Below are 57671 nucleotides of genomic sequence, written 5' to 3' on the forward strand. Positions count from 1 at the left end.
GCGGGTGATCCTGCTGGTGCTGTGGCCGCGTTGAAGGAGGTGTTGGCGGATCAGTTGCGGGTGTTGGGTGCTGACCATCCTGACACGTTGATCACTCGGGGCAACATTGCCCGCTGGCGCGGGGAGGCGGGTGATCCTGCTGGTGCTGTGGCCGCGTTGAAGGAGGTGTTGGCGGATCAGTTGCGGGTGTTGGGTGCTGACCATCCTGACACGTTGATCACTCGGCGCAACATTGCCCGCTGGCGCGGTAGCACTAGTGATCCTGCTGATACCGCAGCCGCATTCGAGGAGGTGTTGGCGGATCAGTTGCGGGTGTTGGGTGCCAACCATCCTGACACGTTGATCACCCGGGGCAACATCGCCGCCTGGCGCGGCCATACTGGTGATCCTGCTGGTGCGGTAGCCGCATTCGAGGAGGTGTTGGCCGATCGATTGCGGGTGTTGGGTGCTGACCATCCTGACACGTTGATCACTCGGGGCAACATCGCGCACTGGCGCGGGGAGGCGGGTGATCCTGCTGGTGCTGTGGCCGCGTTGAAGGAGGTGTTGGTCGATCACTTGCGGGTGTTCAGTGCTGACCATCCTCACACCCTGGTCGTCCGCAGGGAGATCGCGTACTGGCGAGGGAAGGCTGGTGATCCTGCTGGTGCCGCAGTCGCATTCGAGGAGGTGTTGGCCGATCAGGTACGAGTGTTGGGTGCCAACCATCCCTACACCTTGATCACTCGGGGCGACACTGCGTACTGGCGCGGGGAGGCGGGTGATCCTGCTGGTGCTGTGGCCGTGTTGAAGGAGGTGTTGGCGGATCAGTTGCGGGTGTTGGGTGCTGACCATCCTGACACCTTGGCCACTCGGAGACACATCGCATACTGGAAAGAACACCTGCCGGACGGCGTGTCCTCCTGCTGACCGAAGTGCCGGGTACGATTTGGCAATCGTGTGGGCCGACCAAGTTGTCGAACTATCTGTCGAATGACCGCTGATACTCAGTTGGGCGTTGGTCGCGCGTCAATGCCTACTTTGGTGCTCGCTTTGGCATGCGTGAACCGAGGATCTCGGCAGCCTTGCGGTCGGATGCGGCTACCCATGCCGCGTAGACGCGGAGGGTGGTTGCTCCGCCTCCGCCGTGGCCGAGTCGTCCGGCGACGGTCGGGAGATCCACTCCAGCCGTCAGCAGTTCGGTCGCGCTGTAGTGACGCAGGGCGTGTAGGTGGGTGTCAATGCTGAGCCGGGTTGCCATGTCCTTGTATCGCTGGGTTACGGCGTTAGGGGAGTAGGGCTCTACATGGAGACGATTGCGTTTTAGAGTGCCTGTGAACACGAAAAGATCATCGGTGAACTTCTGGCCGAGTGAACGCGTGCGGTCGGCTATCCGGTCCCGGTGTTGTCGGAGCAGGGCCACCGTTTCAGAGTCGAGCGCGATTCGTCGGATCTGGTGTGTCTTGGTGCCCTTCTCCTGGCCCAGTACCCAGTTGCGTCGGAGATCGATTACCTCTGCGTCAAGATCTACGTGGGAGAAGCGCAAGGCGCATAGTTCGCCACGGCGCATGCCGGTTGTCATTGCGAGCCAGACGAGGACGCCCCAATCCTCGTCCATCTCGAATGCCTCTTCGACGAGTCGGGCCGCTTCGGCGGATGTCGGCGGTTTGGGCTCCGGGGGCTTCTGCTTCGGCCGTTTCGCGACGTGCGCCTGATTGTCGGTAATCCAGCCCCACCGGGTGGCCGCTGCGAGGGTGCCGCTGATGATTGAGTGGATCTGGCGAACCGTGGACGCGGCCAAGGGGCTGCACTTGTGCGGCCGGCACTGCTCTTTGACGCAGTCGTGATCACCCTTCTTCTTGTGCTTCTCAATGAATGGTGTGCCGTCGCAGCGGACTCGGCAGCGGCGTAGCTCGGTGTAGAAGCTCTCCAAGGTTCGCGCGTCGACCTTCCGCGCGGGGAGCGAGCCGAGCACTGGCCGAATCGTGCGCTCTATGTATCCGTCGTACGTCTTGCGCGTGCTGTGCTCGATCTCGGTGAGACGCATCCACTCATCGATCGCGTATCCGAGCGTCACCGACGATTCAGCGGACCGCTGCTTATTCACCTGGGTGCGGAACTCGGCGAGCTTGTCATCTGCCTTGTCCCACGCGGCTTTATCCATTCCCGGGATGGTGGCGGTGAGATAGACGTCCTTGCCGGTTACAGGGTCTCGGCCCGAGAAGAGACGGACCTGGAGCGACCCTCCGCGCTCTCGGATGCTGCCCTTCGGACGGCGTGCAGCACTAACTCTGACCATGACCCTCAGTGTACTCATGGACACCGTCATGGACAGAGATCAACTTTGTCGATCTTTATTCGGTTGTAGTGGCTGGCCAGAGCCTGTGCCCCCGGTGCGACTCGAACGCACACTGGACGGATTTTGAGTCCGCTGCCTCTGCCGATTGGGCTACGGGGGCGTGGGATGGCACTCTACGGGATCGGGCTTTGTGCGGGGTGGGGTGGGTGGGGTGTGTGTCGGATAACTCTGGTGTGGGGGCGCGGGGGGTGGTTGGGCCGGTACGCTGCTGTTTTGGGTTGGGAACCGTACCTACAGCGATCGGAGGACCCCGGTGACCGAGGTGGCTGCCGAGGCCCGTGTGCAGCGGCGTGTGCTCGTTGCGGAGGATGAGGCCCTCATCCGGCTCGATCTTGTCGAGATGTTGAGCGAGGAGGGCTATGAGGTCGCTGGGCAGGCCGCGGATGGTGAGGAGGCGGTGCGGTTGGCCGCCGAGCTCAAGCCTGACCTGGTGATCCTCGATGTCAAGATGCCGAAGATGGACGGTATTGAGGCGGCGTCGACGATTGTGGGGGATCGGGTCGCTCCTTGTGTCATCCTGACCGCTTTCAGCCAGCGGGACCTGGTGGAGCGGGCGCGGGATGCCGGGGCGATGGCGTACCTGGTCAAGCCGTTCGCCAAGCATGACCTGGTGCCGGCGATCGAGTTGGCGGTCAGCCGGTTCTCCGAGATGCAGGCTTTGGAGAACGAGGTTGCCGGGCTCACCGACCGGTTGGAGACCCGTAAGGTCGTGGAGCGGGCCAAGGGTCTGCTGATGAGCAAGCAGAACCTCACCGAGCCGGAGGCGTTCCGGTGGATCCAGCGCACCGCCATGGACCGGCGCACCACCATGCGGGCGGTGGCTGAGGCGGTCGTGGAGAGCCTCAACTGACTCGTCCTATCATGGGACGAATCAGTTAGGGTTTACTTAGGGTGAGCGTTTTTTGTCTCTTACCCGTTTCACTAGGCCGAATGTTCTGACGGATACGTCCTGACCGTCACGATGTGGATACAAACGGGGGGGCGAACCTGTCCATCGGATGGCACTACGGCTACCTTCCTGCCCTAGCCCAAGTCCCGGGTGGGGCTGCCGCCTGCGATGGCGGTCTGTTCGTCTTTGGAGGAACGTAGTGTCAAGAGCACGACTCATTAGGGCCCTGGCGTTGGCGGCGACCGCCTCCCTCGCCCTGAGTGCCTGTGCGGGCGGGTCCAGCGGCGGTGGCGGGAGCACGAGCGCCGGTGGTGGCGACGCGCCTAGTTCCGTCAAGATCGGTTTCATGGGCGACCTGACCGGTGGCGACTCCAACATCGTCATCCCGCCGTCCCTCGGTGCGAAGATGGCGATCGACGAGTACAACGCCACGAACCCCAAGACGAAGATCGAGCTGGTCAAGTACGACAGCCAGGCCAAGACGGAGCAGGCCACCGCACTGGTCCAGAAGGCCATCACCAGCGACAAGATCGTCGGCCTGATCGGCCCGGCGTTCTCCGGTGAGTCCAAGGCTGTCGGCGCCATCCTCGACCAGGCCAAGATCCCGAGCGTGTCGCCGTCGGCGACCAACGCCGGTCTGGCCAAGAACGGCTGGAAGTACTGGCACCGGGTGGTGGCCAACGACGCCGACCAGGGCCCGAAGATCGTCGACTTCCTGATCAGCGCCAAGTCGCCGAAGTCGGCCTTCGTGCTGTCCGACGACCAGGAGTACAGCGTCGGCCTGGCGGACGCCATGGAGCAGGAACTGAAGGCCAAGGGCATCACCGAGCAGCGCGACAAGTTCGCCAAGGACGCGCCGGACTACTCCTCGACCGTCAACAAGGTCAAGGCGGCCAACCCGGACATCATCGTGTTCGGTGGCTACTACTCGCAGGCCGGCCGGCTGCTCAAGCAGCTGCGCGACGGCGGCGTCAAGGGCACGTTCGCCACGGGTGACGGCTCGCTGGACATCCAGCTGGTGACCGGCGCCGGTACGGCCGCCGCCGAAGGCGCGGTTGTCGGCTGCCCGTGCCTCATCCCGTTCGAGGGCACCACAGGTCCGCTGAAGGACTGGGCGGACAAGTACAAGAAGGCGGCGGGCGCTGACCCGGCCATCTACTCGACCGAGGGTTACGACGCCGCGACCGCGTTCATCAACGCGATCAAGGGCGGCAACACCACCGGCGAGAAGATCAACGAGTTCCTCAAGACCCTGAGCTTCGAGGGTGTCTCCAAGCCGATCAAGTTCAAGGACAACGGTGAGCCCGAGACCAACTCGATCTTCGTCTACCAGGTGGTCGGCGGAAAGATCAAGATTCTCGGTCCGTCGGACAAGGCGAAGTTGCAAGGCTGAGTCCGCCTGAAAGTCCGGACGACATAACGCTGGGGAGCGGGAGTCCCGCAAGAAATGGGGCTCCCGCTCCTGATTTATGTCCCCGTTTGTCCCCGCCCAGTCCCATAAGGCCACGACACCATGAATGACTTTTTCAGCCAGTTCGGCCAGAACACAGTGGACGGACTGCGAGTAGGCGCCATCTACGCGTTGGTCGCGCTCGGTTACACCATGGTCTACGGCGTGCTGCGACTGATCAACTTCGCGCACTCCGAGATCTTCATGATCGGCACGTTCGCCTCGCTCTTCGTCGTCAGCAACGTGCTCGGGCTGACCGGCCCGGTCACCGGGATCGCCATGATCGGCGTACTCCTGCTGATGATGGTCTTCTCCGCCGCGATGTCCGGCGGCGCGGCCGTCCTGTTGGAACAAGTGGCCTACCGGCCGCTGCGCAAGCGTGGCGGCACCCGCCTCGCGGCACTGATCTCCGCGATCGGCGCGTCCGTGTTCCTGCAGGAGTTCTTCAAGCTCGTCGTCATCAAGCCGCTGACCGGCATTCCCGGCCAGAACGACATCCCCACCCCTCGGGTGATCAGCCGCGATGTCCTGTTCACCATCGGCAACGCCGAGGTCCGGCTCGACCACGTGATCGTGATCGTCGCCGCGGTGATCATGATGGTCGGTCTCGACCAACTGGTGAACCGCACCAAGATCGGCCGAGGAATCCGTGCCACCGCGCAGGATCCCGAGGCGGCCACCCTGATGGGCGTCAACATCGACACCGTCGTCCGGGTCACGTTCCTGCTCGGCGGCGTGATGGCCGGTGTGGCGGCCACGCTGTACGTGACGGAGTTCGAACTCACCAAGTACAGCGTCGGTTTCGTGCTGGGGATCAAGGCGTTCACCGCCGCGGTGCTCGGCGGTATCGGCAATCTGCGTGGAGCCCTGCTCGGCGGCGTCATCCTCGGTCTCATCGAGAACTGGGGCGCGATCTTCCTGGGCTCCGAGTGGAAGGACGTCATCGCGTTCTGCGTCCTGGTGCTGGTGCTGATGCTCCGGCCGACCGGGATCCTGGGCGAGTCGTTGCAAAGGGCGCGGGCATGAGCGGGGGCGCAGTGGAGACACGCAGGAGGAGCGGCAACCCGATCACCCGGGTGCGGGACTGGTGGGCCGACGCGCCGCACTGGCAGCGCTGGATCGTCTACGTGCTGCTCATTATCGGCGCGCTGATCCTGCCCGCGCCGGCCATCGGGTCGTTCATGACACCCGCGTCGGACTGGACGTCCGTGCTGATCGACCCGATCTGCACGTACGTCCTGATGGCGATCGGCCTGAACATCGTGGTCGGCATGGCCGGCCTGCTGGACCTCGGGTACGTCGCGTTCTTCGCGATCGGCGGCTATTCGCTGGCGTACTTCGGCACCAAGTACGGCTGGGACTTCTGGGCCACGCTGGTGGTCGGCGTCCTGATCACCGCGGTGTCTGGTCTCGTGCTCGGCGCCCCGACGCTGCGGCTGCGCGGTGACTACCTCGCCATCGTGACGCTCGGCTTCGGTGAGATCGTGCGGCTCACCGCGAACAACTCCGACGCGGTCGGCGGTTCGCGCGGCATCTTCGGCATCCCGCACCCGCCGCCCCTGTTCGGGCTGCAGTTCGAACTGGACCCGGCGCCGTACTACTACCTGATGGTCGGCGCGATCACGCTGATGATCATCATCGCCAAGCGGCTGGAGAAGAGCCGGGTGGGCCGGGCGTGGACGGCGATCCGCGAGGACGAGGACGCGGCCGAGCTGATGGGCGTGCCCACGTTCAAGTTCAAGCTGCTGGCGTTCGCGATGGGCGCGATGATCGGCGGTGTGGCCGGCACGGTCTGGGCCGGCAAGGTCATCTTCATCGCACCGACGAACTTCCCGTTCATCCTCTCGGCGACGATCCTCGCCGCGGTCGTGCTCGGCGGCGCGGGCAACATCCCGGGCGCCATGCTGGGCGCGTTCATCATCGCCTGGCTGCCGGAGTTCATCCGGGGGGTCACCCAGAGCGAGGAGATCGCCCAGTACCGGGTCATGGTGTTCGGCGCCGCGCTCGTGGTGATCATGGCCTTCCGGCCGGAAGGCCTGTGGCCGTCACGACAACGACAAGCCGAGCTACATGAGGGAACCGGCGGCATGGGCGCGCTCGGCGCCGAGGTACCCGGTCCGGATTCCCAGGCGTCCGAGGAGGTGACCAGGTGACCGGGGCGATTGCCGACGGCCAGCCGTTGCTGGCGCTGAACAGGGTCGTCATGCGGTTCGGTGGTGTGGTCGCGCTCAAGGAGGCGAACCTGACCATCAACAAGGGCGAGATCTTCGCCCTGATCGGCCCGAACGGCGCCGGCAAGACCACGGTGTTCAACGTGGTCACCGGCGTGTACAAGCCGACCGAGGGTCAGATCACCTTCGAGGGCACGCGGATCGACGGGCGGAAGCGCTACAAGGTCACCAAGGGCGGCATCGCCCGCACGTTCCAGAACATCCGGCTGTTCCACAACATGTCGGCCCTGGAGAACGTGCTCGTGGGCGCGGACGCGCACCACAGGACCGGCGCGTTCGGCGCGATCTTCGGGATGCCGTGGCACTACCGGGAACGCAAGCACGGTCTGGAGCTGGCCAAGGAGTTGCTGGAGTTCGTCGGCATCCCCAAGCGGATGAACGAGGCGGCCAAGAACCTCCCGTACGGCGACCAGCGGCGCCTGGAGATCGCGCGGGCGCTGGCGACCAACCCCCGGCTGCTGCTGCTCGACGAGCCCGCCGCGGGGATGAACCCGGCGGAGAAGAAGTCGCTGCAGGACCTGATCCGCAAGATCAGGGACTCTGGCCGGACCGTGCTGCTGATCGAGCACGACATGGGGCTCGTGATGGACATCAGCGACCGGATCGCGGTGCTGGACTTCGGCCAGCTGATCGCGGAGGGGTTGCCGCACGAGGTGCAGCAGAACCCGAAGGTCATCGAGGCATACCTGGGAGCTGCGGCCGATGCTTCTTGAAGTCCACGACATCCATGTGCACTACGGCAAGATCGCCGCGCTGAAGGGCATCTCGCTGCAGGTCGACGAGGGTGAGATCGTGACCCTGATCGGCGCGAACGGCGCCGGCAAGACGACCACGCTCAAAACAGTCAGCGGGCTGCGTCCGTTGACCAGCGGGTCGATCCGCTTCCAGGGCCGGGACATCTCCAAGGTGGCCGGGCACAAGCGGGTCGTGATGGGCATCGGCCACGCGCCGGAGGGCCGGGGGATCTTCCCCGGCATGACGGTCCAGGAGAACCTCCTGATGGGCGCGTACGCCCGCAAGGACGACGCGACCAAGGAACTGGACGAGGTCTACGACCTGTTCCCGCGCCTGGCCGAGCGCAAGCAGCAGTTCGGCGGCACGATGTCCGGCGGTGAGCAGCAGATGCTCACCATCGGGCGGGCGTTGATGACCAACCCGAAGGTGCTCCTGCTGGACGAGCCGTCGATGGGGCTGGCGCCCCTGCTCATCAAGCAGATCTTCGAGATCATCACGACGATCAACCAGCGCGGCACGACCGTGCTGCTGGTCGAGCAGAACGCCCAGCAGGCGCTGCAGATCGCGCACCGTGCGTACGTCATGGAGACGGGCACGATCACCAAGACCGCGCCCGCGCAGGACCTGCTGCACGATCCCGCGGTCCGCGCCGCCTACCTCGGCGGCGACCTGGGCATCCACTAGGAGAACGCCGACATCCCCTGGTTCAGGCAGGCAGGGGGATGTCGGTGCTCTTCTCGTCCAGCCCGTCGGTGAGCGTGGCCCCGCCGAACGCCCTGAGCGCCTTGGCTTTCGTGCCCTTGGGGATGTCGTAGTACAGGTCGAACTCCAGGCGGTCGCTCGCGCCGAGCAGGAACGGGTCCCACGGCTGGCGTTTGATCAGCATGGCCTGCTCGTCCGGGGCGTAGGTCTTGTCGTCGGCGCCCACCAACAGCTGCTTCTTGGTGTCGAACTGGGTGCCCGACCGGCCGGTGTTGACGATCACCAGCCGGATCCGGGTGTACGCGCCCTGGGCGTTGAACTCGATGTGGCTGCCGGCCAGGCTGGGTTGGTCCACGGTCAGGCCGATCAGGTCGTACTCGGTGTCGCCGTCCTGGCCGTGGATGGTCACCGGTTTCTCGTCCGGCCGGACCGGGCGAGCCGGCAGTTCGTAGGTCGGTGTGGCCGGCGGTGGCGGCGGGGCGGGGGTGCCGGACGCCGAACATCCAGCGAGCGCGACCGCCGCCACCGTCAGTAAAAGACCCCGCTTCATCAGGTCAACATACCGCCCTATAGGGCGGTTTTCGTTCACCGGTAGCGGAGAAACTGGACCTGTCCCGGATGGGGATATTGACTTCAGGTCATGACGATCACAGGTACCGCGGCGGGTGTCCCCTTTGTCGCCCTGCCGCCGGAGAACACCGACGGGCCCGCTCCTCTCGTGGTGGTGTGGCATCTGCTGGACGCGCCGCGCAGCCCGGCGGCGATGGCCGCGGCCGTGCCTATGGCCGGCGTGCGAGCGTGGCGGGTCTACTGGGGAATGCCGATGTTCGGCGCGCGCACGGCGATGCCGATGGAGGAGCTGTTCCGGCTGGCCGCCGAGGACTACGTGCTGAACATCGCCAAGCCCATCGTCGACCAGGCGGTCGCGGAGTTCCCGGCGGCGCTGGCCGAACTGCGCGCTCAGCTGTCCATTGCGGACGGTCCGATCGGGGTGGCCGGCGGTTCCATGGGCGGCCTGGTCGCCTACGAGGTGGCCGCCACGGTCGACGTGCCGGTCGCGGCGGTCGCGCTGGTGAACCCGGTGACCCGGCTGGCACCGGTGGTGGAGGCGGCGGTCCGGGAGTTCAGCGGCGGCGAGTACGCGTGGTCCGACGAGTCCCGGGCGACCGCGGACCACTACGACTTCCTGCGCCGCAAGGACGAGATCAAGGTGCCGACGCTGCTGGTGGTCGGCGCGGAGGACGGGGCCGAGTTCCGTGAGCCAGCGGCCGACCTGGGCGACCGGGTGACCCTGGTGACGATCCCGGGCATGAAGCACCCGATCGCGGACGAGCCCGGCGTCGAGGCCGCGCCGCAGAACGCCGACGGCGAACGGGTCGACGCCGAGTTCACCAAGTGGTTCCAGCGGTACCTGTAGGTCAGGAGGCGGGGACCAGGTTGCCGACGTCCTTGGTGAGGATGGCGCGGAGGAAGACGTCGCGGGTGGCGGCTGCGGGCCGGGCCGTGACCCGGACGACCTTGTCGCCGGTGACGTCGGCGTGGACGTCGGTGAGCAGGGTGTGCCACGGCTGCCGGGTCTGCGCGCTCATGTCGTTGGCCAGCCGGTCCGCGACGGTTTTGGCCCAGTCCTGGGCTTTCCCGCTGTCCGGGGCCAGGACACAGAGGACTTCCGTGGTCGGGTTGTCGCGGACTCCGGCGGCGAGGGGAGCCTTCTGCTGGGTCACGGCCAGCACGGCGAACCGCACGTCGCCGAGGCAGTCCGCGAGGGCCGACAGGGTGGCGTTCTCGGCGAGTGACTTGCCGGTACCGGTGGCCGCCTGCAGCCCGGCGTCGGCGCTGGCGTAGGCGAACATGCCGGGGCCGGCGGCGACCTTGTTGAGCTGGCCGACGATGCCGAGGTCGGCGAACGGGCCGTTGACGTCGATCGTGTGGTCCTCGCCGAACGTCCACTTGGTCAGGTCGCCGGACTTCTCCTCGCGGGCACCGACGCCGCGCAGCTTGGTGCCGATCGCCGACGGGTCGAACTCGCCGAGCAGCAGCCCGGTGGTGTCCGGCGGCTGTCCCGCGGAGACGGCCGAGGTGATCTTGGTCAGGTCGACGCCCAGCACGTCGCCCAGCTGGAACGACATGGCCGAGAGAACGGACCAGCCGTACCCGACGTCGGCCTTGTAGTCCGGGTTGCCGCGGATGGCGGCGGTGTCGCCGAACTCGACGTAGCCGGACGTGGCCGGGGTGTCGGCGATCCGGCTCATCGCCCGGCTGAGCGCGGTCGAGCCGGCCGCGGTGCCGCTGCTGGAGCAGGCCGTTCCGAGGGCGGCCACCAGGGGGAGGACCGCGAGCAGGGCAAGGTTCCGTCGTCGCACGGCCGGACCTTAACTCAGGCGCACGAGCGGCACCGGCCGTTTCGGTGAACAACCGCCGGTTGTGATCGACTTCAATCTGGCTGTTGGACGTATGCCCTGGTCAGGCGCTTAGCTGACGGCAGTGAACAGCGACTGGGAGGACATCATGATCACAGGTTTCGCGGCCGGAGTCCCGTACGTCGCCCTGGAGCCGGCAGACCCGTCGCGGCCCGCGCCGATGATCGCGGTCTGGCATCTGATGGACCCGCCGTGCACCGAGCAGGCGATGGCGGCGGCGGTCCCGATGGCCGGGCTGCCGGCCTGGCGCGTCTACTTTGGACTACCGATGACCGGCCGCCGCGCGTTGCCGGGCGGGCCCGAGGAGTTCTTCCGGCTGGCGAGCGAGGACGCGGTGATGAACGCGTACCGTCCGCAGACCGAGCAGGGCGCGGACGAGTTCCCGAAGGCACTGGCCGAACTGCGTACCCAGCTGTCCATCGCGGACGGCCCGGTGGGGATCGCGGGCGGGTCGTCGGGGTCGATGGTGGCCTACGAGGTGGCCGCGCGGGCCGAGGTGCCGATCTTCGCGGCCGCGTTCGTCAGTCCGGTGACGCAGTTGGTGCCGTTGGTCGCCGCGAACGAGCGGCGGTACGGCGTGACGTTCCCGTGGAACGACGAGAACCGCGCGGTCGCGAACCACTACGACTACGTCCGGCGGGCCGCCGAGATCAAGGTGCCCGCCCTGCTGGTAGTCGGCGAGCACGACGACATCGCGATCCGCGAGCCGGCCGAGTTGCTGCACAAGGAAAGCGACGCGGAGTTGGTGACGATCCCTGGGATGCGCCACGAACTGGCCGACGCGCCCGGCACGGAAGCCGCACCACAGACCGAGGACGCGCGTCGCGTCGACGCCGAACTCATCCGTTTCTTCCAGCGGCACCTAGGGTAGCCAGGACGCCGCGGCGTCGTACGAACACCATTGCTCCGCGCGGCTTGTCTTGTCCACCAACGCAAGCAGCCGCCGGAGCGTCGGGCGTGGCTTGCCCTTGCGCCACACGATCGACCACGGGAACAGCGGTGTCGGCGAGAACGGCAGCACCCGCAGGTTCAGGTCACGCGGCAGTTCCATGTCCGCGCCCACCAGGGTCACCCGCGGCTTGCCGTACCGCGCCTGCTCCAAGGTGTGCCGCAGGTCGTAGCTGACGCCGCTGTGATCGACCGTGACCGCCAGCGACGAGGAGAGCTGTTCGAGGTAGGCCCGCCATTCCCGTGGACTCTCCCCGCTCGGCAGCCAGATCCCGTCGGCGCCGAGCGCGGCCAGGTCGATCACGCCGTGGCCGGCCAACGGGTGCTCGGGCGGCAGCAACGCCACCAGTGGCTCCAGCCGGACGACCCGATGGGTCAGGTCGTCCGGCAACGGCCCGGCCAGCCCGCCGACCCAGCCGAAGGCCGCGTCCAGCTCGCCGCGCAGCAGCGGGTCGAGCGCGCGGTCCAGGCCCTGCAGCGCGCTGCGGGTGACTTCCAACGAGGGATCTTGCTCGGCGAACCGGCGCAGCATGAACATCGGCGCCAGCCGGTAGTCGAGCAGGTCGAGCCGGAGCCGTTGGGCTTCGGACATCGCCGCGACGGCCGCGTCCGCGGCGGTGACGAGCTCACGTGCGTGCGGGAGGAAGCGTTTGCCGTCCTCGGTGAGCTCCACGGCCCGGTTCGAGCGCACGAACAGCTGGGTGGACAGGCTGTCCTCCAGCCGGCGGATGCGTTTGGACAGAGCCTGCTGGGTCAGGAACAAGGTCGCCGCGGCCCGGCTGAAGTGCCGCTGGTCCGCGGCGACGACGAAGGCCCTGACCTGGCCCACGTCAAGATCCACTGCCGCCTGGCATGGAGTTGAGCACGACACAGGTCAGCCGGGCCGTGCACGTGCGCCGGTCGGACTCGTCGGTGATCACGATCTCCACGGTCACCGTGCTGCGGCCGACGTGCAGCGGGGTCGCGACCCCGGTGACCAGTCCCTCCCGCACACCGCGGTGATGGGTGCACGACAACTCCAGCCCGACGGTGGGCCGCCCACCGGACTTCATGGCCGCGCAGTACGACCCAAGGGCCTCCGCGAGCACCGCGTTGGCGCCGCCGTGCAGCAGCCCGTACGGCTGCCGGTTGCCTTTCACGGGCATGGTGGCGACCACCCGGTCGGGGTTCCAGTCGACGACCTCGATCCCCAGCTTGTCGTTGAGCTGCTCGACCAGGCCCTCAGCGCCCTGCTCTGACATGCGACCTCCGAAACTTCGTGATCCGTCGAACCGCCAGCGTATAAGGCGCCCGCGAAACTGTCGGGGGTGCGGCCTAGACTCGGCGGGGTGGATGACCAGCACCGACTTCTCCTGATCGACGGCCACTCGATGGCTTACCGAGCCTTCCACGCGCTGCCGAAGGACAACTTCAAGACGGGCACCGGTCAGCACACGAACGCGGTGTTCGGCTTCACCTCGATGCTCATCAACCTGCTCAGGGACGAGGCGCCGACGCACATCGCGGTCGCGTTCGACCTGTCCCGGCAGACGTTCCGCAGCGAGGTGTACGCGGAGTATAAGGGCAACCGCAGCGCGACGCCGGACGAGTTCAAAGGCCAGGTCAGCCTGATCGAGGACGTGCTCGCCGAGCTGCGCATCCCGACGCTGACCAAGGAGAACTACGAGGCCGACGACATCATCGCCACGTTGGCCACGCAGGCCGAGGCGGCCGGTGGCTTCGACGTGCTGATCTGTACCGGCGACCGGGACGCCCTGCAGCTCGTCACCGAGCACACGACCGTGCTGTACCCGGTCAAGGGTGTGTCCGAGCTGGCCCGGTTCACGCCGGACGCGATGCTGGCGAAGTACGGCCTGACGCCCAAGCAGTATCCGGACTTCGCGGCCCTGCGCGGCGACCCGTCCGACAACCTGCCGAAGATCCCGGGTGTGGGCGAGAAGACGATCACCAAGTGGATCCAGGAGTTCGGCTCGCTGAACGACCTGATCGACCGGGTCGACGAGGTCAAGGGCAAGGTCGGCGACAGCCTGCGGGCGAACCTGTCGTCGGTGATGCTCAACCGGCAGCTGACCGAGCTGGTCCGGGACTTGGAGCTGCCGTTGAAGCCGGCGGACCTGGCCGCGCAGCAGTGGGACCGGGACGGTGTGCACCGGCTGTTCGACGAGCTGGAGTTCCGGGTGCTGCGGGACCGGCTGTTCGCCACGCTGACCACGGCCGAGCCCGAGGCGGAGGCCGGCTTTGAGGTCACGGCCGCGACGGTGTCGGAGGGCGCGCTGGGTGCGTGGCTGGCTGAGCACGCCGCCAAGGGCAAGCGGACCGGCCTGTCGTTGCGGCACACGGGCCTGCCGGGCGCGGTCGACCTGCTGTCGGTGACGGTCGCGGGGATGGACGGCGACGGCATGTTCGTCGACGTCACCACCTTGGCCGAGGCGGACGAGCAGGCCCTGGTGGAGTGGCTCGCGGACGCCGAGGTGCCGAAGGTCGCGCACGCGGTGAAGCTGGCGCTGCACGCGATCGCCGGGCGCGGGTGGACGTTGGGCGGACTGGCGATGGACACCGAGCTGGCCGCGTACCTGGTGCGCCCCGGCCAGCGGTCGTTCGCCCTGGACGACCTGGTGTTGCGGCATCTCAAGCGTGAGCTGCGGGTGGAGGACGTCGACGGCCAGCAGCAACTGTCGCTTTTGGACGAAGAGGACGAGGGCGAGAAGCTCGCTGCCGCCGAGGTCGTGCGGGCGCGGGCGGTCGCCGAGCTGGCGGACGCGTTGTTCACCGAGGTGGAGGCGACCGGCGGGACCAAGCTGCTGGCCGAGATGGAGCTGCCGCTGCTGCAGGTGCTCGCCGAGCTGGAGGGCATCGGCATCTGCGTGGACGTGGAGCACCTGGCCGCCCTGGAGGCGCATTTCGCGTCCCGCGTGAAGCAGGCGGCCCAGGACGCGTACGGCGTGATCGGCAAGGAGATCAACCTCGGCTCGCCCAAGCAGCTGCAGGTGGTGTTGTTCGACGAGCTGCAGATGCCGAAGACCAAGAAGACCAAGACCGGCTACACCACCGACGCGGACGCGCTGACCACCCTGTTCGAGCAGACCGCGCACCCGTTCCTGCAGCACCTGCTTGAGCACCGGGACGCGTCCCGTCTGAAGACCACAGTGGACGGCCTGATCAAGTCGGTCGCGGACGACGGCCGGATCCACACCACGTACAACCAGACCATCGCGGCCACCGGCCGGCTGTCGTCGACCGAGCCGAACCTGCAGAACATCCCGATCAGGACCGACGAGGGCCGCCGGATCCGGGACGCCTTCGTGGTCGGCGCGGGCTACGACGAGCTGATGACGGCCGACTACAGCCAGATCGAGATGCGGATCATGGCGCACCTGTCGGCCGACAAGGGCCTGGTGGAGGCGTTCAACTCCGGGTTCGACTTCCACGCGGCCACCGCGGCGCACGTCTTCGGCGTCGGCCCCACCGAGGTCTCCGGGGCCCAGCGCGCCAAGGTGAAGGCGATGAACTACGGCCTGGCGTACGGCCTGTCCGCGTACGGCCTGTCGCAGCAGCTGAGGATCTCCACCGAAGAAGCCCGCGCGCTGATGGAGAACTACTTCGAACGCTTCGGCGGGGTCCGCGACTACCTCACATCCATTGTGGACAAAGCACGCCGGGAGGGCTACACCGAGACCATCTTCGGCCGCCGCCGCTACCTGCCCGACCTGAACTCGGACAACCGGCAACGCCGCGAGATGGCCGAACGGATGGCCCTGAACGCCCCCATCCAGGGTTCCGCGGCGGACATCATCAAGGTCGCCATGCTGAACGTCCAACGCGAACTGAAGAAAGCCGGCCTGCGCTCCCGAATGCTCCTGCAAGTCCACGACGAACTGGTGCTCGAAGTGACGGCCGACGAGAAACCCCAGGTGGAGGAGCTGGTCCGAAAGGGCATGGGCAGCGCCTACCACCTGGACGTCCCCCTGGACGTCTCAGTCGGCTTCGGCCGCTCCTGGAACGACGCGGCCCACTGAGAGAAGGACTGGGGGCAAACCCAAGTAGAGGTTCGGTTTTACCTGGGGCGCGGCGGGTCCCCAGGTCAAACCGAACCGGAAGGGTCGGCGAATGAGCGGGAAAGTCCCGGGCGTAGTGCACCTGCGCCGAGCGAAAGACCTGATGGACCGGGACTACGCGGCCCCGCTCATGCTCGAAGACCTGGCCAGGTCGGCCAACTGCTCCCGGCACCACCTGGTCCGCTCGTTCCGTGCCGCGTACGGCGAGACCCCGGGCCGTTACCTCACGACGCGCCGGATCGAACGCGCCAAGGACCTCCTGCGGTCGGCCAACCTGACCGTCACCGAGATCTGCGTGCTGGTCGGGTTCACCAGCCTGGGCACGTTCAGCCGGCGGTTCACCGAGATCGTCGGGATGACGCCGACCGCGTACCGGGCCCAGCACCCGACGTCCGCTCCGATCCCCGGGTGCTTCCTGATGACGTGGACAAGGCCGGTCAATTTCGGATAAGGCGGAGTCCCCGGTGTCCGATTAGCGTTCCCGGCATGATCACACGACTCACCCACACCACCATCTGGGTTCTCGACCAGGCCGCCGCGAAGACGTTCTACACCGAGAAGCTCGGGTTCGAGGTCCGCCAGGAGATGAAGACCGAGCAGTACAGCTGGCTCACGGTCGGTCCGGCGGAACAGCCGGACATCGAGTTGATCCTGATGGAGCCGGGGCAGCCGGCGCACGACCCGCAGACCGAGAAGCAGATGCGGGAGCTGCTGGCGAAGGGCGCGATCGGCGGCGCGGTCTTCCAGACCGACGACTGCCGTAAGACGTTCGAGGAGTTCTCCGGCCGCGGGGTGGTCTTCACGCAGGAGCCCGCCGAACGTCCTTATGGCGTGGAGGCCGTGTTCCGGGACGATTCGGGCAGCTGATTCAGCCTCACCGAGCCGCGTCCGTGGGATCCGAGCAAGCCTTTCTCCTGATGACGAGTTCGATGCCGTCGAGCAGGCGGTCCAGGCCGAAGTCGAACGCGGTGTCGGCGACTTCGCCGTAGATCTCCCCGCCGAGCGCGGCCACTTCCGGGTAGTCGCCGCCGTACAGCACTTCGGACAGGATCGGCCCCTGCGCCGACCAGAACTGTTCGTCCGAGATGCCGGTCTGCTGGGCGACCATGGCCGCCTCGATCGCGGTCCGGGCGGTGCCGGACACGTAGTTGCTCACCAGGCCGATCACGTTGACCCGGTCCACGTCGGTCAGCCCGAGGCCGGCCAGCAGCCGCAACGAGGACTCGAAGCCCTTCAGCGAGTTCGGGCCCAGCAGCGGCCGGCCGGACGACACCTGCAGCAGCCAGTTGTGCCGGAGGTACATGGCCCACTGGCCGCGGGCGATCCGTTCCAGGCCCTTGCGCCAGCCATCATCCGGGTCGGGCTGATCGAGGTTCTCGCCGTAGACGCGGTCGAGCATGACGTCGATCAGTTCGGCCTTGCTGGGCACGTACCGGTAGAGCGACATCGTGCCGACGTTGAGTTTGGTCGCCACGTGCCGCATGGACAGCCCGGTGATGCCCTCGGCGTCGGCGAGTTCGATCGCGGCCTGCGCGATCCGCTCGACGGTCAGGCTGGGTTTCGGGCCTCTGCTGGGGCGTTCGCCCTTGCCCCACAGCAACGCCATGCTGCGGGTGACGTCGCCGGCGCCGCTGTATTCGCTAGTCATTTGCGTTCATTCTAGAATTGGGTACAGTGTACTCACTACTTCGTACAGTGTACCCAGTTTTGGAGGTGGCGATGACGGCGGCAGTGCTCGCCGAGGGCATGCGGAAGCGATACGGCCGGATGAACGCCTTGGACGGCTTCTCTCTAACAGTGTTAGAGGGAACCGTGTGCGGGCTGCTCGGGCCGAACGGTGCGGGCAAGACGACCGCGGTGCGCGCGCTGACCACGTTGCTGCGGTTCGACGCCGGACGCGCCGAGGTGGCCGGGTTCGACGTGGTCAGGCAGGCCGCCGAGGTGCGCTACCGGATCGGGGTGAACGGCCAGGAAGCCGCCGTCGACGAGATCCTCACCGGCTGGGACAACCTGGTGATGTTCGGCCGGCTCTACCGCCTGACCGCGAAGGCCGCCCGGCGGCGGGCCGGTGAGCTGCTGGACCAGTTCGGCCTGACGGACGCGGCGGGCAAACCGGTCAAGCAGTACTCCGGCGGCATGCGGCGACGGCTCGACCTGGCGGCCAGCCTGATCCTCGCGCCGCGGGTGCTGTTCCTCGACGAGCCCACGACCGGCCTGGATCCCGGCAACCGCAACGAGGTCTGGCAGGCGCTGCGCACGCTCGTCGCCGACGGCACGACCGTGCTGCTGACCACGCAGTATCTCGACGAGGCGGACCAGCTCGCCGACCAGATCGCGGTGATCGACAGCGGCCGGGTGATCGCCGAGGGCACCCCGGACGAGCTGAAGTCGAAGATCGGCGGCGACCAGGTCAGCCTGGTCGTGCCCAACATCGACGACCTGCCGAAAGCCGCCGACCTGGTCGCGCGCGCCACGGCGGCCGACGCCCAGGTCGAGCCGGACACCCGGCGGATCTCCGCGCCGGTCCGCGACCGGATCGCCGCCTTGACCGACGTGCTGCGCGTCCTGGAGGACGCGGGCATCGACGTGGCGGACATCGGTCTGCGGCAACCCACTCTCGACGAGGTGTTCCTGAACCTCACCGGACACAAGGCGGCATCGTGATCATCCCCCAGACGGCCGGGCAACGACTCCGGTGGACGGCGACGGACGCGTGGGTGCTGACCGTCCGGACCCTGACGCACTGGAAGCGGCAACCCGGCATGATCGTCGCCGGCCTGATCTTCCCGATCGTGTCCGTGGTGCTGTTCGGGTACGTGTTCGGCAGCGCGATGGCGGTGCCCGGCGGCGGTGACTACCGCGAGTTCCTGCTGCCCGGCATGTTCGGCCAGACCATGGTCTTCGGCATCGCCACCACCATGACGGCGGTGCTGAACGACAAGTCGAAGGGGGTCAGCAACCGGTTCCGGGCCATGCCGATGTCCCGGTCCGGCGTGGTGGTCGGCCGCAGTCTCGCGGACATCCTCAACTCGACGCTCGAGCTGATCGTGCTGATCGGGTGCGGCCTGGTCGTCGGCTGGCAGTGGCGCGGCGGGTTCGGGGACGTGCTCGTGGCCGTGGTTCTGTTGCTGTGGCTGCGGTTCGCGGTGGTCTGGCTCGGCATCTACATCGGACTGGTCCTGCCCAGCCCGGAGGCCGGCGGCCTGGTCTGGGGCCTGCTGTTCCCGGTCACGATGCTGGCGAGCACGTTCGTCGCGCCCACGCTGATGCCGGGCTGGCTCGGCGCGATCGCGGAGTGGAACCCGTTGTCGGCGACTGTCGGCGCGGCCCGCTACCTGTTCGGAAACCCTGGCCTGACAGGGGATTCGTGGGCGGCACAGCATCCGGTGCTGCTGGCCGTGCTGTGGCCGGCGGTGCTGATCGCGATCTTCCTGCCGTTGTCGGTCCGACGGTACCGGCGGATCAGCGGATGACCTGATAACTCTCATAGTGGACGACCGAGTCCAGCGGCAGCCGGGTGCGCCAGCCACGACGTTCCAGGTCGGGCGTGTCCTGCAGCCGTTGGACCGGTCCCACACAGAGCCACGCCACCGGTCGTACGGCCGGCGGAATGTCCAACAGGTCCCGCAGGAAGTCCTCTTCGTAGAAGCTCACCCAGCCGACGCCCCAACCCTCGGCGGTGGCCGCCAGCCACAGGTTCTGGATCGCCAGGCACACCGAGTACAGGCCGGTTTCCGCGATCGTGTGCCGGCCGAGCACGGCGGGCGCCGCACGGGCCGGGTCGTACGTCACGACGATCGACAGCGAGGACTCCAAGATCCCCTCGATCTTGATCCGCGCGAACGTCTCGGCCCGTTCCCCGCTCAACTCCGCGGCGAACACCTCGCGTTGTTCGGCGACGTGCTTGCGGAACGCCCGGCGCGTCACGTCGTCGCGCACCACCACGAAGTCCCATGGCTGACTCAAGCCCACGCTTGGCGCCGCGTGCGCCGCCGCCAGCACGCGGCGCAGCACCTCGGGGTCCACTTCCGCCCCGGTGAACTCCGCCCGCACATCCCGGCGACGCTTGATCACTTCGTAGAGATCCACATTCCGAACGCTACCTTGCGGAATCGCAACCGCTCGGTAACCTGAGGCGATGCCGCCCCAACAACGTGCGCTGGTGCTCGGTGGTACCGGCATGCTCGCCGGATGCGTCGACGCCCTGGTGGACGACGGCTGGCTGGTGGTGTCCCCGAGCCGCCACAAACCCACGGAGACCCACAACGCGATCTGGGTGCAGGCGGACTGGTCCGAACCCGACACCCTCGCGGAACGTTCCCACATCGCGCTCGGCGGCCCGGCCGATCTGTTGGTCGCCTGGGTGCACGGCAGTTTCCGGTTGCCCGTCCTGCGCGCGGTCAGCCCACTGCTGGCCGAGGACGCCCCCGTCGTCGAGGTGCACGGCAGCGCGTCGGCCAACCCGGTCCGCGGCTGCCCGGACCCGGTGCTCTCCGAGCATCCGACCCAGCAGGTGGTGCTGGGTTTCCTGCGGCACGGCGGCCGGACGAGATGGCTGACCCACAAGGAAACCGTGGACGGCGTGCTCGCGGCGGTGCGCCGGGCGTTGGACGGCCGGCAGCGCGAGGTGCACCAAGTAGGGGAATTCCGCCCTTGGACAGCCCTGCACTAAGGGTTGGGCAGGCCGCGCCCACCCCCTTGGCGCGGCCTGCCCTGGCTCAGGGACGCGGGATCCGCCCGCGCACGCCGTTCGGAAGTTCGTAGGGGAACCCGTCGTCCAGGGTGTCCTGGAAGATCGGGTACCGGAGATAGCCGTCCCTGATCAGGACTGAACCGCGTGGCTCGATGTCGGACTTGTGGAAGGATTTCCCGCCGTCATCGCTGACGTAGGTCACGCCGCTGGACACGTACGTCAGCTTCCCGTCCTGGACCACCGGGGGGTGCAGGACGATCTGGGGTTGGGCGTCGCCCGGCCCACGCCAGGTGTGCTCCCACGTCCGCCCGCCGTCGGTGCTGCGGAAGACCGCGAGCAGCGTCGGGTCGATGGAGCCCTGGTCGATCAGCGTGGCGTACACGGCGTCCGGACCGGTCGTCAGGTACGGCAGGCTCAGGTCCGGCAAGGCCATGTCGAGCTTGCCGGTCTGCCAGCTGCGGCCGTTGTCCCGGCTGGAGGCGACCATCCATATGCCGGCGTCGTCCACGCCGTTGACCCACCACGTGCCGGCGGCGTCCGCGAACTGCTGCGTCGTCGCCACCCGGAACGGCGGCTGGCCGGCCAACGTGGCGACCGTGCCGGAGTCCGGCCGGATCACCTGGACACGCTGCGGACACGTTTCCTTCGTGACTTGATAGCACCCGTACGCCAGGATTCCGCCCGGTGGGATCGCCGGGATCGTGCCCTGCGACTCGGCCGGGACCTCCTGCCAGGTCGTGCCGTCGTCCTTGCTGAACCAACGCTTTTGCGGGAGGCCGCCCGTGATGAAGAGCAGAGAACGTGGACCTAGCGCCCAGAGGGAGCCGGTCGCTTCGATCGACCGCCCGCTCGGCAGCCGCTTTGTCTGCCAGGTCCGGCCATCCTCAGTGGTCTGCAGCACGTCGTTGGCGCATCCCCCGCAGCTTGACCACATCGCGACACCGTGCGTGCTGTCGTAGAAACTGAAGAACGGCGGGGAATTCACCGGCGGCACGACCGCGTCGATCGTCGGACCCACTGCGGGTGCCGAGTCCGATGTCTTGCGCAGCAACGGAACCGCGATCGCGACCAGGGCCACCAGCACGACCGTGACCAGCTGGGTGCGTCGCCGCGCCGTGCGGCGGCGGGCGCGTTCGATCACATCCCGCATGTCCGGCTGACGCGTCGACTCCGACAACGCGCGGCGCAGGCTGGTGAATTGGGTGTCCAGGTCAGGCATTCTCCACCTCGCGGTCGATGGCGAGCTTCTCGGCGAGGGCGGTACGAGCCCGCGACAGACGTGACTTCACGGTGCCGACAGCGATCCCCAGCACCGAAGCGACTTCGTCAACCGGCAGGTCCGCCAGGTAGTGCAGCACCACGACCGCCCTGTGGTCGACGGACAGGCCACGGATGGCCGCGTGCAGCTCGGTGTGTTCCCCGACCCAGACCGGCGGTGGCGGAATTTCCTTACGCAGCAACCGATCCAGCGTCATCCGCCGTCGGCGGCGGCGCTTCGCGAGGTGCACCGCCACGGTGTGCAACCAGCCCCTCGGATTGTCCGTGGCACGCACCCGGCGGCGTCGGCTGTAGGCGATCGCGAAGGTCTCCTGCGCGATCTCCTCGGCGTCCCCCAGGTCGCCCGTCAGCCCGTACGCGGTGACCACGATATGGCGGTAGCACCCCTCGTACAGCTCCGCGAACCACTCGTCCGTCACGACATACAAGAGGCACGAGTGGCTCCACAGGTTCCCTACGAGTTCGGGCCGAGTCCTCGCACCAGCATCATCACGGATTCCCGCACTTCAGCGCGGGTCCGTTGGGGTTGGAAGACCTGCCAGTCCAGGGCGACCACGAGCAACGTGCCGAACAAGGCCGCCGAGGCCGTGCTGACCTGCACTCCCGACGGCAGCCGGTCGGCGTCCGCCAGGCGCTGCACGTGCTGCTTGATGATCGAGATGATGTCGTCCCGCAACAGTGTCAACGTGCCGTGCCACTGGCCCGGTGTCCGCCACAGCTCGCTGACCAGCAGCTGGGCGAACGCGGGATAGTCGGCGAAGAAGCCGAGGCACTCGTCGACCAGGTCCTCCACCTCGTCGGCCGAGTGCAGCCGCGTGGCCAGCAGGTCGACGCCGTACCGCAGCAGGGCGTCGACCAGCCCGTCCTTGGAGCCGAAGTTGTAGTAAACCGTGCCCTTGGCGACGCCGGCCGAGGCCGCGATCTCGTCGACGGTCAGCCCGACCATGCCCTTGGCGCCCGCCAGGCGCAGCGTCGCGTCGAACAGTTTCTGTTTCGTGGCTTGGGTTCGCGGGCTCACAACACCAGCTCCGGCTTGAGCCGCGCCGGCGTCCACACCCGTTGCCGTGCGGCGGCCACTGTGGACACCGCGAGCCCGCCGACCAGGTATGCCGCCAGCACCAGCAGGTCCTTCCAGACGGTCGACACCGAACCACCGTAGAGCAGGTGGCGCATGCCGTCGACCACGTAACCCATGGGCAGCACGGAGTGCAGCGGGTACAGCACGTCCGGCAGGGTCTGCCACGGGAACGTGCCGCCCGAGCTGATCAGCTGCAGGATCAGCAGGACCAGGCCGAGGAACTTGCCGACCGCGCCGAAGAAGCTGTTGAGCGCGTGCAGGATCGCGGTGAACGTCAGCGACGCGAACGCCAGGAACGCCAGCGCGGCGATCCAGTTGTGCGCGTTGATCCCGACGACCGTCGTCACCACGGTGAACAGCAGCACGACCTGCGCCAGGCCGAGGCCGGCGGCCGGCAGCCAGCCGCCGACGGCGACCCGCAGCGGGCTGTGGCCGGCCGCCAGCGCCCGGTTGGACAGCGGCTTGAGCAGCAGGAACAGCACGAACGCGCCGATCCACGTGGCCAGGCCGAGGAAGAACGGGGCCAGGCCGCCGCCGTAGCTGCCCGCACGGACGTCGCCGACGGTGTTGATCGCGACCGGGTCGCCGATGGTCCTGGCGGTCGCGTCCCTGGTCGGGTCGTCGGTGTGCGGGATCTGGCCGAGGCCCTGGTTGAGGCCGTCGCGCAGCTGGGCCGAACCGTCGGCGAGCTTGGCCGTGCCGTCGGCGAGCTTCGTGGTGCCGTCGACCGCGGTCTGCTCGCCCGCGGAGAGCTGCGCGGCGCCGTCGGTGAGCTTGCCGGCGCCGGTGGCGGCCTGGCTGATGCCGTTCGCCAGGGCCGGGGTCTGCGTGGCGAGCTGCTGTGCGCCGTCCGCGACCTGCTTGGCGCCGTCGGCGAGCTTGTTGAGCTGCGCGGACACGGCCTGCACCTTGCCGTTGGCGTCGTCGATCGGCTGCCGCGCCTGGCCGAGCGCGGTCATCACCTGCTGGACCTGGTCCTCGGTGAACCCGGCCGCCCGCAGCCTGGTCGCGATGTCGCCGTTGAGCTTGTCCAGGTCACCGACGAACCGGTTGGCGACGTCCGCGACCTTCTGACCGGTCGCGGCGATCTGCGCGTCGCCCGCGGCGACCTGTGCGGCGCCGTCGGCGAGCTTCGCCGTTCCGGCGGGCAGGTCCTTCGTCTTGTCCCGCAACGTGTTCAGGCCGGTGTTCAGCTCCTTGGTGCCGGCCGCCAGCTGGACCGCGCCGTCAGCGAGCTTGCGCTGGCCGGCACTGAGTTGCGCGGCGCCGTCCCGGGCCTGCGCGGCGCCGTCGGCGAGCTGGGTCGCGCCGTTCGCCGCGTCCTGTGTCTTGGTGAAGATCGTGTTGAAACCGACCAGGAACTTGTCCGCCGCGGTCGTGCCGACCTCGGCCGCGACCGACTTGCGCACCTCGCCGACGACCTTGTCCGCGATCGTGCCGACCAGGTAGTTGTTCGCGTCGTTGGTGCTGACCGTGATCAGGCCCTGGCGTGGCTTGAACTCACCGCTGGAGGTCAACGCGGCGGTGAAGTCCGACGGGATCGTCATCGAGAACGAGTACTCACCGCTGCGCACGCCGGCGTCGGCGTCCCGCGCGTCGACCCGGTGCCACTGGAACGCACCGGACTTCGCCAGGTTCGCGGCGACCTTCTCGCCCGCGTTCTCCTGGTCCGGCGCGCCCTGGTCCTGCATGACGAGCGCGGCGGGAATGGTGGACAGCCTGCTGTACGGGTCGTGGTTGGCGAACAGGTACAGCGAGCCGTACAGCAGCGGCACGAGCACCAGCGCGATCACGGCGAGCCTGGGGAGCCTGCCCGCGGTGATGCGGCGAAGTTCGTTGCGGGCCAAGCGAAACGCGGTCACTGGGGGTCTCCGGGGAACACGGTCAACGGGCTCGGCTGGTCGTCGCTGCCGAGCAGGGCGGGGGAGATGGGCAGGGCCTGCGCGGCGGGCGGCTCACACAGCACGACCACGGCCAGTCCGCGTTCGGCCTGCCGGCGGGCCACCGGCCACCAGGTGGTGTGGTTGCTCGTGTGCCGGTCGGGCAAGTCGATCATCAACGCCCACACCTCCGGCCGGCCGGCCGCGAGCTCGATCAACAGGCGGGTCCGGACATCCGCGGGTACGTTCTCAACACGCTCCCGTGCGTAACCGCCGGCGCCCTGGCTCATCAGCCATTGCTCGGCGCGTTTACGGCTGGCGCGCACGCCCGCGTGCATCAGTTCCTCGGCAACGGCGTCCCGTAGCTGCAGGCCGTCCTCGGGTTCGTTCACCTCGGGCGAGTCGACGAGGGCGACGTGCTTGCGCAGGGCGGCGTCGTCGCCGCGGCCGTCGAGCGTGACGGCTCCGTGGGACGGCCGGATCCGGCCGCCCATGGCGAGGGCGAGCGAGGTGTGGCCGGCGCCCGGCTCACCGGTGACGAGCGCGAGCTCGCCGCCGCGGACGCGCAACGACGTCGGGCGCAGCAACGGACCGTGCGGTCCGTCCACGCCGACTCGTTCGGCTCGAATCTCCACCGTGCTCGCCGGCCTCTCTTTGAACTGACTGGTCAGTACAAATACTGCGCCGGACGAGGGCCGTGGGCAAGTTGAAACGGTGTGATCCGTGGCGCAGAAACCCGGTTGACCGGGTCGTGACGATCACACCGTGGACATTGTCGAGACCGCGGTGGCCGAGGCCGAGCCCATGCTGCGCGAGTACTACGCCGACATCATCGCCCGCTACCGAGGCCGCCCCGCGACCCGGCGGGAGATCGAGGAGACCCTGGTCGACGAACCCAGCGAAGACCTGCTGCTCCTGCTCGCCCGCGACAACGACACCGTCCTCGGGTGCGTCGGCCTACGGCTAGCCGTGCCGTTCGCCGAAGTGAAACGGGTGTACGTGCGGCCGGAAGCCCGCGGCCGAGGCGTCGCGTCAGCCATGATGGCCGCCGTCGAGAGGATCGCTTTGGCCCACGACTGCCGGACCATGCGCCTCGACGTGCGCGACGACCTGGTCGAAGCGCGCGCGTTGTACGCCAAGTGCGGGTACGTCGACGTCGAGCCGTTCAATGACGACAAGTACGTTGGCCACTGGCTGGCCAAGGAGCTGTCGGCAACGGGAAAGCCACTGGCATGGAACCGGCGACTGGATGAGGTGGCCCACCCCGGAACTAACGCAGGGCCGACGCCGGACGGGTCTCCCATATTGTCCACAGTGGACGATAACCCTGCCGGGCCCAGAACACCGTCGACAACGGGTTCGGCGGATTGAAGTAGAGGAACGTGCGCTCCGCGCCGGCTCGGGCGAGTTCCTGGTGCACCACGGACATCAGTTCGCGGCCGACTCCGGTGCCGCGGGCGTCCGGCGTCACCGAGAGGCTGTTGACGTAGCCCCAGCGGCCGTGCGGGAGCCGCGTCTCCGACCAGCTGCCGGCGGTCGAGTCGCTGAACCAGCATTCGGCCAGCGCCACCGCGATGCCGTCCCGTTCGGCCAGGAACACGGGGTCACCCTGGGCGATGTGCCGGCCCAGGGCCGCTTCCTTGATCCGGCGGGAGCCCGCCCGCAACACTGTTCCGCCGACCTGGGCCGAGTACTCCAGTTCGGCCGTCGCCAGGGCCAGCGCCACCTCCATGTCGGTGGTGCGGGCCCGGCGGACGGTCAGCGCGCCCGGCGACAGCACCGGCGGCCCGGTCCTGATGGCCAGTGTGGACAGTGGGACCAGGCCGTGGGCGAGGAAGGCCTGGGTGGCCCGCGCGTCCCGGCTGGGCCAGGTGACCAGGCAGGACGAGTCGGCGCCGGGGGAGCGCCGGGACATCATCAGCTGCCACTGGGTGAGCAGTTCGGGCATCCCGGCCGCGCCGACAAGCGGGTGCAGTTCCCAGACCCGCAGCGCCGACCACAGGCTCGGGGTCGACTCCGGGGACAGGGTGGACGCCACGACCACGCCCGCGGCCCGTTCGCCGGAGGGCAGGGCCGCCGTGATCACGTCGCCGTCCGGCGGGTGCACCGCCGCGGGCAGCATCGGGTCGAGCCGCGCGAACCACGCGGTCTGCGCGTCGACCAGGCCGTCGGTGAACCTCACCCGGCCCTCCGGCAGCAGAAGATGGCGGTACCCGGGAACAGTTCGCCCCGCAACGGGCTCCACTGACCCCATTCCCGCTCGTACCCCTCGGGCCACTCCGGCTCGATCAGGTCCGCCAGCACGAAGCCCGAGCCGGTCAGCGCGCGTATGTAGTCGCCGAGGGTCCGGTGATGTTCGACGTACGTGGCTCGGCCGGACGCGTCCACCTCCACATACGGGGTGCGGTCGAAGTACGACGTGATCACCTGGAGCCCGGCCGGCCCCGGGTCGTCCGGGAAAATCCACCTGATCGGGTGAGTCACCGCGAACACCCACCGGCCGCCCGGCCGCAGCACCCGGAACACCTCGTCGAACACAGGCCGGACGTCGGCCACGAACGGCACCGCGCCGAACGCCGAACACGCGACGTCGAAGCTCGACGACCCGAACGGCAACTGTTCGGCGTTCGCCCTGATCAACAACGGGGTGATACCGGTCACACTGTTCAGTCGGGCCGCGTGCCGCAACATGCCCGCGGACAGGTCGACCGCGGCCACCCGGGCGCCCTGCGAGACCAGCCAGCGGGCGCACGGCGCCGAGCCGCAGCCGACCTCAAGGACGTCCTTCCCGGCGACGGGTCCGAGCAGCCCGAGATCCTGTTCCCGCAGGCCCTCGGGGCACCAGAGGAAATCCGCGTCGCCAAGGGTGGGGCCATGGTCGGCTAGGTAGTCGTCGGCGTCCGCGTCCCACCACGCGATGTTGGCGGCCACGGACTCCGCGGCGTCGACGCGTCGCCGTGCGGGCCCCACCGTTCCGAGGGTAGTTTGGGCTCCGGCGTATCGGTCGTTGTGGGTCTCCACGCCTGCTCCTTCCGGGCATCCGGTTTGCCCGACGATCGCGCGGGCGCGTACGATACCGCCCGCGCGGTGAATTTCGCGCTGCCTGCTGTTCAGGTCAGGGAATCTGGGAATCGGGTTGCGCGTCTGGTTGTTGAACCCTGTGCATGATCACTCAAGACAGGGCGCACGCCGTTGAGCCGCGCGCACGAACCGCACACCCAACAACCCCAATCCGTACCGGAGCAACCCACCTAATGTCCACCGACACCACCATTGTCCCGGCTGCCAGCGCGCCGAAGCAGCAGGTCGCTATCAACGACGTCGGGACGGCGGAGGACTTCCTCGCCGCGATCGACGCGACGATCAAGTACTTCAACGACGGCGATATCGTCGAAGGCGTCATCGTCAAGGTCGACCGTGACGAGGTTCTTCTCGACATCGGCTACAAGACCGAGGGCGTGATCCCCTCGCGCGAGCTCTCGATCAAGCACGACGTCGACCCGAACGAGGTCGTCAAGGTCGGCGACGAGGTCGAGGCGCTTGTTCTCCAGAAGGAGGACAAGGAAGGTCGCCTGATCCTGTCCAAGAAGCGCGCGCAGTACGAGCGGGCGTGGGGCACGATCGAGGGCCTCAAGGAGGCCGACGAGCCCGTCAAGGGCACCGTCATCGAGGTGGTCAAGGGTGGTCTGATCCTGGACATCGGCCTGCGCGGCTTCCTGCCCGCGTCGCTGGTCGAGATGCGCCGGGTGCGCGACCTGCAGCCGTACGTCGGCCGCGAGCTCGAGGCCAAGATCATCGAGCTGGACAAGAACCGCAACAACGTGGTCCTGTCCCGCCGTGCCTGGCTGGAGCAGACGCAGTCCGAGGTCCGCAGCGAGTTCCTCAACCAGCTGCAGAAGGGCCAGGTCCGCAAGGGCGTCGTGTCCTCGATCGTCAACTTCGGCGCCTTCGTCGACCTCGGCGGCGTGGACGGCCTGGTGCACGTCTCCGAGCTGTCCTGGAAGCACATCGACCACCCGTCCGAGGTGGTCGAGGTCGGCCAGGAGGTCACCGTCGAGGTGCTCGACGTGGACATGGACCGCGAGCGGGTCTCGCTGTCGCTGAAGGCGACGCAGGAGGACCCGTGGCGCCAGTTCGCCCGGACCCACGCGATCGGCCAGATCGTCCCGGGCAAGGTCACCAAGCTGGTTCCGTTCGGCGCGTTCGTCCGGGTGGACGAGGGCATCGAAGGCCTGGTGCACATCTCCGAGCTGGCCGAGCGGCACGTGGAGATCCCCGAGCAGGTCGTGCAGGTCGGCAACGACGTCATGGTCAAGGTCATCGACATCGACCTGGAGCGCCGGCGGATCTCGCTGTCGCTCAAGCAGGCGAACGAGGGCTTCACGCCGGACTCCGAGTTCGACCCGACCCAGTACGGCATGGCGGCCGAGTACGACTCCGAGGGGAACTACATCTACCCCGAGGGCTTCGACCCGACCACCGAGGAATGGCAGGAAGGCTTCGACAAGCAGCGCGAGGAGTGGGAGCGCCAGTACGCCGAGGCGCACGCCCGCTACGAGCAGCACATGACGCAGATCCGCAAGGCCGCCGAGGCCGACGCGGCCGCTGCGGTCGAAGGCGCCGAAGCCCCCGCCGGTGGCGAGCAGAGCTACTCGGCCGGTGGCGAGACGCAGGCGAAGAGCGGCGGCACCCTGGCCAGCGACGAGCAGTTGGCCGCGCTGCGGGAGAAGCTCTCCGGCGGCGTCTGAGTTTCAGCTGATCACAAGGCCCCCGCGCGAACCGCGCGGGGGCCTTGCGTTGTCGGTTCGTTACTTTTTCTGGGATAGGCGCGCCATTCACCCATCAGGGGGACTACGGTCTTGACCTTGTGAGTGCCAAGCAATGGTCCAGCGCGTTGGCCGCGCTGGTGGTGGTCGCCGCTCTGGCGGGATGCGGGACGAAGAACGAGCCGCCACCGCTCGTCGTGCCGGTTCCGTCGTTCAAACCGCCCCAGGCGTCTTCGTCCCCGGCCGCCAGGATCGTCGGTGCGCTGCCCACCGGCTGCGGCGCGATCGCCACCCCGGAGGAGGTCGCCAGCGCGGTGGGCCGGGCCATGAACGGCACCACCAAGCTGGTCAACGGCACCCCGGACACCAAGATCGGCCGAACCGCCCGGATCGACTGCTACTACGGCCTCACCGAAGGCCAGCAACTACCGGACGCACCCGTCGCGGTCGGCCTGGCCAGCTACACCGACGCGGACGCCGCGAACAAACGCGTCTCCTCCACCGTGGACGGCGAGAAACAGGCCGGGGCGAAGGTCAGCGACGTCCAAGTCGGCGCGGACAAAGGCAAACTCATGGTCGGCAAGAAGATCGCCACCCTGGTGGCCACCTACAAAGCCACCACGGTGGTAGTGATCGCCCAACTCGATCTCGTCCCGGAGGCCCAAGCCCCGTCCGTCCTCGGCAAGATCGCCGACCGGGCCCTGTCACCGCACTGACAACGTCATCCGCAGCCCGGCCGCAGTGACGGTCACCGTCCCGTCGAAGGCACTCAGACGCCGTACGATTTTGTCAAGTCCTGGGTCATCTGGCGCGGTTTTTTGAGTCCCCGATATCGTGATCTCCAAGGTGTTCTCGCGCAGGCGCACCCTGATATTGGCCTCGCTCGGTGACGGTAAGGAACTAGTCGTCGACGTTGAGCGTTCGCGAGGATGGAATGTGCGCGGCGCGGCGGAACCCCCGCTGCTTTCGGGTGAGTGCGTGCCACCTTTGTCGGGCGGCGGTGTGGCGGCCCTGCTGTTGGGTGGCTGCGTGGCGGCCTTGCTGCCGGTGGATGGCTGGGTGCCGGGTGGCTGGGTGGTGGATGGCTGGGTGGTGGCCCGGCTGCCGGCGGGTGCCGGCAGCCGGCTGGCGGGTGGCTGGGTGGCGATTCCGCTGCTGAGGGGCGGCTGGGTGGCGGTCCCGCTGCCGGTGGGGTGCCGCTTGTCGGTGAGTGCGGCGTTGATGGCGAAGTAGGCGGCGGACTCGATGGGCGCGGCGAGCCTGTGGGGGAGGTCGATGTCGACCCGCACCGGCATCGGGGTGTCCAGGGCCAGTGCCCGGACGGCGTCGGCCAGGCCGCGTTCGGCCAGCACGGGTGGGTGGATCCCGCGGACCAGGGCGCGCAGCTCGACGAGCGCCTTGGCCGAGTTGTCCTGGACCTTGGCGAGGATCGCTTTGGCGGCGGTGGGGTCGTCGTCGATGAGGCGTTCCACCGCGCCAAGGCCGAGGCCCATGGCCACGAGCCGGGCCTGGGCGCCGTCGTGCAGGTCCCGTTCGATCCGGTGCAGCTCGGACGTCAACGTGTCGGTGGCCGCCGCGCGGGTCGCGGTGAGTTCCTGGACCCGCAGGGCGAGCTGAGCGCTCTTCGTCGGGGCCAGCAGGGCGCGGACCCAACGGGCGTTCGCGCGTTCGCAGGCCGGCGCGACCAGCAGCGCCAGCCACGCCAGCACGATCGCCATGATCGCGCCCAGCACCTGCGAGCCCGCGAACTCGCCGTACCAGCCGTTGCCCCAGTTCTCGGACGTCAGCATCTGCAACGGCACCGCGAACGCCAGGCCCCAGCACGCGTAGATCATCACCAGCGCTGGCACGCCGACCGAGACGAGCCCGACGAGCGGGTCCAGGGCCAGGAACGCCACGTCCCGCCACGTGGCCCGGTCCCGAAGCACCGGGCCGATGTAGGGCCGCGGCACCGGGACGCCGGTCCACTGGCCGACCAGCCGCCGCCGCAGGTCGGCGAGCACCCGTGCCGGCCGGAAAGGGGAGAACACCAGCATCAGCGGGCTCAGCAGCGACAACCCGAAGGCCGACACGCAGTGTGACCACGGGTCGAGCCGGGCCATGAAACCCACCGGGGTGGTCCGCTGAGGCGGCCGAAGCAGCAGCCGGGCCCAGCGGGCGTGCAGCGGGAACACCAGCAGGCCCAGTGGGTCGAGCGCGAGAAAGACCAGGTCACGCCAGGTGGCCCGGTCCTCAAGGAGCCAGATGTACCGCTCCGGTGGCTTCGGCTTCTTGTACAGGCGGTCGTAGAAGCGGTACAGGCCGTCCTCGTCGGGCTCCGGCGGCGGTGGTTCCGGCTGGTACGGCAGGGGGATGCCGGCGAGCAGCCGCCGCCGGGTCGCCACCCAGCGTCCCGCCCGCAGTGTCCACGGGACCAGGAAAACCAGCCCCCACAGGCAGAGATAGAACGTCACGACGTGGGCCACGGCCACCAGCAGGCCCAGCACGGACAGTGCTGCGGTCTTGGCGGCCCGGATCATGGGCCCAGTCTGACCGCATCGTCCGGTCCGGCGCATTGCCGGAAAGCCCAAGAACGGGGTGGGCCTAGCCCCACCTACGATCAGGACATGCTGAGGGTCGGTCTCACCGGTGGTATCGGGTCGGGCAAGTCCACGGTCGCGGGCCGCCTGGCCGAGCACGGCGCGGTCCTGATCGACGCCGACAAGCTGGCCCGGGAGGTCGTCGAACCCGGCACGCCGGGCCTCGGGCAGCTGGTCGAGGCGTTCGGTGCGGGCATCCTCGCGGCGGACGGGTCGCTGGATCGCCCGAAGCTGGCGGCCGTGGTCTTCAACGACGCCGAACAACGCGAACGGCTCAACAACATCGTGCATCCCCTGGTCGGCATGCGGACCGCGGAGTTGCTGCAGGGCGCGGCTGACGACGCGGTCGTCGTGCACGATGTGCCGTTGCTCGTGGAGAAGAACTACGCGCCCATGTACCACCTCGTGGTCATCGTGGACGCGGACGTGGAGAAACGCGTGCACCGCCTGACTTCCACGCGTGGAATGTCCGAAGAGGACGCACGCGCCCGCATCGCCGCTCAGGCGACCGAGGAGCAGCGTCGCACGGTCGCGGACGTGTGGCTGGACAACTCAAGCACAACGGACGAGATCCTCAGGGTGGCCGACAGTTTGTGGGCGGACCGGCTGGTGCCGTTCGAGGCCAACGTGCGGCTGCGCAGGCCGGCGGTGGTCGACCCGCGGACGACCGGCCCGGATCCGACCTGGCCGCGGCAGGCGGCCCGGCTGATCGCCCGGATCACCCTGGTGACAGGCCTGCCGGCGACGCACGTCGGCCCGACCGCCGACGGAGTGCCCGCCCAGGACGTGATCGAGGTGGAGGTCACGGTCGGCGACAACGCGGAGAAGGTCGCGGAGGAACTGTCCGCCGCGGGCTTCCCGGGTGGCGACGGAGTGCATCACTCCGCCGACCCGGGCCGCCCGGCGACCATCTACCTCCGTCAGTGACCGCCGCTCACCAGGGATGTCGTCATCGCCAGCAGTTCGGCGGCGGCCCGTAGGCTCACATAGGAGCCGCTGAAGGTGTCGATCCGCGGGTTCGGGCCGAGGTCCGGGCCGGGCACCCCGGTCTCCACCCGGATCACGTCCAGACCGTCCACAGCGGACAACAGGGCTCGCACCGCCGGATACCGGTGTGCCTCCCGGGTGACCAGGACGACCTGCCGGAACTCCTTGGCGGCGGCCAGAACCGTGTCCACTTCGGTCGGGGCCACGCGCAGCGGACGCGTGCCCGGCACCAGTTCGGTCAGGTGTGGGCCGAGGCCCCACTTGACGTTGCCGGCGGCGATGGTCGGGTCGGTCACCACGTCCACCACCAGCGGCGGGCCGTCCAGCCGTGGCTCGCCGGCCACCCGGAGTGCCTTGCGGGCCACGGACAGGCCCAGTTCGAAGTCCACCGGGACGACCGGTGTGGACACCGGTGGGGTGCGCAGTTCGAATGCTCGTTGGGACGCCTCGGCCAGACGTTCCTCGGACAACGCGCCGGACTTGACCGCCGCGACAATGCCCGCGCTGACCGCGTCGAGTACGTCGGCTTCGAACGCGGCGCCACCCATGCACAGCACGTCCGCGCCGGCCGCGAGGGCCTTCACCGCGGCGGCGGCCATGCCGTCGTGCCGGCCGAACTCGCCGGACACCGCACCCATCTCCAGCGCGTCGGTGATCACCGCGCCGGTGAAGCCCAACTCACCCCGCAGCACGTCGGTGAGCGCCTTGTGGTTCAACGTCACCGGGTCCTGGCCCCAGTCCTGGACGACCAGGTGCCCGGACATGATCGTCCGCACGCCGGCCTTGATGGCGGCGATGAACGGCACCAGCTCGATCGCCCGCAGCTCCGCCTCGGTCCGGGGCAGCACCGGCAGGCTCAGGTGCGAGTCCTCCGTGGCCGCGCCGTGCCCTGGGAAGTGCTTGGCGCACGCCGCGACGCCGAACCTTTGCATGCCCGTCACGTACGCCGCGACCTGCTCGGCGACGGACTCGGGATCCGAGCCGAACGCCCGGACGCCGATGATCGGGTCGTCCGGCGTCAGGGTCAGGTCCGCGCACGGCGCCAGGTCGAGGGTGATCCCGCACGCCGCCAGCCGTTCGCCCAGCGCGGCCGCGACCTGGGTGGTCAGCGAGGTGTCGCCGGCCGCGCCCAGGGCGAGCGGTCCGGGCACGAACGAGCCGGTGGCGACGTCGAGCCGGGTGACGTCGCCACCCTCCTCGTCGATCCCGATGATCACGTCCGCGCGTTCGGAACGCAGCTGTGTGGTCAGCGAGTGGATCTGCTCGTCGTCGATCACGTTGCGGCCGAACAGGACCACCCCGCCGAGTCCCTCGCCTATCCTGCGTCGCAACCACTCGGGCGCGGACGTGCCGCCGAATCCTGGCAGCATGACGGACTCGGCCAGTAGTTCCCAAGAGGACACTGCTACCCCTTCACGGCGCCGGACGTGAGGCCGGACACGAGCTTTCGTTGCACGATCAGGAAGAACACCAGCGCGGGCACGGCGTAGATGACCGACGCGGCCATGATCCCGCCCCAGTCGACGGAGAACGCCGTGCGGAACGTGGACAGCCACACCGGCAGCGTCTGCTTGCCCTGGTCCTTCATGAGCACCAAGGCGTACAGGAACTCGTTCCACGCGGTGATGAAGCCGAACACCGAAGTGGCCACCAGGCCCGGCCCGAGCAGCGGCAGCGTGACCCGGCGGAACGCGCCCCACCGGCCGCAGCCGTCGATCATCGCGGCCTCTTCCAGCTCGATCGGGATCCCGTTGACGAACCCGTAGAGCATCCACGTGGTGAACGGCAACGTCGACGCCGTGTACACCGCCAGCAGCGCCGGCAACGTGTTCAGCAGTCCGGCGTCCCGCATCAGCAGGAACATCGGCAGGAACAGGGCCGGCAGCGGCGCCAGTTGCGCGATCAGCACCAGCAGCAGGAACCCTCTGCGGCCACGGAACCGCATGCGGGCCAACGGAACCGCGGCCAGCAGGCCGGCGACCAGCGCGCACAGCACCGAACCGAGCGTGACGATCAGGCTGTTGGTCATGTACGTGACGAACCCGGGCTTGGTGATCGCCGAGACGAAGTTGTCCAGCGTCGCCGAGGTCGGGATCAGGTCGTACGCCGGCGACAGCACCTGGCCCGGGGTCTTGAACGACGTGGTGATCAGCCAGTAGGTCGGGAACCCGAACAACACCGCCACGATCACACCGACCACACTGAGCGTGATCCGTTGCGACAACGATTTCCTCATGCCAGGTCCGCCTCTCGTGCGCGTACCAGCAGCTGGATGTACCGGGCCGTCACGGCGACGAGGATGACCAGCATCAACGCGGCGATGGCCGACGCGGCGCCGAAGTGGCTGCTGGCGATGCCCTTGAGGTAGAGCAGGATCGGCAAGGTGGTGCTCTCCCCGTCCGGGCCGCCCTGCTTGACCGCCCACACCTGGGCGAAGACCTGGAAGTCCCAGATCACCGACAGGAACGTCACCATGGTCACGATCGGCCGCAGGGCCGGCCAGCTGACCGCCCGGAAAGCCTGCCACCCGCTGGCCCCGTCGATGCCGGCCGCCTCGTACTGCTCCCGCGGCACGCCGAGCAGCCCGGCGTACAGCGCGAACGTCACGAACGGCACGGCCTGCCAGACGATGATCAACCCGATCACCACCAGCGTGCTCGTCCCGCTGGAGAACCACGAGAAGCCGATGAACGAGTGGAAGCCGAGCCGGTCCAGCGTCTTGTTGAGAATCCCGTACTGCTGGTCGAAGATCCACTGAAAGATGGTGGTGGCCGCGATGATCGGCACCGCCCACGCCAGCACCAGCGTGACCTGCAGGAAGACCCGGATCACCGGGTTGACGTGCCGCATCAGCAGCGCGATCAGCAGGCCGCCGACAACCGTGCCGCCCACGACGGACGCGGTGAAGACCAGCGTGCGGACGGTGATCGTCCAGAACTCCGGATCGGCGAGCGCGGCACTGTAGTTGTCGAAGCCGACCCACACCATCTTGCCGGTCACCAGCTCGCTCAGGTCGAGCTTGCGCAGGCTGATGAACAGCAACTGGATGGTCGGCCAGCCCAACAGCACCAGCACCAGCGCCAGGGCCGGTGCCATCAACAGGTACGGCAACGTCAGGTCACCCACCCGGAGACCCTTGCGTCGCCCGCGCCGGGGTGTGACACGCGGCGATGCCGGCGGGGTGGTCCCCGCCGGCATCGCCGCGACGCCTTGCGTCGTGGTCATCCCAGGAGCTTGTTCAGCGCCGCGTTCGCATCCGCGGTCGCCTGGTCGGCCGTCTTCTTTCCGGTCAGGTACGCGGTCAGCATGTCCTTCAGCGGGTTCTGGCCGGACTCGACGTCACCCCACTTCGGGCTGGCCGGGACCGCGCGGCCGTTGGTGGAGGCCTTCGCCATCACGCTGGCGTACGGGTCCGAGTCGAGCGCGCTGACGTCGGTCGACGTGCCCGGCACGAAGCCGCCCTGGGCCAGCTGGGTCTGGTACTTGGTGCTGGACAGCAGCTTCAGGTACTCCTTGGCCGCGGCCTGGTTCTTGGCGTTCACCGGGATGGCCAGGTTCGAGCCACCGAGGAACACGGGTGCGCTCTTGCCCGCGGTCTTGCCGGGGATCGGGAACGCGCCGGTCTTGTCCTTGATCGTCGGGTCGGTCTTGGCGGCCGTGGCGACCTCACCGGGCACGCCGATGAACATCGCGACCTTGCCGCCGGCGTAGATACCGGCCTGCTGCGGGGTGGCCTCGTCGTTGTCCTTGGGCGCCTTGGTGCCGGAGGAGTCAACGAGCTTCTTGTAGAACGCCAGGCCGGCCTTGGCCTCGGCGCTGTCCAGGGTCGCGGTGAACTTGGCGCCGCTGCCCTTGGCGATGTCGCCGCCGTTGTCCCAGATGAACGACAGCAGCGCGTACCAGTTCTGGCCGGGCATGTACAGCGGCTGGAAGTCCGGGTCGCTGCCGAACTTGGCCTTCAGCTTGTCGATGTCGGCCAGCCACTCGTCGTTCGAGGTGGGCGGCGCGGAGATGCCGGCCTGCTGGAACATGTCCTTGCGGTAGAGCACCTCACGGTTGGCGGCGTAGAACGGCACACCGTACTGCTTGCCGTCGAACGTGCCGGAGTCCTTGAGGCCCTTCAGCCACTGCGAGCCGTTCATGTCGTTCACGTCGTTCGACAGGTCGGCCAGCACGCCCTGGGACGCGAACTGCGGCGTCTGGGTGTTGCCGATCTCGATCACGTCCGGCGGTGCCTGGCTGGCCAGCGCGGTGGTCAGTTTCTGCTGGATCCCGTTCCACTGCTGGATCTCGTACTTGACGTGGGTCCCAGGGTGCTTGTCCTCGAACTCCTTGTTCAGCGCCGACGTCAGCGAGTCCGGCGCCGACCCTGTCATCAGCCAGACCGTCACGTCCCCTGTGATGGCCGCCGGCTGGTTCGCGGGCGCGTTGCTTGATGGTGATCCCCCTGAGCCGCTGGAGCCGGCGCAGCCCGCGGTCGCGAGGGTGATGGCGGCGGCACCCGCCGCCAGCGTGATCCAGCGCTTCACTCGTGCCGTCCTTTCGAGCCCGGCCACCAAGCCGGGCGTGAGCCACAAATGGTGTAGACCAATGCAGAGCAGCGTGGTCCGGACCACACCCGGTGTCAAGCCGGTGGCCAAGTCGTTGTAAAACAGCACCTCGCGAAGGGTCACCGGCCTTTTCCGGTGCGTAATCGGGCCAGACAAACGCAAAACCCCCGTGAGTGATCGTCCACTCGCGGGGGTTTCGGGTAAATCATTCGCCAAGTTGTGACCGGAGGCACGGCCTAATACGGCGGCCAGACTTCGAAGATGTGCCGCCCGGTGAGCCACGCTCCCAGATCGTGCCGGTGGTAGCTCAGCTCTTCAAGAGTCTTATGGACGGTCCTCAGTGCCAGATCGGCGTCGCCGGTCCGCAGGATCCGGCCGGCCACCGCGGCGGCGAACTCCTCCGAGCGCACGATCCGGGCGGCGGTGCCGGCGGTGGACGACAGGCCGAGCAGCAGGTCCGTGGTGCGCCACGCGCTGCCGTCGCGCTGGACGCGGACCGCGGTGAGCACGCTGGGGCCGACGCGCGCGTGCCGTGACCGTGGGCGTTGATGGGTCAGGCGTAGGTTGATCTCCGGCAGCAGCCAGGTGACCTCGGAGTCGAAGAAAGGGTCCTCCGGAGTGGGGCATTCCACCCGGAGACCCCAGCGTTCCTCCTGGCAGATCCGGAGGCGCCGGGTGGTACCCGATGAGTAGCTGCGCACCGAGGAGATCGTGTCGACGATGTCCACAAGTTGCGGCGTGATGGCCGTTCCCACGCGGCCCGAGGGTAGTCGGAACGGTGCTGTCCGTGATCACCCGGGTTGATTCGTTACATCACGGCTTGTGTTCGAATGGGTATCGATCCGTAAGCGGTGACGGGTTGCCCCAGATGGCGGTTGACAAGATCAAATAGTGTTCGCTAGCGCTGCCGCCACACCAGTTGAACACCGGATTCGCGCAGCCAGGCGTCCACGTCGTAGCCGTGCCGCGTGATGCCCTCGACGGTACGGTAGGTCCGTTCGAAGGCCCGTTGCGCGGTTCCCGCGGCGATCAGGCCGCACTCCAGCGCCGCCAGCAGCTCGTTGGTGTCGAGCACCTCCAGCCGGTCGCGGGTGAACACCAGGATGTCCAGGTACGCGTCCACCATCCGCCACACCGACGTGCCGGTCCGGCTGCCGAAGTCGCGGTCGATGTCGACCAGGTCGATGTAGTAGTCCTCGCGCTTGCGGCCCGGCCGCGGCCGCCACCGCGACACCCGCAGCCCGAGATCCGGCAACAGCCACGATTCGATGTACGCGAGCTGTGGATGCCCGTGCATCGGCCGGGCCATGTACAACCCGAAGTCCTCGACCCGGTATTCGTCGACCGCGCGCCGGATTCCCTTGGGATCGGTGTTCACCATGGCCGCCACGTCGAACAGCTCGACTTTCGGCGGGTGGATGTGCACGGCGTCGAGGCTTGCACCGGTGGCGGCGAGCGGCGCGGCGAAGTCGGAGGTCACGAGGCCATGGTGCCTACCCGCGACGATCAGCACCGCCCTCCGTAGAGGGGGTTTCTGCGTCCGAACGGGTGATATCCCCGGTAGGATCTCGCCAGTCTTGTCCGGGGGAGGAATTCGTGTTCGGGATCATCCGACCATGCCGCCATCGCCTTTCGCCGCGGCTGCGAACCTCGTGGCTGGCTCACCTCTGTGGGCTCTGCCTGGCATTACGGGACGATCACGGCCAGTTCGCGCGAACCGTGACGAATTACGACGGACTGGTGGTCGCCGCGCTCGTCGAAGCCCAGTCCGAGGCGGTCGGCACCAGGCGGACGGCGGGTCCGTGCCCCCTTCGAGGGATGCGGACGGCCTCGGTCGCACAGGGTGACGGCGCCTCCATCCAGTCCCGCGCGACCGCCGGACGGGGCCGACACGTGGCGCGATCGGCGCCGCGGTCCTCGCCCTGGCCACCCGCCATGACCTGATTCCGTACCGAGCCCTGCCACGCCCTGTTCACCCAGGCCGAAGCCGGCTACCGGGCCGCCACCCGTGCGGCTGGACGGCGATCGCGTCCGCTGTCCGCCGGTGCGATTTCCGTTGTACAGCAACCGGTTCTGGCCGTTGGATGAGGCCGCCGTGGCCCGCCGTCGCACGCCAGTTCGGTCGACATTTCTGGGTCGGTGTCAACCGATGTGACGTGCCGTGAGTAACCACCCATGTCCCTACGACTTGAACCGCCGCACGGGAGCACGTGATCGATCTTGACAGTCGAGGAGTTCGAAGAGTTCTACACGCACTGCGTCAGACGGCTGACCGGACAGCTCTACTTGGTCACCGGTGATTTGCAGGAAGCACAGGATGTGGTGCAGGAGGCCTTCGTCCGTGCCTGGACCCACCGCGGCAAGCTGCGGCGGGACGCAGGACCCGAGGCATGGGTGCGTACCACCGCGGGCCGGCTGGCGATCAGCCGCTGGCGCAAACACACCCGTGCCCTGCATGCCTGGCGCAGCCTCGGCCGACTCCAGCCCCCGACCGCGGCCGGGCCGCGGCCGGACGCGGTCGCCCTCGCGGACGCTCTGCAGCACCTGCCGGCGCGTCAGCGACTGGCGGTGGTGCTGTTCTACGTGTGCGACCTGACCGTGGAGCAGATCGCCCACGCGGCCGGCATGGCGTCCGGCACGGTCAAAACCCACTTGTCGCGAGGCCGGGCTGCCCTCGCGCCGCTTCTCGACGACACTCTGCGTACGGAGGATCACGGTGTCTGAGCACAATCCGTTCCTCGGCCCGCACGATGCCCCCCCGCCCACCGAGGGGCAACGCGACAGTCGGTTGCGGCTGGAGCTGCGACAGATTGCCGGCGCGGCGGCGGTGGCGGTGTCGCCGGTGCCCCACCAGCAGATCATCCGCCGAGGGACGCGGCGGCGCAGGCGGCGGGTGGTGTTGACCGCTGCCGCCGCGATTCTCTGCGTCACGACAGTGATCACCGCGGCAGCCGCACTGCGCAACCACCCCACAGGCCCGGCCGTCCCCGCACCCCCACCCTCCCCATCTTCCCCACCCGCACCCTCGACGTCGCTCTCAACCGTGTTTCCCAGCCGGCTACCCATCGGCGCGGAGGACGACTCCGAGGGCGCACCGTGGCCACCACGTACCTGACCGCGGCCGCCGATTCCGGCCCGCGCCCGGACGGCCAGTTCGCCGGTCACGGTCGGCGACGCCGTGATCCCTACCTGTTGGCGGCGGGGTTCTTCGTGATCTACGCGGTCCTGTCGACCTCGCGGTACCTCAACTTCAAGACGATGTCATGGGACCTGGGGATCTTCGAACAGGTCATCGGTTCCTACGCCCGCCTGCAACCCCCGGTCTCGGATCTGAAGGGCCCCGGGTTCCTCATCCTCGGCGATCACTTCAGCCCGATGGTCGCGCTGATCAGCCCTTTCTACCGGCTCTTTCCCACCGCGATCACCATGCTCATCGCGCAGGCGCTGCTGTTCGCCCTCGCCGTGGTGCCCGTCACCCGCACCGCCGCGCGCCTGCTGGGCCGCGCCAACGGGGTGGCCATCGGCGTGGCCTACGGTCTGTCCTGGGGTGTCCAGCGCGCCGTCGACTTCGACTTCCACGAGATCTGCTTCGCGGTGCCGATGATCGCGTTCGCCCTCGAAGCGCTGGTTCACCAGCGCTGGCGCACCGCGCTGGCCTGGGCCCTCCCCCTTGTCCTGGTCAAAGAAGACCTCGGCCTGACCGCCGCGGCCATCGCCATGCTCGTCGCACTGCGGGCCCGGCACACCCAGCCGCGCATCGTCACCGTCGCGATCAGTGTCGGCACTGCCTGCGTCCTCGCCTGCGTCGTCACCGTGGGGGTGGTGATTCCCGGATTCAGCGCGGCAGGCGACTACGACTACTGGTCGAAACTGAGCAGCGCCGGCGGTCTGGCAGGGGGCGACATCGACGAGAAAGTCCGGACGCTGCTATGGATTCTGCTGCCCACCACCGGCCTGCTGGCCTTACGCTCCCCGCTGCTGCTGGCCAGTGTGCCGACACTGGCCTGGCGATTCCTGTCCAACGACGAGCACTACTGGAGCACCGACTGGCACTACAACGCCGTCCTGATGCCCATTGTCACCCTTGCCCTGGTCGACGCCATCCCCCGGCTACGCCACAACCGCCTGCGCGCTTACGCCCACCACCTGCCCCTCGCCCTCTCGGCGGTGGCACTCGCGTTGAGCACCGCCCTGCCGGTGGCCTCCCTCACCCACGCTGAGACCTACCGGACAGGGCCTGAGGCGCGCGCCGCCGACCAGGCGCTGGCGACCATCCCCGACCGCGCCAGCGTCGAGGCCAACATCGTGCCGAGCGCTCACCTGGCCCCGCGTTGCCAGGTCTACTGGATCGGCGACACCCGCGGCATCACACCGGACTACATCGCCTACTACGACGCCACAATGACCTGGCAGGGTGTACTCGACTACGCCCGCCGTTTACACCCGAACGCCACCTACACGCCACTCATCGACACCGATGGCTACTGGATACTCCGTCGCGTCAGCCCGGGCTGACCCCTGCTCGGCCGCGCCGGTCATTTACGCCACGCAACACGCCCGACATCGCCCCGGGATCAGCGGTGACCAGCATGAAGCGAAGATGTCGGCCGCGTGGGGCGGGGTGGACCGGTGGGGGTGGGCGGTGGACACAGTCCGGCTGAAGGCGGCCGAGCCCGTCCGAGCGGAGCGAGGACCGACAATATTGTCGGTGGTCGGTCGTAGAGTCTTGGTTGTGGCATTCGCGACTGAGTACCCAGTGATCGCTCACTCCGAGTTTCGGCCGGTGAGCGAGATTCCGCGCGCCGACGGCAAGTTCAAGGTCGTCAGCGACTACCAGCCGGCCGGTGACCAGCCCGCGGCCATCGCGGAGCTGGAGCGCCGGATCAACGCGGGCGAGAAGGACGTTGTCCTGCTGGGCGCGACCGGGACGGGCAAGTCCGCCACCACCGCGTGGCTGATCGAGAAGGTGCAGCGGCCCACCCTGGTGCTCGCGCCGAACAAGACGCTGGCCGCGCAGCTGGCGAACGAGCTGCGCGACCTGTTCCCGAACAACGCGGTCGAGTACTTCGTCAGCTACTACGACTACTACCAGCCCGAGGCGTACATCCCGCAGACAGACACGTACATCGAGAAGGACTCCTCGGTGAACGACGACGTCGAGCGGCTGCGGCACTCCGCGACGATGAACCTGCTGTCGCGGCGGGATGTCATCGTGGTCGCGTCGGTGTCCTGCATCTATGGCCTGGGCACGCCGCAGTCGTATCTCGACCGGTCCATCGAAGTGCGGATCGGCCAGAACATCGACCGTGAGGTGCTGCTGCGCGCGCTGGTGGATGTGCAGTACACGCGCAACGACATCGCGTTCGCCCGTGGCACGTTCCGGGTGCGCGGCGACACCATCGAGATCATCCCGGCGTATGAGGAGCTGGCGGTTCGGGTCGAGCTGTTCGGCGACGAGATCGACAAGCTGTACTACCTGCACCCGTTGACCGGCGACATCATCCGCGAGGTCGACACCCTTCGGATCTTCCCCGCGACTCACTATGTCGCCGGGCCGGAGCGGATGGAACGGGCGATCCGCGCGATCGAGCAGGAGCTCGAAGAGCGGCTGGCGGAGTTCGAACGGCAGGGCAAGCTGCTGGAGGCCCAGCGGCTGCGGATGCGGACGAACTACGACGTCGAGATGATGCGCCAGGTCGGGTTCTGTTCGGGCATCGAGAACTACTCGCGGCACATCGACGGCCGGGAGGGCGGCAGCGCGCCGGCGACGTTGATCGACTACTTCCCGGAGGACTTCCTCATGGTGATCGACGAGTCGCACGGCACCGTGCCGCAGGTCGGCGGCATGTACGAGGGCGACGCGTCCCGGAAGCGCAACCTGGTCGAGCACGGTTTCCGGCTGCCCAGCGCGCTGGACAACCGGCCGCTGACCTGGGAGGAGTTCCAGGACCGGATCGGCCAGACGGTGTACCTGTCGGCCACCCCCGGCCCGTACGAGCTGGGCCAGACCGGCGGCGAGTTCGTCGAGCAGGTGATCCGGCCGACCGGCCTGATCGACCCGGAAGTGATCGTGAAGCCGACCAAGGGCCAGATCGACGACCTGGTCGGCGAGATCCGCGAGCGGGCCGAGAAGGACGAGCGCGTCCTGGTCACCACGTTGACCAAGAAGATGGCCGAGGACCTCACCGACTACCTGCTGGAACTGGGTATCCGGGTGCGCTACCTGCACTCCGAAGTGGACACCCTGCGCCGGGTGGAGCTGCTGCGCCAGCTGCGCACCGGCGATTTCGACGTGCTGGTCGGCATCAACCTGCTCCGCGAGGGCCTCGACCTGCCCGAGGTCTCCCTGGTGTCCATCCTGGACGCCGACAAGGAGGGCTTCCTGAGGTCCGGCACCAGCCTCATCCAGACCATCGGCCGCGCCGCCCGGAACGTCTCGGGCCAGGTCCACATGTACGCGGACAAGGTCACCGCGGCCATGCGGCTCGCGATCGACGAGACGGACCGCAGGCGCGCCAAGCAGACCGCGTACAACGAGGAACGCGGCCTCGACCCCCAACCGCTGCGCAAGAAGATCGCCGACATCCTGGACCGCGTCTACCAGGAAGCCGACGACAACGAAGTGCCGGTGGGCGGCTCCGCCCGCAACGTCTCCCGGGGCAAGAAACCCACGGGCGAACCAGGCGGCCGCAGCTCCGGCGTCCTGGCCGACCGGGACGTCTCCAAGATGCCCCGCGCCGAACTGGCTGACCTCGTGCAGCAGCTGACCGACCAGATGATGAACGCGGCCCGCGAGCTGCAGTTCGAACTGGCCGCCCGGCTCCGCGACGAGATCCACGACCTCAAGCGGGAACTCCGCGGAATGGACGCCGCCGGGATCAAATAGCACCTGCATGCCACTACACCATCTATGGTAGAGTTACACCATGGCCATGAACATCAAGGACAACGAGGCAGAGCGGCTCGCGACCGAAGTAGCTGAGCTTACTGGCGAAACGAAGACGGCAGCTGTCCGAACGTCCTTGCGTGAGCGCCGAGACCGCCTGGTGGCTCAGCATGACTTCGGTCGAAGACTGGCTGAAGCTCGCCGGTTTCTGGAGGATGAGATCTGGTCCCAAGTGCCCGCGGACGAGTTGGGCAAGCCCATCACCAAGGCCGAGCGTGAGGAGATTCTGGGCTATGGCCCTGATGGCGTGTGATCATCGACAGCTCAGCGATCATCGCCATCATGCAGGACGAGCCGGGATCCGCGGAGGTGCTGAGGCAGTTGCTGATGGGCGACGGTGTCCGAGTCGGCGCACCGACGCTGGCTGAGACGGGAGTGGTACTACTCGCACGTCGTGGCGTGCAAGGGCGTGGCCACTTGTCCCGCTTCGTGCAGAGGTTCTCAGTGGAGACAGTGCCATTCACCGCACAGCATGCCGAGGTCGCCGAGGACGCCTACTACCGTTTCGGCAAGGGACGGCATCGGGCAAAGCTGAACATGGGGGACTGCTTCACCTACGCGACGGCCTACATCGCGCGCGAGCCGTTGCTCTTCGTTGGCGACGACTTCGTTCACACCGACCTTGACCTGGTGAAGCTCAGCGGGAACTGAGTTTTCGGACGTCGCGGCTGCAGAGGGCGGCGGCTGTGGCGACGATGATCAGGCCGGCCGCGCCCAGCAGGGTGAGGGAGGTTCCCAGGCCGGTGGCGATGGGGGCGACGGTCATTTCGCCGATCGGGATCGCGAGGATCGAGCCGATGGCGTCGTAGGAGTAGACGCGGGCCAGTTTGTCCGGTGGGATGTGCTGCTGCATTGTTGTGTCCCAGGCGATTCCGAACTGTTCCATGGCCATTCCGGTGAGGAACATGGCGATCAGGAGCACGGGGAGTCGGGGCGCTTCGGCGAGGGCGAGCAGGGGGAGGGCTTCGGAGAACACTGCCGCGACGCCGATCAGCAAGGGGCGGCGGGGATGCCAGCGGGCGGCGACGAGGGCGCCCAAGAAGGCGCCCACCGCCTGTACGCCGAGTGTCACACCCCATGCGGGGCGGCCGACTGTGGTGTCCGCGACGGCTGGGCCGAGGACTTGGGTGCCGCCTACCACCGCCGCGTTGACGATCATGAACTGCAGCACCACGACCCACACCCATGTGCGGGCGCGGAACTCTGTCCAGCCTTCGCGGAGTTCGGCCAGCGGCCGCGCGGCCGGGCGGGGTGGGGCGACGGTCACGTGGTGGCGCATTCCCTCGTATCCGCCGGCGGCCAGGAGGAACGCTAGGGCTCCGGCGGCGACCGCCCACCCTGGGCCGAGCACCCCAGCGACCAGCCCGCCCAACGATGAGCCCACGGTCATCGCGGTGGTGACGCCCATCCGCACGATGGCGTTCGCGGGGCGCAGCAGTGGGGCCGGCACGGCCTGTGGCGTGATCGCCAGCGAAGCGGGAATCGAGACCGCGGCCACGGCCCCGTTGAGTGTGCTCAACACGACCAGCAGTGGCACTGAGGCGAACCCCGCCAACACGGACAGCGCGATCAACGCCTGGGTCAACGCGGCGGCGAGGGACGAGCCTTGGAGGATGACGCTGCGCGGTAGCCGGTCGGCGAGCACGCCGCCGAACAACAGCAACACGACGGTGGCGACGGACCGCGCGCCGACGACGATGCCCAGGTCAACCGCGGAGCCGGTGAGGTCGAGGACGGCGAAGGCCAGTGCGACCGGCGCTATGGCGTTGCCGAGATTGTTCGCGATACGGGCCGTGACGAGCCAGCGGAACGCGGCGTGTCTCAGAGGGTCCCGCAACTGCACGCCCGAGTATCTCCAGTCGCGTTGATGCGGTTCAATCGATTATGTGACCGTGGATGAGGTGGTTGAGCACTGCCTGGCCAAGCCGGGCGCCGAGGAGACCTACCCGTGGGGTGACGCGGAACTGGTCGCCAAGGTGGGCGGCAAGGCGTTCGCGTTCATCGGGCTCACCGGCGGGGCGGTCGGTGTGAAATGCGGTGTCGACTCGGCCGAGGCGAGTGTCTGGCGCGACCGGTACCCGGACGACATCGAGGCCAGCGCGTACATCGGACGGTACGGGTGGAATCGCGTCCAGCTCAGCGGTTCCGTGCCTGATGACGACCTGATGGAGTTGTTGGACGGGTCGTACGACGCCGTCCTGGCCAAACTGCCGAAGTCGAAGCGCCCTCTCTAACGGTGTTAGAGGCTGATCAGCCCAAGTCCGATGTGTACCGCTGAGGTTTCGCGTCCCGCGCGAGATCGTCCAGCGTGACCGTCACCGGCACGTCGCCCAGCAAGGACGTGAACGCGGCGGCGATCGTGTCCACATCGGGTGCGCCGATGTGGTGGACCGACAACGTGAACGAGCCGTCCGCGCGCTGATGCAGGTGCCACGCCACCAAACCGAGCGGCGACAGTACGTGGGTCACCTCGATCGAGTTGACCAGGGTTCCGTTCGCGCCACGGAACATCACCGGCGCCCGCCCGTCCAGGCCGAGAAGAACCGGGCCGTCGCGCCATTCCAAGGCCGCGTGGTCGCCGGTCCGGTACCGCAGCAACGGCAACATCGGGTTCTCCCCGCAGGTCACGGTGATCTCGCCGACCACTCCCGGCGCGCACCGGCGACCGGACTCGTCCAGGATCTCAACGTACAGCCGGCGCGGCACGATCCGGTGCACATCTTGGTCACGCCACGCGATCAGACCGGTCTCGGTGATGCCGTACAGGTCGACCACCGGGCACTGGAAGCGTTCCTCCAGCCGTTGCCGCAGCGCGCCGGACAAGGCCATCGCGCCGCTGATCACGGCCTTCGGCGTGTGGCGAAGCGGCAGTTCGGCGAGCGTGGCCAAGGAAATCGGGTTGCCCGTGTAGAGCTCCGGCACGCAGGAGTCCAAGAAGGACACTCGATGGTCCGGCGCGGTCCAGCCGGACGGATGCAGGTTGATCTTCAGCAGCCCGGCGCCGCCCAGGTACGACATCACCGAGACGAACTGGTACGCCACCGGCTGGTGGTACACGTTGACCAGGGACACCCGGTCGGCGCCGCCGTCGAGCCGGACGCCGAACCGCGCCAGCACGTGTTCGATCACCGGCAGGTCCAGCGAGGTGAACTCCGGGCTCATCGGGACCCGCGCGGCCGGGCCACGGGAGCCGGACGTGTCGTACACGATCAGGTCCGACAGGTCCGCGTCGTCCGGAACGTGCTGGTCGGCCTGGGAAAGCAGATCGTGCCGGCCGATCGTGGGCACGTCCGTGAGCCGTTGCGGAACCGAGCGGCGACGGTACCGCGGCACGGTCGCGTGCACCTTGGCGATCAGCTCGTCCACCCACGGCGGCTCCTGGGTCGGCGTCCAGCCGTGCTGGCCGGCCCGCAGAGTGTCCTGATAGGACCGAAGCCGGTCCACCGAGGCCTGGGTGAGGCGGTCGCCGCACGCGTGGTTGTAGTGCGGGGCATGCGGATGCTCGCGGAGCCGGGTGAGCATCGCCCGGCCGGCGTCGGTCAGCAGCGGCCAGCGTTCGCTGTCGGTGAGGGCGGTCGCCGCCATCGGCACGTAGTCCGGGACCGGGTAGTCGCGCATGATCACACCTGGCTGTATCGGGCGGCCGCTTCCCTGGCGCGCTGCTCTTCCATGGCCTTACGGACCGCCGCGGCCCGTTCCTCGGCTTCTTTGGCCGCCCGGAGCACTTCCTGTCGCCGCACACTGTCTACAGTAGCCAGACGGTCGGCGGCCTGGGCGGCGGTCTCCCCGTCCGGCAGCAACGACAGCGACCGCAGGGCGAGCCTGGTCAGCTCCTCGCGCCGGTCCGGGTCGGCCACGAACTTCGGCGCGTCCACCAGGTCGGCCAGCGGTAGCAACACCTCGGTGAGGAAGTCGTACAGGCGTTTGGCGTCCGCCGCGGCGATGAGGTCGTCGTCCGCCACCAGCCAGCACGAGATCAGCACCAGCCGCTGCCAGTTGCGTTCACTCGACTCGAACGGCATTGCGCTGCGCGCGTCCAACGCCTGTCCACCGGCCGACATCAGCACATCGGACACCACGGCCGGCACGGAGACGTCGTCGGCGAGAAAGTCGGCGGGTGTCTCGGCGAGCCGCCTGGTGAGACGGGACAAGCTGATCACGACCGGCTCCTCTCGTACTGCCTGCGGCTGAACGCGGCGGCGAAGTCGATCAGCTGCTGCCAGTCGGTGACCCGGCTGACGTCCCAGCCCGGCGTGATCGACCGGATGCGTTCCTCCACCTCGTCCGACCACAGGTTCAGCACGAGCGTGCCGCCCGCGCCGGCCGCGGCCAGCGCCGCCGCGGCGATCTCGGCGCCGGGCCGGCCGAGCTCGTCAGCGGCCTGCACCATGGTGTCCACCCCGTCGTCGGAGATCACCACGATATGCGTCGGCTCGGCGCGCTCGCGCTCCAGGTACGTCTTGCGCAGGATGTGGATCGGAAACGCCGTGTAGCTGCCGAAATAGCCGGTGAGGACGTGCATCACCGCCGTCTCGTCCCGGACGAACCCGTCGGTCATCAGGAACTCGTCCGTGCCCGACCACAGGGTGGCCTGGACGCGCGCGCCGACCCGCAGCGCGGACAACGCCAGGATCGCGCCGGCCAAGGTCAGGTACGACACCGTCTGGCGTGGGTTCGGCATCGAGCCGGACGAGTCGACGTACAGGTCCAGGTCGACCGGTCGCCGGTCGCTCTCATCGGCCTCGGTCCGGCCGATCAGCCGCTGCATGGTGGTCATTCCGGGCACCACCACCGGTGACCGCAGCGCGGTCGCCACCCAGTCGACGGTCTCGATCGGTTCGCCGATGTCCCAGGCCGTGTGGCCTTCCGGCAGCGGCTCCGACGACAACGGCCTGGTCTTGACGGGGAACCGGACCAGGTGCGGCGCGGCGCGTTCCCGGTAGTAGCGGGCGGCCGCGTCCTCGTCCGAAACGGACAGACCGAGCTGGCGGAGGATCTGGCCGTACTCGAACGGTTCCCGGTACTGTCCGGCGCCCTGCAGCGGGTTCTCGGTGGGCGCCTGCTCGGGCGCGAAGTCGTTCACCCGCGGGTCGAGCGCCGGATGCGTGATCGGCTCGGTGTCCATCCCGGTCAACCCCGGCACGGGCACGCCGTCGCCGACGACCCCGACGCACACCCGCCGCCTGGCCTGCGCGAAGTCGCCTTCGGCCTGTTCGGCCAGGTATCGGTAACACAACGCGGCGAAGCCACCGGCGCCGCGCTGCCAGTCGGTCGCGTACACCCGGGCGAGTTTGGCGCCGAGTTGGGCGTCGCCGTCCATGCTGCTGTCGATTTCCTTACGGGTCAACGTGCCGGACGGCACCGACCAGAGGATCTCGAAGATCCGCATGAAGAAGGTCCACAGTGGAGTGCTGTCCGGGTCGGCCAGCCGCTCGTACACCTGGGCCATCCGCAGGCCACGGCTCCGCTGCAACCGGTCGTTGATCAGCATGTCCGCGTACAGGTTCGCGACCAGCGGCGCGTGCTGTTCGAGGTTGGGCAGGCCCTGCCGGACCCGGCCGAGCAGCCGGGCGTGGTCGGCGAGGTCGGCCGGGCACAGCACGTGATGCCCGATCTCGTGCGCCATCACCTCCACCGGGAAGTCGCTCAGCCCCAGCTCGGTCGCGGCCTGCACATCCAGCACGACCGTCCGGTCGTCCAGCCGGAACATGGCGAAACTGCTGGTCAGGCCGGCCTTGTTGGCTTCGGCTGTGGTCGCGCACCACATCGGGTCGTGCACCTTGGTGAACCGGCCCCACGCCCGCAGCGCCGCCGGCCAGTGCTCGCGCCAGTTCATGACGTCCACGCCACAAACGTGATCGCGTGGGTCCACGGCGTGGTCGCGGCGAGCGTGTTGCCGGACGTCGCCCAACTCGTCGCCCCGGCCAGTTCGGGGACGTCCATGGTCGCCCGACCGAGTCGGATCGTGCCGGTCCGGTCCAGGGTGAGACCGTTGCCCGGTTCGTCCATCGGCACCTGGCCGGTCCGACGGAAGCCGGTGCCGAACCGGTCTGCGTACACCCGCCAGACGTCGTTGCCGTCGGTCGCGTGCCACTGGCCGCCTGACGTGAACACCATGGGCGGCTTGCGGAACGTGCCGCCGAAGCCCCGGAACCGCCCGAACCGACCGACCACCTTGAGCCCCGACGCCGCACCCGGCGTGAACCACGGGTCGGCGGCCAGACTATCCACATCTGACGTGTCGAGGATGGCGGTCAGGATCTCCGGCGGCACCCGTCGGGCGACGGCCAACGCCGACGTGCGTAACGCGGCCAGGCCGTGTCGCCACGCCGCCACCGCGCCCGCGTCCAGGAGCGTCTCGGTCGTCGGCGCCAGCGGTGCCACTGCGACCATTGTGGACGCCCAGCCCGCGGTGTCGTCCAGGTGGTGCAACGCGTTCGCCATCGCGGTCGGCACCCTGTGTGGTGCGTCCGCGACGAACCGGCCCAGGTGCGCCAGCAACGGGCCGAGCCCAGCCGGCGGGCGGCCGTTGGTGTCGAGCACGAGGTCGAACAGACTGTCCGTGACCGCGACCGGATCGCCGCCGGCCGCCGCGGCCGCGTCCACCGCGGGGCCGACCGATTCCTTGAGGTACGCGAGGAAAGCGTTTGCGTCCAGGTGTTTCGCGCGATGCCTCGCCAGCCGGAACCGCGCGTTGTACCGGTCCCGGTTCTTGGCCAGCGCGGTGTGGAACGGGGTCAGCTCTTCCATCGCAGCCATGCCCGGTAGTTCACGTACCGCTGGTGCAGGTACTTCAGCGCGAGCGCGTCGTCGTAGACGTGCCCGTACAGCTTGCGGTCGCGGCTCCACTCGGTCAGCAGCGACTCGATCGCGGCCAGCCGTTTCTCCACTTCGGACTCGTCCACGTCGTCAAGGCCGAGCTCGAACTGGGCGAGCATGTCGCCGACCGGGTCGTGCACGTCGAGGTCGAGCCGGTCGTACTCGGCGCACGCGCGCTCGAACAACGAGCGGATCCAGCTGACCCGGTCGGTCCGGTAGGGGCGCTGGGCCGGATCGTCGAACGCGGGCGACTGGTCGTCCGGGATGAGCTTGTCGTGCAGCACGAACGGCAGCACCGCGGCCAGGTCGTCCAGCCCCACCTCGGGCCGGCCCCGGAAGTACGCCAACGCCTTCGCGTACGTCAGGACACTTTGGAGCGACCGGACCGACAGTCCGCCAAGCGTTTGCGCGCCCAGGTCGGCGATCCGGTCCCGACCGGTCTCGGCGGCCGCCAGCAGGTGCACCTCGACCCCGGCGAGCTTGGCGGTGTCCTTGGTCCGGTACTCGAACTGCTCCCCGGCGGGCTCCAGCAGCTCGAACTGCGCGGCGAAGAACTCGATCCGGCGCCGGACCTCGCGGGTGATCGGCACCCGGAGGATCTCGGCGAACATCCGGTCGTGCTCGGCCTCGGTGAACACGATCTCCGGCGGCACCACCTCCTCGGGCCGCAGCCGCTGCTCGACGCGTTCCTGCAGTTCGCCCAGGAACCGCGAGTTGAACGCCAGTGCGTGCACCACGACGTCGATCCGGTCCCGGAGCGCCTCGATGACCTGGTACGTGCCGCCGCCGGCGTCGTCGTTCGCGGTGAGATACCAGGCCGAGTCGGCGGACTCGTAGATCTGGTCGAACACCTCGGCGTAGCCGTCGGACATCAACGTGAGCAGCGCCGACTGGGTCCGGGTGGGAATCCGGTTGTACTCGTCGATGATCTTGACCCGCATGCCCAGCCAGGTCCGCCAGGCCACGTCGATGTCGGCCATCCGCTCGGCCTTGATCAGGTCCCCCGGCAGCGGCGTGCCCAGCAGGTCGGAGATGGTGAGCTGTGGATGCCCGTGCTGCATCGCCCGGCGCACGTCCCGCAGCGGATACCCGGCCAGCACGCCCATCAGGATCGCGCTGGCCGTCTTCCCCCGCCCCGGCCCACCCACGAGCAGACACCGCCGCCGCACGGCGAACGTCAGCAACGGAACGAGGACGAAGCTGGAGTAGCTCTGCCCGCTCGGCAACGTCAGCCGGGCCTTGGTGTCGCCGAGGTGGACGTTCGCGCTGGGCCCGTCGGCGAACTCCAGGTCGTAGTGCGGGCTGATGATCGCGTGGTTGACGATCCAGAAATAGGCCTGCCGCAGCTTCTCGTCCAGGGCGACCGGTGACTCCGAGCCGCCACCGGTCAACGGGGTGTCATACAGCGTGGCGACGTCGAACTCGTCCTGCGGCGGCGCGGACCCCGGCAACGTCGGTGCCTGCGACACATGCCGGTACGGAGGATTCACCAGCACATCATGCCTGGTCAGCTCAGCTGGTGATGTCCTTTCTGGTGAACCGGCGGATCGCCAGCGCGCCGAAGACGGCCGCGTAGGTGACCGCGGAGAACGTGCCGCGGAGCATCTGGGACCAGTCGATGTCCGTGGAGATCAGGTCGGACCAGGAGAACGCGTAGTGCGTGGGCAGGTAGTCGCGCAGGTTGTCCAGTGCCGTGATCTGGTCGAGGATCTGGGACACGATCGCGACCAGCACGGTGCCGCCGACCGCGCCGAGCGGGGCGTCGGTGGAGGCGGAGAGGAACAGCGCGAGCGCGGCCACCCACAGCAGGTTCACGGCGATGTAGACGGTCGAGCCGGCGATCGCCAGGATGCCGTCGGAGAAGGAAACGGCGTCACCGGTGGGGCTCACGGCTTGGCCGGCGCCGTAGAAGATCACGCCGACGAGCAGGGACACCGCCGGCAGCACGACGATCGCGAGCAGCGACAGCAGGCCGGACGTGATCGCCTTCTGCCTGATCACGCGGTGTCGCGGGATGGGCATCGCGAGCAGGTACTTCAGGCTCGACCAGGAGGCTTCGCTGGCGATCGTGTCGCCGAAGAAGATGGCGACGATCATCGGCAGCAGGAACGAGCACGACACGAACAGCGCGGTCACCACGAAGTTCGGCGCGCTCGCGGTGGCCAGGTCGATGAAGCCGCCGGACCGGTTGTTGGGGTTGTTGGACCCGAGTTTGAAGGCGATCACCAGGATGAACGGCAGCAGCACCAGCAGGCCGAGAATGAGCTGGGTCCGCCGGCGGCGCAGTTGCCGGGCCAGTTCCACGCGCAGTCGCAGGGTCCGGCTCGCTTTGTAGCCGGCGACCGAACCGTCCGGCCGCACGGCGATGTGCTCGTGGGACGCCACTTTCTCCATCTCGGCGATGGCGCCGGGATCGGTGTGGACGTTGTTCTCACTCACTTGCCATCACCTACAAGCTCAAGGAAGGCGTCTTCCAGGCGACGCCGTGGACCGGCCTGTTCGACCGAAACACCGGCTTGGACCAACGCGGTCAACGCGTCGGCGCGCGGTGTGCCGTCGAGATTGGCGTGCACCTGGGTCCCTTCGATCTCGACATCGGTGACACCGGGCAGTCCATTGAGGACCGTGGCGGCCTCGGCGGGCTGGTCCACCCGGAACGTCGCCTCGCCGCCGACCGCCGCGATGTCGGCGACCTCGCCGGCCGCGACCAGCTTGCCGCGGTGCATCACGACGACGTGGGTGCATGCCTGTTCCACCTCGGCGAGCAGGTGGCTGGACACGAGCACGGTCCGGCCGGTGGCCGCGTAGCGCTTCAGCACCTCACGCATCTGGTGGATCTGGGGCGGGTCGAGGCCGTTGGTGGGTTCGTCCAACACCAGCAGGTCCGGCAGGCCGAGCATGGCCTGCGCGATCGCCAGCCGCTGCCGCATGCCCTGGCTGTACGTGCGCACCCGGCGCCGGATGGCCGCGCCAAGGCCGGCGATCTCGATCGCCTCGGCGAAGTGCGCCTGCTCGTCCGGTCGGCCGGTGGCGGCCCAGTACAGCCGCAGGTTGGCCTCGCCGGACAGGTGCGGCAGGAACCCCGAACCCTCCACAAAGGACCCGATCCGGGACAGCACGGGCGCGCCCGAGTACACCCGGTGCCCGAAGACGCGGATCGTGCCGTCGGTGGGCCGGATCAGGCCCATCAGCATCCGCAGGGTGGTGGTCTTGCCGGCGCCGTTCGGCCCGAGCAGACCCAGCACCTGGCCCTGCTCCACCCGGAACGACAGGCTGTCGACCGCGCGCAACCCACCCGGGTACGACTTCGACAGGTCTTCGATCACCAACGGAACGCCCGCCAGCTCCGGGTCCAGGTCGTCGGCTCGCCGGCGGCGGAGCGCGAGCACAACCGCGGCGATCACGCACAGCCCGATCACCACGCCGATCCCGACGACCGCGAACATCGGCACCGGGTTCGCCGACCGCGCCCCGGGCACGACCGGGACCTGCAACGACGGATCGGCCAGGCCGACCGTGAACGCGGCAGGCTGCGAAGGCAGCGCGTACGCCTGGTCGGTCGACGCGATCGCGACCTCGATCCGGTGCTGGGACTCGATCGGCCGCACGATCCCCGGCAGCGCCACCGTGACGTCCGCGGGCAGCGAGGACACCCGGATTGGCGACACGAGCGACGACGGCAACGTCCGCGTCCCGTCCGAGCCGACGTCGTACAGCTTGGCGAACAACACCACGCCGTCCGGTGGCGTCGGCACGCCGGGCACCGCGTCCACGTGCAGCCGGATCGTGGACGACCCGCTGATCAGCAACTGGTTCGTCATGGTGTCGCTGGTGAACCTGGCCACCTGGCCGGGCAGGTCGATGGCGAGCCGACCGGCCGTGCGACTCGACCCGCCGATCACCGCGCCGAGGCCGGGCATGCTGCTGACCGACGACGGGTTGCCGCCCGGCGGGTTGATCACGACCTGCGGCTGTCCCCGCAACGGCACCGCCTGCCGGCTTGTCTGGTCGGCGCCGAGACCCGGGTACGTCGGCGCGGTCACGGTCCGGATCGACGGCGCCCCCTGTGCGCGCAACGCCCCCTGCACCGCGTACTCGAAGCCGGTGCCCGGGTCCTTGCCCTGACCACGTAGGTAGAAGTCGAACCAGTCGGCCATCTCCGTGCGGAGCGCCGGACCGGGCTTGCCGCCGTCGTGGCCGCCGGAGTACCAGACCACCTTCACCTTGCCACCGGCCTGGGTGATCTGGCGGGCGTTGGCGTCCGCCTGGTCCAGCGGGAACAGCGTGTCCACTTCGCCCTGGACGAGCATGGTCGGCTTGGTGATCCGGCTGGTCACCGCGGCCGGCGACAGGGACTTCAAGAGATCGACGGTCTGCTGGCTGGCCCGTCCGGTGGTGGCCATCTCGGTGTACGCCGCGCAGATCTCCGGGGTGAACCGCCCACACGGCCCTGGCGGCGCGCCACGGGACGGCGAGCTTTGCGGGGCGGCGTCGATTGGGTTGGGCGCGGGGGCGTTCTGGTCCCGTTGGATGGTCCCGGCCTCGGCGGCGTCCGCGCTCGGGTCCGCGAAACCCGCGCCGCCCATGCCCGCGGCGAACAGGATGCCCGCCCACGAACGTTTGAACACGCCGTCCGGCGAACCCGCGCCCGCGGACGGCGTCCCGGGCAGCGCGTCGGTGGTCGCGAAATTGGGGATCAGAGCCTGGGAAAGGTCGTTATAGGTGATCACAGGCGCGAGCGCGTCCACCCGCGGGTCGTTGCCCGCGAGCAGCAATGAGATCGCGCCGCCGTAGGAACCGCCGGTCACGCCGACGCGCGGATCGCCAGGGGCGTCCAGCTGGACCTCGGGCCGGTTGGCCAGCCAGGTGACCAACTGCTTGGCGTCCTCCACCTCGTAGTCACGGGCGTTCAGTCCGATCTGCCCGGAGCTGCGCCCGAACCCGCGGGCCGACCACGTGAGCACCACGAAGCCGCGCCCGGCCAGCTCACGGGCGTCGCTGACCACGCTGGCCTTGCTGCCGCCGAAGCCGTGCGCGAGCAGGACGGCCGGCGCCGGTGTCCGTTCCGGCAGGAAAAGGGTGGTGTCGAGCTGGGTGTCCTGGTCACGGTTCGGGCCGTCCTTGACCACGATCGTCCGGTCCTCGGCGCTGACCACCGGACCGCTCGAGGACCACGGGCGGACCCAGATCAGCGCTCCGGCCACCACAATGGCTGCGACCAGCGCGAACGCCAGCCAACGGAACCGGGTCTTCGGCATTCGGGGCACCCTCGAACCGTATTGGAGGTTTGCTGAGAAGTCGCTGTGGGTATGTGAGCAACCTCAACCTGCCCCCAACTGGTGCGATGGCCGTCGAACATGGACAATGGAGGTGCGTGGAGGGGAGTATTCCTTCGCGGCGGTGTCGTCAACACGGCTTGAAGACCGCTGGTCAGCGGATCGAGGCCCGGTGCCGTCGGCCGCCCGAGAGGGCGGCGGAAGAGACCTCCGGTGGACGGCTATTGCCCGCTTACCGGAGGTTGTTCGATGATTGTGCCCGTGTGGTTGTGGATCGCGACCGTGGCGGGGCTGTTGATCCTGCTCGCCATCGACCTCGTGATCGTCGATCGCAAGCCGCACGAGGTCACCATCGCCGAGGCGGCCCGCTGGGTCGTGTTCTACGTGGCGTGTGCCGTGGTGTTCGGGCTCGGCCTGTGGTTCTTCGCCGGTGGGCGGCCCGCCGGCGAGTTCTTCGCGGGCTACATCACGGAGTACTCGCTGTCGATCGACAACCTGTTCATCTTCCTGGTGGTGATGGCGGCCTTCAAGGTCCCCAAGATCCACCAGCACAAGGTGCTGCTCATCGGGATCGTGCTCGCGCTGGCCATGCGCAGCGTGTTCATCCTGCTCGGCGCCGCGGTCGTCGCGAACTTCAGCTGGGTCTTCTACCTGTTCGGCGTGTTCCTCATCTACACCGCGTGGACGTTCCTGCGCACCAAGCACGAGGACAACGACGAGGAGTACAAGGAGAACGCGCTCACCCGGATGGCCCGCAAGATCCTGCCGGTCACCGACAAGTACCACGGCGCGAAGTCGTTCGTGAGGATCGACGGCAAGCGGCTGGTCACGCCGATGTTCCTGGTGATGGTCGCGATCGGCACCGCGGACCTGCTGTTCGCGGTCGACTCGATCCCGGCGATCTTCGGCCTGACCAAGGAGGCGTTCCTGGTCTTCAGCGCGAACGCGTTCGCCCTGATGGGCCTGCGGCAGCTGTACTTCCTCCTGGGCGGCCTGCTGCGCAAGCTGGTGTACCTGCCGATCGGCCTGGCCTTCATCCTCGCGTTCATCG

56 protein-coding genes, 1 tRNA gene and 1 pseudogene (1 of these 58 cut by a window edge) are annotated in these 57671 nt (G+C 68.4%); 28 read left to right on the plus strand and 30 right to left on the minus strand.

The genetic code is table 11. From position 1 onward, the window contains the following. On the plus strand, window positions 1–909 hold a 909-nt coding region (locus tag EV192_RS40490), incomplete at its 5' end, for a tetratricopeptide repeat protein (RefSeq protein WP_132124201.1). Window positions 910–1015: 106 nt separating this feature from the next. Here EV192_RS40490 and EV192_RS40495 read toward each other — a convergent pair. Further along, a complete protein-coding gene (locus EV192_RS40495; RefSeq protein WP_341770974.1) occupies window positions 1016–2143 on the minus strand; it encodes a tyrosine-type recombinase/integrase in 1128 nt (375 codons plus the stop codon). Window positions 2144–2364: 221 nt separating this feature from the next. After that, a tRNA-Leu gene (locus EV192_RS40500) sits at window positions 2365–2438 on the minus strand. Between the two features lie 153 nt (window positions 2439–2591). On the opposite strand from EV192_RS40500, the gene EV192_RS40505 reads away from it, so the two are divergent. The 6 genes from EV192_RS40505 (at window position 2592) to EV192_RS40530 (ending at window position 8327) form a co-directional block, all read left to right on the plus strand. Further along, complete coding sequence (locus EV192_RS40505) at window positions 2592–3188, plus strand: ANTAR domain-containing response regulator (protein WP_132124014.1); 597 nt, start codon at window positions 2592–2594, stop codon at window positions 3186–3188. A gap of 238 nt (window positions 3189–3426) precedes the next feature. After that, window positions 3427–4620 (plus strand): branched-chain amino acid ABC transporter substrate-binding protein, encoded by a 1194-nt coding sequence (locus EV192_RS40510; protein ID WP_279495306.1) that lies wholly within the window; start codon window positions 3427–3429, stop codon window positions 4618–4620. Between the two features lie 120 nt (window positions 4621–4740). Further along, window positions 4741–5703, plus strand: a complete 963-nt coding sequence (locus EV192_RS40515; RefSeq protein WP_132124018.1) for a branched-chain amino acid ABC transporter permease — start codon at window positions 4741–4743, stop codon at window positions 5701–5703. Next, window positions 5700–6830, plus strand: a complete 1131-nt coding sequence (locus tag EV192_RS40520; RefSeq protein ID WP_132124020.1) for a branched-chain amino acid ABC transporter permease — start codon at window positions 5700–5702, stop codon at window positions 6828–6830. Before EV192_RS40515 ends, EV192_RS40520 begins: the two co-directional genes overlap by 4 nt. Window positions 6831–6880: 50 nt before the next feature. Further along, the gene (locus EV192_RS40525) at window positions 6881–7621 is read left to right on the plus strand and encodes an ABC transporter ATP-binding protein (protein ID WP_132124202.1); all 741 of its coding nucleotides are present in this window, start codon (window positions 6881–6883) and stop codon (window positions 7619–7621) included. After that, window positions 7611–8327 (plus strand): ABC transporter ATP-binding protein, encoded by a 717-nt coding sequence (locus EV192_RS40530; protein ID WP_132124021.1) that lies wholly within the window; start codon window positions 7611–7613, stop codon window positions 8325–8327. Before EV192_RS40525 ends, EV192_RS40530 begins: the two co-directional genes overlap by 11 nt. A gap of 22 nt (window positions 8328–8349) precedes the next feature. Here EV192_RS40530 and EV192_RS40535 read toward each other — a convergent pair whose 3' ends face one another. Further along, window positions 8350–8895: a lipoprotein gene (locus EV192_RS40535; protein ID WP_132124023.1), complete on the minus strand. Its 546-nt coding sequence runs from the start codon at window positions 8893–8895 to the stop codon at window positions 8350–8352. 90 nt (window positions 8896–8985) lie between these two features. On the opposite strand from EV192_RS40535, the gene EV192_RS40540 reads away from it, so the two are divergent. Beyond that, the gene (locus tag EV192_RS40540; protein ID WP_132124025.1) at window positions 8986–9762 is read left to right on the plus strand and encodes an alpha/beta hydrolase family protein; all 777 of its coding nucleotides are present in this window, start codon (window positions 8986–8988) and stop codon (window positions 9760–9762) included. 1 nt (window position 9763) lies between these two features. On the opposite strand, the gene EV192_RS40545 is transcribed toward EV192_RS40540, so the two are convergent. Next, window positions 9764–10708, minus strand: coding sequence for a hypothetical protein (locus EV192_RS40545; RefSeq protein WP_132124027.1), 945 nt, complete (start codon window positions 10706–10708; stop codon window positions 9764–9766). Between the two features lie 145 nt (window positions 10709–10853). Between EV192_RS40545 and EV192_RS40550 the strand changes: the two genes are divergently transcribed. Further along, window positions 10854–11636 carry an alpha/beta fold hydrolase gene (locus EV192_RS40550; protein WP_132124029.1) on the plus strand — a complete coding sequence of 261 codons (783 nt, stop codon included), beginning with the start codon at window positions 10854–10856 and terminating at the stop codon, window positions 11634–11636. On the opposite strand, the gene EV192_RS40555 is transcribed toward EV192_RS40550, so the two are convergent. Next, window positions 11628–12554 carry a LysR family transcriptional regulator gene (locus EV192_RS40555; protein ID WP_132124031.1) on the minus strand — a complete coding sequence of 309 codons (927 nt, stop codon included), beginning with the start codon at window positions 12552–12554 and terminating at the stop codon, window positions 11628–11630. The two genes, EV192_RS40550 and EV192_RS40555, sit on opposite strands and share 9 nt — an antisense overlap. Continuing rightward, a complete protein-coding gene (locus EV192_RS40560) occupies window positions 12544–12954 on the minus strand; it encodes a PaaI family thioesterase (protein WP_132124033.1) in 411 nt (136 codons plus the stop codon). The genes EV192_RS40555 and EV192_RS40560 overlap by 11 nt, the downstream gene beginning before the upstream one ends. A gap of 129 nt (window positions 12955–13083) precedes the next feature. On the opposite strand from EV192_RS40560, the gene polA reads away from it, so the two are divergent. From polA to EV192_RS40575, 3 genes are all read left to right on the plus strand, one after another. After that, on the plus strand, window positions 13084–15729 hold the full coding sequence (gene polA, locus EV192_RS40565) for a DNA polymerase I (protein ID WP_207926617.1): 2646 nt from the start codon (window positions 13084–13086) through the stop codon (window positions 15727–15729). Window positions 15730–15820: 91 nt separating this feature from the next. Further along, window positions 15821–16219, plus strand: coding sequence for a helix-turn-helix domain-containing protein (locus EV192_RS40570; protein ID WP_132124037.1), 399 nt, complete (start codon window positions 15821–15823; stop codon window positions 16217–16219). 35 nt (window positions 16220–16254) lie between these two features. Then, the gene (locus EV192_RS40575; protein WP_132124040.1) at window positions 16255–16635 is read left to right on the plus strand and encodes a VOC family protein; all 381 of its coding nucleotides are present in this window, start codon (window positions 16255–16257) and stop codon (window positions 16633–16635) included. Window positions 16636–16642: 7 nt separating this feature from the next. Here the strand turns inward: EV192_RS40575 and EV192_RS40580 are convergent, their stop codons facing one another. After that, window positions 16643–17416: a TetR/AcrR family transcriptional regulator gene (locus EV192_RS40580; RefSeq protein WP_132124042.1), complete on the minus strand. Its 774-nt coding sequence runs from the start codon at window positions 17414–17416 to the stop codon at window positions 16643–16645. A 71-nt stretch (window positions 17417–17487) separates the two neighbouring features. On the opposite strand from EV192_RS40580, the gene EV192_RS40585 reads away from it, so the two are divergent. Further along, window positions 17488–18432, plus strand: a complete 945-nt coding sequence (locus tag EV192_RS40585; RefSeq protein ID WP_132124044.1) for an ATP-binding cassette domain-containing protein — start codon at window positions 17488–17490, stop codon at window positions 18430–18432. After that, a complete protein-coding gene (locus tag EV192_RS40590) occupies window positions 18429–19241 on the plus strand; it encodes an ABC transporter permease (RefSeq protein ID WP_243727376.1) in 813 nt (270 codons plus the stop codon). The genes EV192_RS40585 and EV192_RS40590 overlap by 4 nt, the downstream gene beginning before the upstream one ends. Here the strand turns inward: EV192_RS40590 and bluB are convergent. Continuing rightward, window positions 19231–19857, minus strand: coding sequence for a 5,6-dimethylbenzimidazole synthase (gene bluB / locus EV192_RS40595; protein ID WP_243727377.1), 627 nt, complete (start codon window positions 19855–19857; stop codon window positions 19231–19233). The two genes, EV192_RS40590 and bluB, sit on opposite strands and share 11 nt — an antisense overlap. Window positions 19858–19906: 49 nt before the next feature. Here bluB and EV192_RS40600 point away from each other — a divergent pair, with 49 nt between their 5' ends. Continuing rightward, a complete protein-coding gene (locus tag EV192_RS40600; RefSeq protein ID WP_132124048.1) occupies window positions 19907–20440 on the plus strand; it encodes a Rossmann-fold NAD(P)-binding domain-containing protein in 534 nt (177 codons plus the stop codon). Window positions 20441–20486: 46 nt separating this feature from the next. Here the strand turns inward: EV192_RS40600 and EV192_RS40605 are convergent, their stop codons facing one another. Genes EV192_RS40605 through EV192_RS40625 form a run of 5 tightly spaced genes read right to left on the minus strand, consistent with a single transcriptional unit; the run spans window position 20487 to window position 25305 of the window. After that, window positions 20487–21680, minus strand: coding sequence for a sialidase family protein (locus EV192_RS40605; RefSeq protein WP_132124050.1), 1194 nt, complete (start codon window positions 21678–21680; stop codon window positions 20487–20489). After that, on the minus strand, window positions 21673–22158 hold the full coding sequence (locus EV192_RS40610) for an RNA polymerase sigma factor (RefSeq protein WP_132124052.1): 486 nt from the start codon (window positions 22156–22158) through the stop codon (window positions 21673–21675). Before EV192_RS40610 ends, EV192_RS40605 begins: the two co-directional genes overlap by 8 nt. Before the next feature lie 35 nt (window positions 22159–22193). After that, window positions 22194–22757 carry a TetR/AcrR family transcriptional regulator gene (locus tag EV192_RS40615; RefSeq protein ID WP_132124054.1) on the minus strand — a complete coding sequence of 188 codons (564 nt, stop codon included), beginning with the start codon at window positions 22755–22757 and terminating at the stop codon, window positions 22194–22196. Next, the gene (locus EV192_RS40620) at window positions 22754–24679 is read right to left on the minus strand and encodes a YhgE/Pip domain-containing protein (protein ID WP_132124056.1); all 1926 of its coding nucleotides are present in this window, start codon (window positions 24677–24679) and stop codon (window positions 22754–22756) included. The genes EV192_RS40615 and EV192_RS40620 overlap by 4 nt, the downstream gene beginning before the upstream one ends. Further along, window positions 24676–25305: an ATP-binding cassette domain-containing protein gene (locus tag EV192_RS40625; protein WP_243727378.1), complete on the minus strand. Its 630-nt coding sequence runs from the start codon at window positions 25303–25305 to the stop codon at window positions 24676–24678. Before EV192_RS40625 ends, EV192_RS40620 begins: the two co-directional genes overlap by 4 nt. Before the next feature lie 157 nt (window positions 25306–25462). Here EV192_RS40625 and EV192_RS40630 point away from each other — a divergent pair, with 157 nt between their 5' ends. After that, window positions 25463–26068: a GNAT family N-acetyltransferase gene (locus EV192_RS40630; RefSeq protein ID WP_207926587.1), complete on the plus strand. Its 606-nt coding sequence runs from the start codon at window positions 25463–25465 to the stop codon at window positions 26066–26068. Here the strand turns inward: EV192_RS40630 and EV192_RS40635 are convergent. Beyond that, window positions 25968–26879: a GNAT family N-acetyltransferase gene (locus EV192_RS40635; RefSeq protein WP_243727379.1), complete on the minus strand. Its 912-nt coding sequence runs from the start codon at window positions 26877–26879 to the stop codon at window positions 25968–25970. The two genes, EV192_RS40630 and EV192_RS40635, sit on opposite strands and share 101 nt — an antisense overlap. Beyond that, on the minus strand, window positions 26876–27667 hold the full coding sequence (locus tag EV192_RS40640; protein WP_341770976.1) for a class I SAM-dependent methyltransferase: 792 nt from the start codon (window positions 27665–27667) through the stop codon (window positions 26876–26878). The genes EV192_RS40635 and EV192_RS40640 overlap by 4 nt, the downstream gene beginning before the upstream one ends. 284 nt (window positions 27668–27951) lie before the next feature. On the opposite strand from EV192_RS40640, the gene rpsA reads away from it, so the two are divergent. Continuing rightward, window positions 27952–29445, plus strand: coding sequence for a 30S ribosomal protein S1 (gene rpsA / locus EV192_RS40645; protein ID WP_132124060.1), 1494 nt, complete (start codon window positions 27952–27954; stop codon window positions 29443–29445). Window positions 29446–29564: 119 nt separating this feature from the next. Beyond that, complete coding sequence (locus EV192_RS40650) at window positions 29565–30179, plus strand: hypothetical protein (protein WP_132124061.1); 615 nt, start codon at window positions 29565–29567, stop codon at window positions 30177–30179. Here the strand turns inward: EV192_RS40650 and EV192_RS40655 are convergent. Continuing rightward, a complete protein-coding gene (locus tag EV192_RS40655; RefSeq protein ID WP_165960888.1) occupies window positions 30168–31982 on the minus strand; it encodes a histidine kinase in 1815 nt (604 codons plus the stop codon). The genes EV192_RS40650 and EV192_RS40655 overlap by 12 nt on opposite strands. 87 nt (window positions 31983–32069) lie before the next feature. On the opposite strand from EV192_RS40655, the gene coaE reads away from it, so the two are divergent. Continuing rightward, window positions 32070–32969 carry a dephospho-CoA kinase gene (coaE, locus tag EV192_RS40660; RefSeq protein WP_132124063.1) on the plus strand — a complete coding sequence of 300 codons (900 nt, stop codon included), beginning with the start codon at window positions 32070–32072 and terminating at the stop codon, window positions 32967–32969. On the opposite strand, the gene EV192_RS40665 is transcribed toward coaE, so the two are convergent. The 6 genes from EV192_RS40665 to EV192_RS40690 all read right to left on the minus strand — a co-directional run bounded on the left by EV192_RS40665 (window position 32963) and on the right by EV192_RS40690 (window position 39059). Next, window positions 32963–34432, minus strand: a complete 1470-nt coding sequence (locus EV192_RS40665) for a glycoside hydrolase family 3 protein (RefSeq protein WP_243727380.1) — start codon at window positions 34430–34432, stop codon at window positions 32963–32965. The genes coaE and EV192_RS40665 overlap by 7 nt on opposite strands. Before the next feature lie 2 nt (window positions 34433–34434). Next, window positions 34435–35265, minus strand: coding sequence for a carbohydrate ABC transporter permease (locus EV192_RS40670; RefSeq protein ID WP_132124064.1), 831 nt, complete (start codon window positions 35263–35265; stop codon window positions 34435–34437). Further along, the gene (locus EV192_RS40675; protein WP_132124065.1) at window positions 35262–36254 is read right to left on the minus strand and encodes a carbohydrate ABC transporter permease; all 993 of its coding nucleotides are present in this window, start codon (window positions 36252–36254) and stop codon (window positions 35262–35264) included. The genes EV192_RS40670 and EV192_RS40675 overlap by 4 nt, the downstream gene beginning before the upstream one ends. Then, window positions 36251–37558 (minus strand): sugar ABC transporter substrate-binding protein, encoded by a 1308-nt coding sequence (locus EV192_RS40680; RefSeq protein ID WP_132124066.1) that lies wholly within the window; start codon window positions 37556–37558, stop codon window positions 36251–36253. Before EV192_RS40680 ends, EV192_RS40675 begins: the two co-directional genes overlap by 4 nt. A gap of 257 nt (window positions 37559–37815) precedes the next feature. After that, a complete protein-coding gene (locus tag EV192_RS40685; protein WP_132124067.1) occupies window positions 37816–38334 on the minus strand; it encodes a ribonuclease FAU-1 family protein in 519 nt (172 codons plus the stop codon). A gap of 143 nt (window positions 38335–38477) precedes the next feature. Continuing rightward, complete coding sequence (locus EV192_RS40690) at window positions 38478–39059, minus strand: ribonuclease FAU-1 family protein (RefSeq protein WP_243727381.1); 582 nt, start codon at window positions 39057–39059, stop codon at window positions 38478–38480. Between the two features lie 116 nt (window positions 39060–39175). Here EV192_RS40690 and EV192_RS56360 point away from each other — a divergent pair. The 7 genes and pseudogenes from EV192_RS56360 to EV192_RS40725 form a co-directional block, all read left to right on the plus strand. Next, window positions 39176–39439, plus strand: a pseudogene (locus EV192_RS56360) (DUF5685 family protein); the annotation flags it as partial. 360 nt (window positions 39440–39799) lie between these two features. Next, window positions 39800–40303, plus strand: coding sequence for a SigE family RNA polymerase sigma factor (locus tag EV192_RS40700; RefSeq protein ID WP_132124068.1), 504 nt, complete (start codon window positions 39800–39802; stop codon window positions 40301–40303). Beyond that, window positions 40296–40694, plus strand: a complete 399-nt coding sequence (locus tag EV192_RS40705) for a hypothetical protein (protein WP_132124069.1) — start codon at window positions 40296–40298, stop codon at window positions 40692–40694. Before EV192_RS40700 ends, EV192_RS40705 begins: the two co-directional genes overlap by 8 nt. Beyond that, window positions 40676–42094, plus strand: a complete 1419-nt coding sequence (locus tag EV192_RS40710; protein ID WP_207926589.1) for a DUF2079 domain-containing protein — start codon at window positions 40676–40678, stop codon at window positions 42092–42094. Before EV192_RS40705 ends, EV192_RS40710 begins: the two co-directional genes overlap by 19 nt. A 217-nt stretch (window positions 42095–42311) precedes the next feature. Beyond that, the gene (gene uvrB / locus EV192_RS40715) at window positions 42312–44465 is read left to right on the plus strand and encodes an excinuclease ABC subunit UvrB (protein WP_165960889.1); all 2154 of its coding nucleotides are present in this window, start codon (window positions 42312–42314) and stop codon (window positions 44463–44465) included. A 40-nt stretch (window positions 44466–44505) separates the two neighbouring features. Then, on the plus strand, window positions 44506–44778 hold the full coding sequence (locus tag EV192_RS40720) for a type II toxin-antitoxin system VapB family antitoxin (protein ID WP_132124071.1): 273 nt from the start codon (window positions 44506–44508) through the stop codon (window positions 44776–44778). 29 nt (window positions 44779–44807) lie between these two features. Then, window positions 44808–45176: a type II toxin-antitoxin system VapC family toxin gene (locus EV192_RS40725; protein WP_243727382.1), complete on the plus strand. Its 369-nt coding sequence runs from the start codon at window positions 44808–44810 to the stop codon at window positions 45174–45176. On the opposite strand, the gene EV192_RS40730 is transcribed toward EV192_RS40725, so the two are convergent. Then, window positions 45163–46368, minus strand: coding sequence for an MFS transporter (locus EV192_RS40730; RefSeq protein ID WP_132124073.1), 1206 nt, complete (start codon window positions 46366–46368; stop codon window positions 45163–45165). The two genes, EV192_RS40725 and EV192_RS40730, sit on opposite strands and share 14 nt — an antisense overlap. Window positions 46369–46417: 49 nt before the next feature. On the opposite strand from EV192_RS40730, the gene EV192_RS40735 reads away from it, so the two are divergent. Then, complete coding sequence (locus EV192_RS40735) at window positions 46418–46759, plus strand: MmcQ/YjbR family DNA-binding protein (RefSeq protein ID WP_243727383.1); 342 nt, start codon at window positions 46418–46420, stop codon at window positions 46757–46759. Between the two features lie 16 nt (window positions 46760–46775). Here EV192_RS40735 and EV192_RS40740 read toward each other — a convergent pair whose 3' ends face one another. Genes EV192_RS40740 through EV192_RS40770 form a run of 7 tightly spaced genes read right to left on the minus strand, consistent with a single transcriptional unit; the run spans window position 46776 to window position 56602 of the window. Then, a complete protein-coding gene (locus tag EV192_RS40740) occupies window positions 46776–48143 on the minus strand; it encodes an AMP-binding protein (RefSeq protein ID WP_132124075.1) in 1368 nt (455 codons plus the stop codon). 2 nt (window positions 48144–48145) lie between these two features. Beyond that, window positions 48146–48685 (minus strand): hypothetical protein, encoded by a 540-nt coding sequence (locus EV192_RS40745; RefSeq protein ID WP_132124076.1) that lies wholly within the window; start codon window positions 48683–48685, stop codon window positions 48146–48148. Then, window positions 48682–50370, minus strand: a complete 1689-nt coding sequence (locus tag EV192_RS40750; protein WP_207926590.1) for a hypothetical protein — start codon at window positions 50368–50370, stop codon at window positions 48682–48684. Before EV192_RS40750 ends, EV192_RS40745 begins: the two co-directional genes overlap by 4 nt. Next, window positions 50358–51284 carry a hypothetical protein gene (locus tag EV192_RS40755; RefSeq protein ID WP_132124077.1) on the minus strand — a complete coding sequence of 309 codons (927 nt, stop codon included), beginning with the start codon at window positions 51282–51284 and terminating at the stop codon, window positions 50358–50360. The genes EV192_RS40750 and EV192_RS40755 overlap by 13 nt, the downstream gene beginning before the upstream one ends. After that, window positions 51263–52834, minus strand: coding sequence for a MoxR family ATPase (locus EV192_RS40760; protein ID WP_132124078.1), 1572 nt, complete (start codon window positions 52832–52834; stop codon window positions 51263–51265). Before EV192_RS40760 ends, EV192_RS40755 begins: the two co-directional genes overlap by 22 nt. 22 nt (window positions 52835–52856) lie before the next feature. Further along, window positions 52857–53783, minus strand: a complete 927-nt coding sequence (locus tag EV192_RS40765) for an ABC transporter permease (RefSeq protein WP_243727384.1) — start codon at window positions 53781–53783, stop codon at window positions 52857–52859. Further along, complete coding sequence (locus tag EV192_RS40770) at window positions 53780–56602, minus strand: alpha/beta fold hydrolase (protein WP_132124079.1); 2823 nt, start codon at window positions 56600–56602, stop codon at window positions 53780–53782. The genes EV192_RS40765 and EV192_RS40770 overlap by 4 nt, the downstream gene beginning before the upstream one ends. Window positions 56603–56869: 267 nt before the next feature. Between EV192_RS40770 and EV192_RS40775 the strand changes: the two genes are divergently transcribed. Beyond that, window positions 56870–57671, plus strand: partial view of a TerC family protein gene (locus EV192_RS40775; RefSeq protein WP_132124080.1) — the 5' portion only. It continues 194 nt past the right edge of the window; 802 of the gene's 996 nt are visible here — the first part of the coding sequence; the start codon lies at window positions 56870–56872; its stop codon lies off the right edge, out of view.

Origin of the sequence: Actinocrispum wychmicini (genome assembly GCF_004345645.1) — a bacterium.
Classification (GTDB): Bacteria; Actinomycetota; Actinomycetes; order Mycobacteriales; family Pseudonocardiaceae; genus Kibdelosporangium; species Kibdelosporangium wychmicini.

Excerpts from the sequence above, each read along its gene's own strand:
- EV192_RS40495 (WP_341770974.1), bottom strand. The coding sequence starts at position 2,143 with ATGGATAAAGCCGCGTGGGACAAGGCAGATGACAAGCTCGCCGAGTTC.
- EV192_RS40515 (WP_132124018.1), top strand. The coding sequence starts at position 4,741 with ATGAATGACTTTTTCAGCCAGTTCGGCCAGAACACAGTGGACGGACTG.
- EV192_RS40520 (WP_132124020.1), top strand. The coding sequence starts at position 5,700 with ATGAGCGGGGGCGCAGTGGAGACACGCAGGAGGAGCGGCAACCCGATC.
- EV192_RS40525 (WP_132124202.1), top strand. The coding sequence starts at position 6,881 with ATGCGGTTCGGTGGTGTGGTCGCGCTCAAGGAGGCGAACCTGACCATC.
- EV192_RS40530 (WP_132124021.1), top strand. The coding sequence starts at position 7,611 with ATGCTTCTTGAAGTCCACGACATCCATGTGCACTACGGCAAGATCGCC.
- EV192_RS40535 (WP_132124023.1), bottom strand. The coding sequence starts at position 8,895 with ATGAAGCGGGGTCTTTTACTGACGGTGGCGGCGGTCGCGCTCGCTGGA.
- EV192_RS40540 (WP_132124025.1), top strand. The coding sequence starts at position 8,986 with ATGACGATCACAGGTACCGCGGCGGGTGTCCCCTTTGTCGCCCTGCCG.
- EV192_RS40550 (WP_132124029.1), top strand. The coding sequence starts at position 10,854 with ATGATCACAGGTTTCGCGGCCGGAGTCCCGTACGTCGCCCTGGAGCCG.
- EV192_RS40560 (WP_132124033.1), bottom strand. The coding sequence starts at position 12,954 with ATGTCAGAGCAGGGCGCTGAGGGCCTGGTCGAGCAGCTCAACGACAAG.
- polA (WP_207926617.1), top strand. The coding sequence starts at position 13,084 with ATGGCTTACCGAGCCTTCCACGCGCTGCCGAAGGACAACTTCAAGACG.
- EV192_RS40570 (WP_132124037.1), top strand. The coding sequence starts at position 15,821 with ATGAGCGGGAAAGTCCCGGGCGTAGTGCACCTGCGCCGAGCGAAAGAC.
- EV192_RS40575 (WP_132124040.1), top strand. The coding sequence starts at position 16,255 with ATGATCACACGACTCACCCACACCACCATCTGGGTTCTCGACCAGGCC.
- EV192_RS40580 (WP_132124042.1), bottom strand. The coding sequence starts at position 17,416 with ATGACTAGCGAATACAGCGGCGCCGGCGACGTCACCCGCAGCATGGCG.
- EV192_RS40585 (WP_132124044.1), top strand. The coding sequence starts at position 17,488 with ATGACGGCGGCAGTGCTCGCCGAGGGCATGCGGAAGCGATACGGCCGG.
- EV192_RS40600 (WP_132124048.1), top strand. The coding sequence starts at position 19,907 with ATGCCGCCCCAACAACGTGCGCTGGTGCTCGGTGGTACCGGCATGCTC.
- EV192_RS40605 (WP_132124050.1), bottom strand. The coding sequence starts at position 21,680 with ATGCCTGACCTGGACACCCAATTCACCAGCCTGCGCCGCGCGTTGTCG.
- rpsA (WP_132124060.1), top strand. The coding sequence starts at position 27,952 with ATGTCCACCGACACCACCATTGTCCCGGCTGCCAGCGCGCCGAAGCAG.
- EV192_RS40655 (WP_165960888.1), bottom strand. The coding sequence starts at position 31,982 with ATGATCCGGGCCGCCAAGACCGCAGCACTGTCCGTGCTGGGCCTGCTG.
- coaE (WP_132124063.1), top strand. The coding sequence starts at position 32,070 with ATGCTGAGGGTCGGTCTCACCGGTGGTATCGGGTCGGGCAAGTCCACG.
- EV192_RS40670 (WP_132124064.1), bottom strand. The coding sequence starts at position 35,265 with ATGAGGAAATCGTTGTCGCAACGGATCACGCTCAGTGTGGTCGGTGTG.
- EV192_RS40675 (WP_132124065.1), bottom strand. The coding sequence starts at position 36,254 with ATGACCACGACGCAAGGCGTCGCGGCGATGCCGGCGGGGACCACCCCG.
- EV192_RS40720 (WP_132124071.1), top strand. The coding sequence starts at position 44,506 with ATGGCCATGAACATCAAGGACAACGAGGCAGAGCGGCTCGCGACCGAA.
- EV192_RS40725 (WP_243727382.1), top strand. The coding sequence starts at position 44,808 with ATGCAGGACGAGCCGGGATCCGCGGAGGTGCTGAGGCAGTTGCTGATG.
- EV192_RS40740 (WP_132124075.1), bottom strand. The coding sequence starts at position 48,143 with ATGCGCGACTACCCGGTCCCGGACTACGTGCCGATGGCGGCGACCGCC.
- EV192_RS40755 (WP_132124077.1), bottom strand. The coding sequence starts at position 51,284 with ATGGCTGCGATGGAAGAGCTGACCCCGTTCCACACCGCGCTGGCCAAG.
- EV192_RS40770 (WP_132124079.1), bottom strand. The coding sequence starts at position 56,602 with ATGCCGAAGACCCGGTTCCGTTGGCTGGCGTTCGCGCTGGTCGCAGCC.